40 protein-coding genes and 1 tRNA gene are annotated in these 44,855 nt (G+C 68.0%); 16 read left to right on the plus strand and 25 right to left on the minus strand.

Going from position 1 to position 44,855, the window contains the following annotated elements:
* The 4 genes from otsB to KDB67_RS18275 all read right to left on the minus strand — a co-directional run.
* On the minus strand, nucleotides 1-791 hold a 791-nt coding region (gene otsB, locus KDB67_RS18260; RefSeq protein ID WP_291018700.1), incomplete at its 3' end, for a trehalose-phosphatase.
* The gene (locus KDB67_RS18265) at nucleotides 788-2,308 is read right to left on the minus strand and encodes a trehalose-6-phosphate synthase (protein ID WP_291018703.1); all 1,521 of its coding nucleotides are present in this window, start codon (nucleotides 2,306-2,308) and stop codon (nucleotides 788-790) included. The genes KDB67_RS18265 and otsB, both read right to left, overlap by 4 nt.
* Nucleotides 2,309-2,313: 5 nt before the next feature.
* Nucleotides 2,314-2,478, minus strand: coding sequence for a hypothetical protein (locus KDB67_RS18270; protein WP_291018705.1), 165 nt, complete (start codon nucleotides 2,476-2,478; stop codon nucleotides 2,314-2,316).
* A 76-nt stretch (nucleotides 2,479-2,554) separates the two neighbouring features.
* Nucleotides 2,555-3,988 (minus strand): threonine/serine exporter family protein, encoded by a 1,434-nt coding sequence (locus KDB67_RS18275; RefSeq protein WP_291018831.1) that lies wholly within the window; start codon nucleotides 3,986-3,988, stop codon nucleotides 2,555-2,557.
* A 7-nt stretch (nucleotides 3,989-3,995) separates the two neighbouring features.
* On the opposite strand from KDB67_RS18275, the gene KDB67_RS18280 reads away from it, so the two are divergent.
* The 6 genes from KDB67_RS18280 (at nucleotide 3,996) to KDB67_RS18305 (ending at nucleotide 8,330) form a co-directional block, all read left to right on the plus strand.
* Nucleotides 3,996-4,067, plus strand: a tRNA-Thr gene (locus KDB67_RS18280).
* A gap of 567 nt (nucleotides 4,068-4,634) precedes the next feature.
* On the plus strand, nucleotides 4,635-5,003 hold the full coding sequence (locus KDB67_RS18285; protein ID WP_291018710.1) for a hypothetical protein: 369 nt from the start codon (nucleotides 4,635-4,637) through the stop codon (nucleotides 5,001-5,003).
* Between the two features lie 17 nt (nucleotides 5,004-5,020).
* On the plus strand, nucleotides 5,021-5,419 hold the full coding sequence (locus KDB67_RS18290) for a RidA family protein (protein ID WP_291018834.1): 399 nt from the start codon (nucleotides 5,021-5,023) through the stop codon (nucleotides 5,417-5,419).
* Nucleotides 5,420-5,634: 215 nt separating this feature from the next.
* Nucleotides 5,635-6,369 carry a response regulator transcription factor gene (locus KDB67_RS18295; RefSeq protein ID WP_291018837.1) on the plus strand — a complete coding sequence of 245 codons (735 nt, stop codon included), beginning with the start codon at nucleotides 5,635-5,637 and terminating at the stop codon, nucleotides 6,367-6,369.
* On the plus strand, nucleotides 6,369-7,811 hold the full coding sequence (locus tag KDB67_RS18300; RefSeq protein WP_291018712.1) for a HAMP domain-containing sensor histidine kinase: 1,443 nt from the start codon (nucleotides 6,369-6,371) through the stop codon (nucleotides 7,809-7,811). Before KDB67_RS18295 ends, KDB67_RS18300 begins: the two co-directional genes overlap by 1 nt.
* 93 nt (nucleotides 7,812-7,904) lie before the next feature.
* Entirely contained in the window at nucleotides 7,905-8,330 is a 426-nt protein-coding gene (locus KDB67_RS18305) for an HIT family protein (protein ID WP_291018715.1), read from the plus strand.
* Nucleotides 8,331-8,369: 39 nt separating this feature from the next.
* Here the strand turns inward: KDB67_RS18305 and KDB67_RS18310 are convergent, their stop codons facing one another.
* A complete protein-coding gene (locus tag KDB67_RS18310) occupies nucleotides 8,370-10,628 on the minus strand; it encodes a DEAD/DEAH box helicase (protein ID WP_291018717.1) in 2,259 nt (752 codons plus the stop codon).
* 153 nt (nucleotides 10,629-10,781) lie between these two features.
* On the opposite strand from KDB67_RS18310, the gene KDB67_RS18315 reads away from it, so the two are divergent.
* Entirely contained in the window at nucleotides 10,782-12,077 is a 1,296-nt protein-coding gene (locus tag KDB67_RS18315) for a bifunctional glycosyltransferase family 2/GtrA family protein (RefSeq protein WP_291018720.1), read from the plus strand.
* Nucleotides 12,077-14,380, plus strand: coding sequence for a glycosyltransferase family 39 protein (locus KDB67_RS18320; RefSeq protein WP_291018723.1), 2,304 nt, complete (start codon nucleotides 12,077-12,079; stop codon nucleotides 14,378-14,380). The genes KDB67_RS18315 and KDB67_RS18320 overlap by 1 nt, the downstream gene beginning before the upstream one ends.
* Nucleotides 14,381-14,469: 89 nt before the next feature.
* Here KDB67_RS18320 and KDB67_RS18325 read toward each other — a convergent pair whose 3' ends face one another.
* Nucleotides 14,470-14,802: a hypothetical protein gene (locus KDB67_RS18325; RefSeq protein WP_291018726.1), complete on the minus strand. Its 333-nt coding sequence runs from the start codon at nucleotides 14,800-14,802 to the stop codon at nucleotides 14,470-14,472.
* Between the two features lie 124 nt (nucleotides 14,803-14,926).
* Here KDB67_RS18325 and purD point away from each other — a divergent pair, with 124 nt between their 5' ends.
* The 4 genes from purD (at nucleotide 14,927) to KDB67_RS18345 (ending at nucleotide 19,630) form a co-directional block, all read left to right on the plus strand.
* Nucleotides 14,927-16,180: a phosphoribosylamine--glycine ligase gene (purD, locus tag KDB67_RS18330; RefSeq protein ID WP_291018730.1), complete on the plus strand. Its 1,254-nt coding sequence runs from the start codon at nucleotides 14,927-14,929 to the stop codon at nucleotides 16,178-16,180.
* A gap of 91 nt (nucleotides 16,181-16,271) precedes the next feature.
* Complete coding sequence (locus tag KDB67_RS18335) at nucleotides 16,272-16,874, plus strand: TetR/AcrR family transcriptional regulator (RefSeq protein ID WP_291018732.1); 603 nt, start codon at nucleotides 16,272-16,274, stop codon at nucleotides 16,872-16,874.
* Nucleotides 16,875-16,997: 123 nt separating this feature from the next.
* Complete coding sequence (gene recQ / locus KDB67_RS18340; protein WP_291018734.1) at nucleotides 16,998-18,977, plus strand: DNA helicase RecQ; 1,980 nt, start codon at nucleotides 16,998-17,000, stop codon at nucleotides 18,975-18,977.
* A 92-nt stretch (nucleotides 18,978-19,069) separates the two neighbouring features.
* Nucleotides 19,070-19,630 (plus strand): Uma2 family endonuclease, encoded by a 561-nt coding sequence (locus KDB67_RS18345; protein WP_291018736.1) that lies wholly within the window; start codon nucleotides 19,070-19,072, stop codon nucleotides 19,628-19,630.
* Nucleotides 19,631-19,640: 10 nt separating this feature from the next.
* Here the strand turns inward: KDB67_RS18345 and mnhG are convergent, their stop codons facing one another.
* The 6 genes from mnhG to KDB67_RS18375 are packed head-to-tail and all read right to left on the minus strand — an operon-like array spanning nucleotide 19,641 to nucleotide 26,301.
* Nucleotides 19,641-19,976 carry a monovalent cation/H(+) antiporter subunit G gene (gene mnhG, locus KDB67_RS18350; RefSeq protein ID WP_291018738.1) on the minus strand — a complete coding sequence of 112 codons (336 nt, stop codon included), beginning with the start codon at nucleotides 19,974-19,976 and terminating at the stop codon, nucleotides 19,641-19,643.
* On the minus strand, nucleotides 19,973-20,236 hold the full coding sequence (locus tag KDB67_RS18355; protein WP_291018740.1) for a monovalent cation/H+ antiporter complex subunit F: 264 nt from the start codon (nucleotides 20,234-20,236) through the stop codon (nucleotides 19,973-19,975). The genes mnhG and KDB67_RS18355 overlap by 4 nt, the downstream gene beginning before the upstream one ends.
* Nucleotides 20,233-21,081, minus strand: a complete 849-nt coding sequence (locus KDB67_RS18360; RefSeq protein WP_291018844.1) for a Na+/H+ antiporter subunit E — start codon at nucleotides 21,079-21,081, stop codon at nucleotides 20,233-20,235. The genes KDB67_RS18355 and KDB67_RS18360 overlap by 4 nt, the downstream gene beginning before the upstream one ends.
* Nucleotides 21,082-21,089: 8 nt before the next feature.
* Nucleotides 21,090-22,706 (minus strand): Na+/H+ antiporter subunit D, encoded by a 1,617-nt coding sequence (locus tag KDB67_RS18365; RefSeq protein ID WP_291018742.1) that lies wholly within the window; start codon nucleotides 22,704-22,706, stop codon nucleotides 21,090-21,092.
* Nucleotides 22,703-23,332: a Na(+)/H(+) antiporter subunit C gene (locus KDB67_RS18370; RefSeq protein ID WP_291018745.1), complete on the minus strand. Its 630-nt coding sequence runs from the start codon at nucleotides 23,330-23,332 to the stop codon at nucleotides 22,703-22,705. Before KDB67_RS18370 ends, KDB67_RS18365 begins: the two co-directional genes overlap by 4 nt.
* Nucleotides 23,329-26,301: a Na+/H+ antiporter subunit A gene (locus KDB67_RS18375; protein WP_291018747.1), complete on the minus strand. Its 2,973-nt coding sequence runs from the start codon at nucleotides 26,299-26,301 to the stop codon at nucleotides 23,329-23,331. The genes KDB67_RS18370 and KDB67_RS18375 overlap by 4 nt, the downstream gene beginning before the upstream one ends.
* A 211-nt stretch (nucleotides 26,302-26,512) precedes the next feature.
* On the opposite strand from KDB67_RS18375, the gene KDB67_RS18380 reads away from it, so the two are divergent.
* Together KDB67_RS18380 and KDB67_RS18385 are read left to right on the plus strand one after the other, a co-directional pair.
* Nucleotides 26,513-26,941 carry a hypothetical protein gene (locus KDB67_RS18380; RefSeq protein WP_291018750.1) on the plus strand — a complete coding sequence of 143 codons (429 nt, stop codon included), beginning with the start codon at nucleotides 26,513-26,515 and terminating at the stop codon, nucleotides 26,939-26,941.
* Nucleotides 26,942-27,063: 122 nt separating this feature from the next.
* Nucleotides 27,064-27,684, plus strand: coding sequence for a hypothetical protein (locus tag KDB67_RS18385; protein WP_291018753.1), 621 nt, complete (start codon nucleotides 27,064-27,066; stop codon nucleotides 27,682-27,684).
* A 28-nt stretch (nucleotides 27,685-27,712) separates the two neighbouring features.
* Here the strand turns inward: KDB67_RS18385 and KDB67_RS18390 are convergent, their stop codons facing one another.
* From KDB67_RS18390 to glp, 4 genes are all read right to left on the minus strand, one after another.
* Entirely contained in the window at nucleotides 27,713-30,058 is a 2,346-nt protein-coding gene (locus KDB67_RS18390) for an AAA family ATPase (RefSeq protein ID WP_291018756.1), read from the minus strand.
* 67 nt (nucleotides 30,059-30,125) lie between these two features.
* Nucleotides 30,126-31,256 (minus strand): phosphatidylcholine/phosphatidylserine synthase, encoded by a 1,131-nt coding sequence (locus KDB67_RS18395; RefSeq protein ID WP_291018759.1) that lies wholly within the window; start codon nucleotides 31,254-31,256, stop codon nucleotides 30,126-30,128.
* Entirely contained in the window at nucleotides 31,253-31,963 is a 711-nt protein-coding gene (locus tag KDB67_RS18400; RefSeq protein WP_291018761.1) for a phosphatidylserine decarboxylase, read from the minus strand. The genes KDB67_RS18395 and KDB67_RS18400 overlap by 4 nt, the downstream gene beginning before the upstream one ends.
* A gap of 177 nt (nucleotides 31,964-32,140) precedes the next feature.
* Nucleotides 32,141-33,397, minus strand: coding sequence for a gephyrin-like molybdotransferase Glp (gene glp / locus KDB67_RS18405; RefSeq protein ID WP_291018881.1), 1,257 nt, complete (start codon nucleotides 33,395-33,397; stop codon nucleotides 32,141-32,143).
* 141 nt (nucleotides 33,398-33,538) lie between these two features.
* Between glp and KDB67_RS18410 the strand changes: the two genes are divergently transcribed.
* Complete coding sequence (locus tag KDB67_RS18410) at nucleotides 33,539-34,336, plus strand: HAD-IIA family hydrolase (protein WP_291018763.1); 798 nt, start codon at nucleotides 33,539-33,541, stop codon at nucleotides 34,334-34,336.
* A gap of 1 nt (nucleotide 34,337) precedes the next feature.
* Here the strand turns inward: KDB67_RS18410 and KDB67_RS18415 are convergent, their stop codons facing one another.
* The 3 genes from KDB67_RS18415 to KDB67_RS18425 form a co-directional block, all read right to left on the minus strand.
* Nucleotides 34,338-34,796 carry an SRPBCC family protein gene (locus KDB67_RS18415; protein ID WP_291018766.1) on the minus strand — a complete coding sequence of 153 codons (459 nt, stop codon included), beginning with the start codon at nucleotides 34,794-34,796 and terminating at the stop codon, nucleotides 34,338-34,340.
* 170 nt (nucleotides 34,797-34,966) lie between these two features.
* Nucleotides 34,967-36,070: an acyl-CoA dehydrogenase family protein gene (locus KDB67_RS18420; RefSeq protein ID WP_291018768.1), complete on the minus strand. Its 1,104-nt coding sequence runs from the start codon at nucleotides 36,068-36,070 to the stop codon at nucleotides 34,967-34,969.
* 46 nt (nucleotides 36,071-36,116) lie between these two features.
* On the minus strand, nucleotides 36,117-37,301 hold the full coding sequence (locus KDB67_RS18425; protein WP_291018770.1) for an acyl-CoA dehydrogenase family protein: 1,185 nt from the start codon (nucleotides 37,299-37,301) through the stop codon (nucleotides 36,117-36,119).
* Nucleotides 37,302-37,482: 181 nt separating this feature from the next.
* Here KDB67_RS18425 and KDB67_RS18430 point away from each other — a divergent pair, with 181 nt between their 5' ends.
* Nucleotides 37,483-38,892, plus strand: coding sequence for an amidase (locus tag KDB67_RS18430; protein ID WP_291018777.1), 1,410 nt, complete (start codon nucleotides 37,483-37,485; stop codon nucleotides 38,890-38,892).
* A gap of 154 nt (nucleotides 38,893-39,046) precedes the next feature.
* On the opposite strand, the gene KDB67_RS18435 is transcribed toward KDB67_RS18430, so the two are convergent.
* The 6 genes from KDB67_RS18435 to KDB67_RS18460 form a co-directional block, all read right to left on the minus strand.
* Entirely contained in the window at nucleotides 39,047-40,702 is a 1,656-nt protein-coding gene (locus tag KDB67_RS18435; protein ID WP_291018785.1) for a cation acetate symporter, read from the minus strand.
* Nucleotides 40,699-40,995 (minus strand): DUF485 domain-containing protein, encoded by a 297-nt coding sequence (locus tag KDB67_RS18440; RefSeq protein ID WP_291018889.1) that lies wholly within the window; start codon nucleotides 40,993-40,995, stop codon nucleotides 40,699-40,701. Before KDB67_RS18440 ends, KDB67_RS18435 begins: the two co-directional genes overlap by 4 nt.
* A gap of 277 nt (nucleotides 40,996-41,272) precedes the next feature.
* Nucleotides 41,273-43,009 (minus strand): cation acetate symporter, encoded by a 1,737-nt coding sequence (locus KDB67_RS18445; protein ID WP_291018791.1) that lies wholly within the window; start codon nucleotides 43,007-43,009, stop codon nucleotides 41,273-41,275.
* Between the two features lie 11 nt (nucleotides 43,010-43,020).
* On the minus strand, nucleotides 43,021-43,383 hold the full coding sequence (locus tag KDB67_RS18450) for a hypothetical protein (protein WP_291018893.1): 363 nt from the start codon (nucleotides 43,381-43,383) through the stop codon (nucleotides 43,021-43,023).
* 62 nt (nucleotides 43,384-43,445) lie between these two features.
* On the minus strand, nucleotides 43,446-44,282 hold the full coding sequence (locus tag KDB67_RS18455; RefSeq protein ID WP_291018798.1) for a LytTR family DNA-binding domain-containing protein: 837 nt from the start codon (nucleotides 44,280-44,282) through the stop codon (nucleotides 43,446-43,448).
* Nucleotides 44,283-44,310: 28 nt separating this feature from the next.
* Nucleotides 44,311-44,855, minus strand: a 545-nt coding sequence (locus tag KDB67_RS18460) for a sensor histidine kinase (protein WP_291018804.1), incomplete at its 5' end; no start/stop codon positions are given.

Raw genomic sequence — 44,855 nt, forward strand, 5'->3', positions numbered from 1 at the left:
CGGTTATCAGCGATCACGATGTGTGATCGTTGTGTGAGAAGGAACTGCAGAACCGTTGCGACGGTGTCGGTGTCGGGGATGCGGTGGCGGGCGATGGTGGGGCCGTCGCCTACCTTGATGGAGACATCGCCGGCGCCGAGGTGGGCGAAGGCCTTTTCGTCGGTGACGTCGTCGCCGAGGTAGATCACCGCGTCGGCACCGGAGCGGACCCGAAGTGCGTCCAGCGCATGGCCTTTGGAGGTCTTGATGACGGCGAGCTCGATGACGGCCTTGCCTTCGGTGGCCTCGACACCGTCCCAGCCGGCGGCGCCGTCGCGGGCTCGGCGCAGGGCGGCGTCGGCGTCGGCGGGGGCGGCGTTGCGCACGTGCAGGGCGACGCTGATGGGTTTGGGTTCGACCCGCACACCCGGGTAATCAGCTGCGAGAGTGTCGAATTCGGCGATGATTCGGGCCAGGCGGGCGCGGTCTCCATCGGTGACCTCGGTGACGAAGCCGGTGCTCGACTCGGTGCCGTGACTGCCGATGAGGGTGACCGGGCCGCCGACCGGCAGTCCGGAAAGCAGCGACAGATCGGCCAGCGCCCGGCCGGACACCACCGCCGCCGATGTATTGGGCAGTGCGGCAGCCGATTCGATGGCGGCCACGGATGCCGGATTCGGTACCGCGTCCTCCGGCTGCGACACGATGGGGGAGAGCACACCGTCGTAGTCGGAGGCGACCAGCAGGTGCCGGGTCGCCGCCGCGGTGGTCAGGGCGGACCGCAGCGCATCGCTGATGCTGTTGTTGCTCAAGACTTTTCGCCCGGAGGTGCGGAGACGAGTTCGACGCCGCGATCACCCGACGGGGTGGTGTTGGCTTGCTCGGCGAGGGCGCCGAGGAAACTGCGGGCCCACTTGTCGACGTCGTGGGCGAGGACCTGCCTGCGCAGGGCGCGCATCCGTCGGCGGCCCTCCTGCTCGGTCTGGGCGACCGCAGCCTCGATGGCGTCCTTGACTCCGTCCAGGTCGTACGGGTTGGCCTGGTAGGCGGACTTGAGTTCGGCTGCGGCGCCGGTGAATTCGCTGAGCACAAGTGCTCCGCCGAGATCGTTGCGGCAGGCGACGTACTCCTTGGCGACCAGATTCATACCGTCACGCAGCGGAGTCACCAGCATGACGTCGGCGGCGACGAAGAACGCGATCAGATCGTCGCGGGGGACGGGGCGATGCAGATACTGCACGACGGGCTGGCCGACCTCGGCGAAATTGCCGTTGATATTGCCGACGAGTTGCTCGATGCCGGCGCGCATCTTGATGTAGCTGTCGACGCGTTCGCGGCTGGGGGTGGCCAGCTGCACCATCACCGTGTCGTGCGGGTCGAGACGCTTCTCGGCCAGCAGTTCCGACAGCGCCGTGAGGCGGACGTCGATACCTTTGGTGTAGTCGAGACGGTCGACGCCCAACATGACCGTCTTCGGGTTGCCGAGTTCGGCACGGATCTCGGCGGCCCGGGCGCGGATCGCCTTGGACCGGGCCTTGGCGTCGAGCTCGCCGGAGTCGATGGAGATGGGGAACGCGCCGACGCGCACGGTGCGGAAACCCACCTGCACCACACCGAACCGGGAACGCACCCCGACGGTGCCCTTGCTGGTGGCCTGACCGGCCAACCGCCGAGCGAGGTACAGGAAGTTCTGCGCACCGCCCGGCAGGTGGAATCCGATCAGGTCGGCGCCGAGCAGACCTTCGACGATCTCGGTGCGCCACGGGTTCTGCAGGAACAGCTCGATCGGGGGGAACGGGATATGCAGGAAGAAGCCGATCCGCAGGTCCGGACGCAGCATCCGCAGCATCTTGGGCACGAGCTGAAGTTGATAGTCCTGCACCCAGACCAGCGCACCGTGCGCGGCGGCCTTGGAGGCGGCCTCGGCGAACCGGCGGTTCACCTCGACATAGGTGTTCCACCACTCGCGGTGATATTCGGGTTTGACGATGACGTCGTGATACAGCGGCCACAGCGTCGCGTTGGAGAAGCCCTCGTAGTACTCGGCGATCTCGCGTGTCGACAGCGGCACCGCGTGGATGTCGATGCCCTCGATGTCGGGGTTGTCGTCGGAGTCGGCGATGCCGGACCAGCCGACCCAGGCGCCGGTGTGCTGACGCAGGATCGGTTCGAGTGCGGTGACCAGCCCGCCGGGGCTGCGCCGCCAGCTGACGCTGCCGTCGTCGGCGACCACCTTGTCGACGGGCAGCCGGTTGGCCACCACGACGAAATCCGCACCCGACGTCTCGGCCGGGGTAGTACTGCCGTCAACCGCGTTGTCGGGGGCCACGATCGTCAGGCGTTTTCACCAGGGGCGATACCCAGCATCGACAACAGCATCCGGCACTCGTCGGCGTCGGTGGCGTAGGCAGCGACGACGCGACGGGCGGAATTGGCGGTCTCGTCGGCTACCGGCTCCAGGTCTTCGTCTGCGAGGTCGGCGGTGGTCTTGGGAGGCATGACGTCCTTATCGTGTCTCGGGTTGCAGATGCACGACGCTCCCCACCGGGGTGGGCCGTCGGCATTGCGCCCGATTCTACCCGTCCGATCGGCGTCCGTTCGCGCCGCTTCCCCAGGTGGGGCGGTGGCCCGCGGGGAGGAACGACGGGCGGCGCAGAGTGCGTGCGATGAACTCGCCGAGGGTGACGCCGGCGGCGAGCGCGCAGCCGATGCCCAGCGCGCTCGCCATCCACGTGATGCCGCTGAGCGTCTGCTCGCTGAGCAGCCCGTACAGACCGCGGTAGACGGCCAGACCCGGCAGCAGCGGGGTGATCCCGGCGACCGCGACGACCAGCGGCGGGGTCAGCGCCCGGCGGGCGAGCAGACCGCCGACGAGTCCGACGATGACCGCGGCGACCCCGTCGGCGATCACCGGCCCGACCGGCTGCCACAGCAGCGCGCCCAGCGCGATCGCCGAACCGATAGCCCCGCTGAGGAATGCGACCGGGACTGCCCTGAGCTCTGCGTAACAGGCCAGCGCGTATGCCGCCGACGCGAGCGCGCCGCCGGCGACCTGGATCGGCAGGTCGACCGCGTCGAACCGGGTGAGCGTAGTGAGGGTGGGCAGGTAGATCCCGACGGCTTCCATCAGCCGGATCGCGGTGCCGACACCGGCGATGATGCCCGCAGTCATCAGCAGCAGTTCGAAGAACCGGGCCACGCCGGTGATCGGCGCGCCGGTGATCGCGTCCTGCAGGGAGCCGACCAGCGGCAGCCCGGACAGCAGGACCACGATGCCGGCCGCGATCACCTGCGACGGTGTGAGCTGGAAACCGAGGCGGTCGGACACCTCGGCGATGACGGCAGCGGGCACCACGGCGATGAAACCGCCGATGACCTGCTGGAAGAACACCGGGGTGCCGAGGCGGTTGATCCGCCGGTTGACGCTCACGATGACGACGGTGGTCAGGAAGGTCACCACCGCCACGAGCAGGCCGCCCCCGAGCAGCAGCGACACTCCCGCGGACATCACCCCCCACGCGACGGTCGACACCCGATGCGGGTAGGGATGCGGGGCGGCGATGATCTTGTCGACGATCCGGTGCGCCGTCGACGGGGTGATCCCGGAGTTGCGGATGTGCCGGATCAGCCGGTCGACGTCGGCGAGCCGCGTGAAGTCGAGGGAACGGTACTTGACCTGCGCCATCGTGGTGATCGGCGGCAGGGTTGCGCCGCGCCGGGCGCTGGCCATGATCTTGTTGTAGGTCACGTCGACGTCGACGTCGTCGAGACCGTAGGCACCGGCGATGAACTCCACCTGGGCCTGCGTGTCGCTGGCCGCGGTCCCGGAGTCGAGCAGTACCGCGCCGATCTTGGTCGCCAGGTCGAGGACCTCGGTGATGGCGGCGACGTCGAATCTGTCGATCGGGCGGCGGGGGGAGACGGCGATCGCGCCGGGTTCGATGGTGTCGATCGTCGCCTGGCGGGTGCCGGTGATCCGGCGCAGGGAACGCTGGATATACTCGGGCAGCACGTATGCCTCCTTAGCTCAGTGGTAGAGCACTCGCCTTGTAAGCGAAAGGTCGTCGGTTCAATCCCGACAGGGGGCTCGCAGCGCCCCGGTCCAGTTGGTGTTATCGATACCGACCAGGCCGGGGTTTCGGTGTTTTCGGTCACTGGCAGGAGTATCCGAACCGGTCGATGACCGGAGTTTGCTGATTGAAAATAAGTTTGCTTTCAAGAACTGAAGAAACTTCAGGTTCGCCGTACCATTGTTAACTCGGAATTGGTAGAGTACGGCGTACTCAAAATGTGGCCCAGATTACTTTCGGGGCCGGATTGTGTAAGAACCGGATCGCGTGCAGAGGAAGTGGCGAGTGATCAATGATCGGGTGGGGCCGCGTTTATCGCCGATACGCCTCCGGGGACCTGCCGAAGCCCCACCGTACCGCTACGTACCGGGCAGCGCGGCGGGCGCGGGAGTCCGTGGCCGGGGCGTGGTGCACGTGAACGACGACGGGCCCGACATCTTCGAGAGCACGCTGCGCGAACTGCCGATCAGCTTGCCCAGGCACATGTCGACGGACGACGAGACACCGAGGGAGTCCGCATCGCCTCCGGTGCCGACGCCGCGCGTCTGCTCGACGGCGGAGATCCCCGTGATAGGAACACACAGTATGACAAGACTCGATGATTCGATCGCCGACCTGCTCGCCGTCGACGGCGCGCTGGGGGTCGCGGTCGTCGACCTCGACAGCGGGATGGTGCTCGCCGCGGGCGGAAATCCGGGTTTCGATCTCGAGATCGCGGCCGCGGGCAACTCGAACATGCTCCGGGCCAAGCTGCGCACCATGAACGAGCTGGGTATCGGCGGCGGGCTCGAGGACATGATGATCACCCTCGACTACCAGTATCACCTGATCAACGTGCTGCGCGACGGCGGCACCGCCGGACTGTTCATCTACTTCGTGCTCGACCGTGCCGCCGCGAACCTGGCCCTCGCGCGGCACAAACTCCGCATCGTCGCTGGTCAGGTACGGGTCTGATCCTGCGAATGGCACCCATGGCACGAGTCCGGCACAGCACACCCGGCGGCCTGTTCGACGGCGGATTCCCCTACAGCGCAGTGGTATCGGCGGGACCACTGGTCTTCACCGCCGGGATAGCGCCGCTCGGTCCCGACGGAGAGGTCGTCGCTCCCCGCGATGTCGTCGGGCAGACCAGGCAGTGTCTGGCCAACCTGGAAAAGGTGCTGGCCGGACACGGGGCCGGATTGTCCGACATCGCCAAGCTGACCGTGTACGTCGCCGAACACCTGCAGGCCGACCTGTATGTGTCCTGGGAGGCAGTGCGTGAGTCGTTTGTCGACGCTCCACCACCGGCGATCGTCGTCGGTGTCACGGTGCTGCCCTACGACGATCAGGTCGTGGAGATCGAGGCCGTCGCCGCGCCGCCGGCGTAGTTGGCGCTGCCGCGCCGCCGGCGTAGTTGGCGCTGCCGCGCCGCCGGCGTAGTTGGCGCTGCCGCGCCGCCGGCATGACCGAAGACCACCCGCGCGGGTTCACAGGATGCTGACAGGAAGTATCCAGCCGAACACAGGGATCACCGAGCATTCTCATGGGTATGACGAAGGCGGGTGGACTGATGGAAACAGCGGAACGGAATGGTGTGACCGGCATGGCGGAGCAGATCGGCGCGGATCATCGTAAAGCCGGGGCCGAGAAGGCGCGGGTGCTGGTCGTCGACGACGAGGACAATATCCGTGAATTGCTGCAGGTATCGCTGAAGTTCCAGGGGTACGACGTGGTGACGGCGGCCAACGGGCCCTCGGCGATCGACGCCTGCCGAACCTTCGCGCCCGACGTACTGATCCTGGACGTGATGATGCCCGGGATGGACGGATTCGGGTTGCTGCGCCGGCTGCGCGCCGACGGTGTCGAGGCGCCCGCGCTGTTCCTGTCGGCGCGGGACACGGTGGAGGACAAGATCAACGGCCTCACCATCGGCGGCGACGACTACGTCACCAAACCGTTCAGCCTCGAAGAGGTCGTCGCGCGAATCCAAGTGCTGCTGCGCCGTTCCGGAGTCACCGAGCAGAGCAAGAAGCCATCTCGCATCACCTTCGCCGACATCGTCCTCGACGACGAGACGCATGAGGTGTGGAAGGCCGGCGAACTCGTCTCGCTCTCGCCGACCGAGTTCACGCTGCTGCGCTACTTCATGGTCAACGCCGGGACGGTGCTGTCCAAGCCGCGCATCCTCGACCACGTGTGGAACTACGACTTCGGTGGCGAGGTGAACGTCGTCGAATCGTATGTGTCGTATCTGCGGCGCAAGCTCGACAACGGCGACAAGCGCCTCATCCACACTCTGCGCGGTGTCGGGTATGTGATGCGGGAGCCGAGAGACTGATGGCCGCATCGGCGACCGACAGTCCCGAGATCACCCGGCTTACGCCGATTCATCATGTACCACTGCGTGTTTCGCTTGTCGCGTTAACGCTGGTGCTGGTGATGGCGGGGCTGGTGGTGTCGGGATTCGCGGTCACCGGGGCGATGCGCTCGGACCTGATCTCCCGCACCGACACCGGCCTGCGCAACGCGATCGAGACGTGGGCACGGCCCATCCGCGACGACGGCTTCGGCGCGCCGCCGGGCCCGCGGCGCCCGCCGTCGCGGTACTACTCGCGACTGATCACCTCCGACGGCACCGTTTACGGCGACGACGCGGGCTACACGCACAGCCCCGACCTGTCCGGGCTCGGTGACGGCGATGCCGGACCGATCACTGTGCCGTCCGAAGGTGGCGGTGGTCCGCGTTGGCGGGTGGTCAGGAGCGTTGTCGGCACTGCCGAATCGGTGGTGGCCACACCGCTGTCCGACGTCGAGTCGACGGTGTCGAGGCTGATCTGGCTGCAGGTCGGGATCGGCGGCGGCGTTGTTGTGGTGATCGGGGTGCTCAGCTACCTGCTGGTGCGCGCGAGTCTGCGTCCCCTGCGCCGGGTCGAGGAGACCGCCCACGCCATCGCCGACGGCAACCTCACCATGCGGGTGCCGCAGGTCCCGACGAACACGGAAGTGGGCAGCTTGTCTGCGTCGCTGAACACGATGCTCGGGCACATCCAGCGCGCGTTCGCGGCCACCGAGGCCTCCGAGCGGCAGGCCCGCGAGTCGGAGGAGACGATGCGCCGGTTCATCGCCGACGCCAGCCACGAACTGCGCACCCCGCTCACCTCGATCAAGGGTTTCGGCGAACTGTACAAGCAGGGTGCGGTGCCCTCCTCGGAGGCGATGGGCCGCATCGATACCGAGGCGCAGCGGATGAAACTGCTGGTCGAGGACTTGCTGATGCTGGCGAGGCTCGATGCGCACCGGCCGCTGCAATCCCGGCCGGTCGACCTGCTCTCGCTGGCGTCCGACGCCGTGCATTCGGCGCGGGCCGCCGCCCCCGATCGCGACATCGGTGTGCATCTGGACCCGATGGACGATCCGCCGGTGGTGTCCGGGGACGTGAACCGGCTCATGCAGGTGCTGCGCAATCTCATCAACAACGCGATCGCGCACACCCCTGCCGACGCGGCGATCACTGTCGGTATCGAGGCCGACGACAGCACACACCTGGTGCTGTCGGTGACCGACACCGGCAACGGACTCACCGAGGAGGAGGTGGCGCACGTCTTCGAGCGGTTCTATCGCGGGGACGCCTCGCGTCATCGTGGTGAGGGCGGTGGCAGTGGGCTCGGGTTGTCGATCGTCGCGGCCCTGGTCGCGGCGCACGGGGGCACCGTCGGGGTGGACTCCGCCCCGGGGCAGGGCGCCCGGTTCTGGGTGCGATTGCCGCGCGAGGCGGTCTGAGCGCCGGCCGGCCGAACAGGGAACGGATGGACGTTGGTCCCGTTCGTCCGGCAACCCGGGGGCGAGGCGGGTCCGGAGCAATAGACTGCTGTCATGGCATCGGTATTCACGCACATCATCAACGGCGATCTCCCCGGCAAGTTCGTGTGGAAGGACGGCCAGGCCGTCGCATTCCTCACCATCGAACCCGTCACCCCGGGGCATGTGCTGGTGATCCCGCGCAAGGAGATCGACCACTGGGAACAGATCGACACTGCCACCTTCACCCACCTGTCCGATGTCGCGCAGAAGGTCGGCCGGGCCGTCAAGGACGCCTTCGACGCCCCGCGGATGGGCATGCTGATCGCCGGACTGGAGGTGCCGCACGTGCATCTGCATGTGTTCCCGGCGCTGTCGATGGAGACGTTCGACCTCAGCAAGGCCGCCAAGGACGTCACGCAGGAAACCCTCGAGGAGCATGCGGTGAAGATCCGGCAGAGCCTCGTCGACCACGGTTACCGGGAGAACGTGCCGGACTGAACGAGTTTCGGGGACCGTCAGCCGACAGTTCGCCCGGCGTCAGCCGACAGTTCTATGGATGAGCAGTGGTAGGACCGCGGTGGCACCCGCCTCGCGTAATGCCGCGGCGGCTATCGTGATCGGCCAGCCGGACGTGGTGGCGTCGACGACGAGGAGCACCGTCTGACCTGCCGCGGCAGGCGGATCGGTGAGTCGGCCGCGCCAGTATGCGGCCTCGACGGCGCCGGTCGCGTCGGACGGTGGCTCACCGGGGCCGACGGGATAGGCGCCACCGTCGCGGCGGCCGACTTTGCGCAGTCGGGCCGCGAGGGTTTCGGCGATGCCGGTTCCGGTCAGCCGCAACGACACGATGACGTCGGGCCGGATGCCGGACTCGCGGCCCCATCGGGCGAGAGTGGCGACCGCGGCGTCGGCGAGTTCGGTGACCGCGCCGTCGTCACCATTGCGGGCGCCGGCGAGGACGTCGGTCCATTCGGGTGCGTCGGCATGGGCGAGGACCCGGCCGGGCTCGGCCATCAGCTGTGCGGGGATTCTGCCGCGGGGCGCGCGTAGCGACGGGGCTGTTGACGGAGCGCCGAGTATGCTGCCGGGCCACATCTTTCGGGGTTCGAGGATCAGTGTCGAGCGGCGCAGCGTCGCGGTGATGGAACGCACGTCCTCGTCGTCGGTGCCGGCGGGCAGTCCGTCGGTGAGGCCGCCGCGGCATACCGAACACCGGCCGCACGGTGCGCTCTGCGGGTCGTCGAGCGACTCGGTGAGCAGCGTCATCAGGCAGGCGTTACCGTGCACGTAGGCGCGCATGATGTCGGCCTCACGGCGGCGCACCGCGATCACTCCGTCGTAGTGTTCGGCGTCGAAATACCATTCCCGGCCGGTGCTCACCCAGCCGTCGGGGGTGCGTTCGGTGGCGCCGTCGACGGCGAGTTGTTTGAGCATGAGGTCGACCTTGTTGCGGCGCAGTCCCGTTGACGATTCGAGTGCGGGGACCGATTGTGGTTGCGCTGATGTGTTGAGTGCGTCGAGCAACTTGGTCATCTGTTCGGGGTCGGGGATGGTGGAGGTGGCGAAGTACTCCCAGATCCGGTCGTCGGCGGCAGAGGACAGCAGCACCACCACGGCGCTGTCGAGGGCGCGGCCGGCACGGCCCACCTGCTGGTAGTACGACACCGGTGACGCGGGTGCGCCCACATGCACCACGAACCCGAGATCCGGCTTGTCGTAACCCATTCCGAGTGCCGACGTGGCCACCAGTGCCTTGACTTCGTTGCGCAGGAGCGCGTCCTCGAGGGCGTGGCGGCGGTCGGCGTCGAGTTGCCCGGTGTACGCGGCGACCGGATAGTCCGGGCCCTGCACGGCCCGGATGGCCTCGACGAGCCTGTCGGCGTCGGCGACGGTGAGCACGTAGACGATGCCCGAGCCCGGCAGTGCGGACAGGTTGCGGGCCGTCCAGGCGTACCGCTGCATCGGCGACAATCCGTCGATGACGTTCAGGTGCAATGAGTTTCGTGCCAACGGTCCGCGCAGAACGAGGGTGTCGGGGCCGAGTTGGCCGGCCACGTCGGCAGTGACACGGGCATTGGCGGTGGCGGTCGTGGCCAGCACCGGAGTGTCCGCGTCGGCGGTGCGCAGGACGTCGGCGACGCGGCGGTAGTCGGGCCGGAAATCGTGACCCCAGTCCGAGATGGCGTGCGCCTCGTCGATCACCAGCAGGCCGAGTCTTCCGCTCAGATTGTCGAGCACGCGCCTGCCGAAACCGGGATTGGCCAGGCGCTCCGGGGACACCAGGAGAACATCGAGATCGCCTGTGCGTAAGTTATTTTCGATGATCTCCCAGTCGCTGAAGTTCGACGAGTTGAGGGTGGCCGCGCGTAGTCCCGCACGTTCGGCCGCCGCTACCTGATCACGCATCAGCGACAGCAGTGGCGACACGATCAGCGTCGGTCCGCGTCCGCTCGCCCCGACATCCCCCGTCGCTTCGCTCGCCCCGACATCCCCCGTCGCTTCGCTCGCCCGGACATCCCCCGTCGCTTCGCTCGCCCCGACATCCCCCCTCGCTCCGCTCGCCCGGACATTCCCCCTCGCTTCGCTCGCCCGGCCGATGGCCGTCGCCGTCCAGTACACCGCCGACTTGCCCCAGCCGGTGGCCTGCACGACGAGGACCCGAGCACCGGGGCGGGTCAGCGCCGCGACCGCCCGCAACTGATCTGGGCGCAGGTGGGCACCGTCGCCGGCCAGGCTTGCGATGACCCGGTCGGCGATCCGCAGCTGGTCGGCCTGCAACTGGTCTGGTGGGGACATACGTCCACGCTATCGGGACCATATGGGGCTATCGGGACCATATGGGGCTATCGGGACCATATGGGGCTATCGGGAACCTCTGGGTTCACGTTGACAGGAACCTGACAGGTAGAAGCCGGAGGCGTCCCAGTTTCGGCCCGCAATCTGTACGACATGACGACAGACACCCTCGGTCGCCCCGCCTCGACGGTGCACACTCTGGCCGACACCTCGCAACCCCATCCGACGCTCGACATCGTCATCCCGGTGTACAACGAGCAGGACGACATCGTCGACGCGGTGCGCCGCCTCGATGCCCACCTGCGCGCCAACGTGCCGTATCCGGCGCGGATCACCGTCGCCGACAACGCGAGCACCGACGGCACCGTGCGCCGCGCGGTCTCGCTGACCGAGAGCGTCGACGGTCTGCGGGTGGTGCACCTCGACGAGAAGGGCCGCGGCCGGGCACTGAACGCGGTGTGGCGCGACAGCGATGCTGACATCGTCGCCTACTGCGACGTCGACCTGTCGACCGACCTGAACGCGCTGATGCCGCTCATCGCGCCGCTGATCTCCGGCCACTCGGACATCGCGATCGGCAGCAGGCTGTCCAACGGATCACGCGTCGAACGCGGTATGAAACGCGAATTCATCTCGCGCTCTTACAATCTCATCCTGCGCACCGCGATGCGCGCCCGCTTCTCCGACGCCCAGTGCGGATTCAAGGCGATGCGCACCGACATTGCCCGCGAACTGCTGCCGTACGTCGAGGACACCGGCTGGTTCTTCGACACCGAACTGCTGGTCGTGGCCGAGCGGATCGGACTGCGTATCGCGGAGGTCCCGGTTGACTGGATCGACGACCCGAACAGCAGCGTCGACATCGTCGCCACCGCCGTGGCCGACCTCAAGGGCTGCGCCCGCGTCGGCCGGGCCCTGGTCGACGGCACGCTGCCCGTCGCCGAACTGCGTGCCAGCATGGGCCGGTCGCGCCATCCCGGCCCGCGCGTCGCGGGCGTCCCGTTCGGATTGTCCGGTCAGTTGGCGCGGTTCTGTGTGGTGGGTGTGGCGTCGACGATCGTGTACGCGGTGCTGTACCTGATGCTGCACTCGCTGTTCGGTGCGCAGGTGTCCAACTTTGTGGCACTGGGTATTTCGGCGGTGTTCAACACCGCGGCCAACCGGGGGTTCAGCTTCGGGGTGCGCGGCACGGAGAACGTCGTCAAGCACCAGGTATTCGGGCTCGGCATCTTCATGTTCGGCTGGGTGGTGACCGCCGGGTCGTTGTTCGTGCTGCACGCCTGGGTGCCGGGGGCGTCCAAACATCTTGAGCTGCTGGTCCTGCTGGTGGCCAACCTGGTGGCGACGGCGATCCGGTTCGTGGGACTGCGCTGGGTGTTCCGGTCGCACACCGCGACCGCCGCTACCGACACCGCGGACCTGGTCGTGCCCCGGGAATCCGGCCGCTGATGGCCGAGGTGGTCCCGGAGAATTCCGATATCGTACAGGCGGGCGAGGGGACTCGTCCGCCTGTATGGCGTGCTATAACCGCTCCCGTGATACGGGAGCGGTTTTCGCTGTTGCTTCTGCTGGTGGGCACCGCGGTGGCCTATCTGTGGAATCTGTCGATCAACGGGTGGGCCAATTCATTCTATTCGGCGGCGATTCAGGCCGGTTCGCAGTCGTGGAAGGCGTGGTTCTTCGGCTCCTCGGACATGGCCAATTCGATCACCGTGGACAAACCACCTGCATCGCTGTGGATTCCGTCGTTGTCGGTGCGGGTATTCGGATTGAATTCCTGGTCGATTCTCGTGCCCGAGGCGCTCATGGGAGTGGCTTCGGTGGCGTTGGTCTACGTGATCACGCGCCGGTATTTCGGGCATTGGGCGGGCATTCTCGCCGGCCTGGTGCTGGCGGTGACCCCGGTGGCGGCGATGATGTTCCGGTTCAACAACCCCGAGGCGCTGCTGATTCTGCTGATGGTCGCCTCGGTGTGGGCGCTGCTGCGCGGGGTGGAGGACGGCCGGTGGCGATGGCTGATCCTCACCGGTGCCCTGGTCGGATTCGGTTTTCTCACAAAGCAATTGCAGGTGATGCTGGTGGTTCCGCCGCTGGCCATCACGTACTTGGCGTTCGGGCCCGGGACCGTGCTGCGGCGGCTGGGTCAGTTGGTGGTGGCACTCGGTGCGTTGATCGTGAGTGCGGGCTGGTGGATTCTCGCCGTCGAATTGTGGCCGGCCTCGTCGCGTCCGTATATCGGTGGCTCGCAGAACAATTCGATCCTCGAACTGACGTTGGGCTACAACGGGATCGGCCGGCTCAACGGTGAGGAACACGGAAGTGTGCACCCCGGTGGTGGCTACGGTTCCGGTAGCGGGTTCGGTGGTGGATTCGGCCCCGGTGGGGCATATGGGGGACCGGGCGGGCCCGGTGGGCGCGGCGGTGTGTGGGGCGAGACCGGGTGGGACCGGATGTTCACTCCCGCGCAGGGCGGCCAGATCGCCTGGCTGATCCCCACCGCGATCATCCTCGGGGTGGTGGCGCTGGTGATCGTGGCCCGAGTTGGCCGGGGCGAAAACGGACGGGATGAGGACGACAACCGCAAACCCCGACTAGCGTTTCTCACGGTGTGGGGTCTGTGGCTGATCGTCACGGTGGGCGTCTTCAGCTACATGGCCGGCATCTTCCACAGCTACTACACGGCCGCACTCGCACCCGCGGTCGCGGCGCTCGTCGGTGGCGGGGCCGCGGTCTGTTGGCGTGCCCGCGAGCAGTTCTGGGTGCGGGCGGTTCTTGCCGTCGCGGTGGGCACGGCCGCGATCTGGGGATTCGTGCTGCTGGGCCGGACCCCCGATTTCGTGAGCTGGCTGCGGTGGGTGGTGCTGGTCGTCGGGCTGGTCGCCGGGCTGGTACTGCTCCTCCCGGACTCCTCGCGACGGCTGCGCATGATCGTGGCCGGTGCCGGGGTGGCGGCCGTCGTCGCCGGGATGGCCGGTCCCGCGGCGTACGCGATCGACACCATCGGCTCACCCGTCTCCGGTGGCGTCCCATCGGCGGGGCCGCGGGTGGAAGGCGGATTCGGTCCGCCCGGCGGTCCGGGGCGCAGACTGGGATTCGGGCACCGGCCGGGGTTCGGGAATGGGCAGGGACACATGCAGGGATTCGGGCACGGGCGGGGGCCGATGGGTAGCCCGGCCGACGGGCCGCCGAGTCCGGCACCTGACCCGGGAGTCCGGCATCGCCGGGGTGACTCGGCCGGTCCGGGCGCGTTGCCGGGTCCTGGAGGCCGGTCCGGACCCGCCGGTCCGGGCGGTGGCTTCGGCGGCTACCGCGGCTTCGGCGGCTACCGCGGCTTCGGTGGTCCGGGCGGACTCCTCGACGGATCGCGGCCGGGCCCGCAGATCCTGGCGCTCCTGCGGGCCGACGCGAACCGCTACACCTGGGTCGCCGCTGCGATCGGCTCCAACTCGGCGTCGGGGTATCAGCTCGAATCCGGCCACTCGGTGATGCCGATCGGCGGCTTCAACGGCACCGACCCGTCGCCGACACCGGAGCAGTTCCAGAAAATGGTCGCCGACGGCAAGATCCACTACTTCATTGCCGGCGGCCGCTTCGGTGGTGGATTCTTCGGCGGTGGACCCGGCGGGGGGCAGGGCGAGCGCACGAGCGAGAAGATCAGCACCTGGGTCACCGAACACTTCACATCGCAGACCGTCGACGGTGTCACCCTCTACGACCTGACCGCGCCTGTGGCATCTGCGGGAGGTACATAGCGAACGACTCCCGTCCGCAACCGGACATCGGCGGCGGACGGGAGCCTTTCCGGTTCGTGCGGCTGTGCTCCTTGATCGGCGTTCCGGGTTCAGCGTTCCCGGTTCAGCAACTCGGTGAGCATTTCGGTGATGCGATTCATTCCTGTATGCAGGACGCCGAAACCCCTTCGCAAGTCAGCGAGATCGCCATCTACGCGATCGAATCGCGCTTGATGTTCCAATTGAGTCTCTCGAAGTGCGTTCAGGACCCTGGTGTGTCCTTGTAGTTCCGAACGCATCTCGGAGACGTCCCTGTCCGCCGCGCCCGCGAGAACCCGGGCCGCTGCCGAATCCTCCCGTGCCCGGCGTGACTGCCCGTCCACGTCGTCCAGTCTGTTCTCGACCGCGGTCAGTCGCGCGTCGAGATCGTCGATATCTGCCATCAGTGCCCCCGCCCTGCCTGTGCTTCGCGTCTGTCGACTGTACTGCCGACCCGGCCGCGACGACCCTCGATGTACAGAGTTATCCACAGGGAGCCTGAGCTGTGCGGACTGTAGAGTCGTCCCCGTGCGCGTACTCGTGATCGGCTCGGGCGGCCGCGAACATGCCCTGCTCCTCGGACTCCGACGTGACCCGTCGGTCACCGACCTGCACGTGGCCCCCGGTAACGCGGGCACCGCGGCCGTCGCCACCAACCACGCCGTCGACGTCGCCTCCGGCGAGGCGGTCGTGGCGCTGGCCAGGCAGGTCGAGGCCGATCTCGTCGTCATCGGGCCGGAGGTGCCGCTGGTCCTCGGTGTCGCCGATGCCCTGCGCAAATCGGGTATCGCCACTTTCGGACCGAGCGCCGAGGCGGCCCGGATCGAAGGATCCAAGGCATTCGCCAAGGACGTCATGGCGGCGGCCGGTGTGCGCACCGCACACGCCGAGGTCGTCGACAACCCGGCCAAACTCGACGCCGCACTCGACCGGTTCGGTCCCACCTGGGTGGTCAAGGACGACGGCCTGGCCGCAGGAAAGGGCGTGGTGGTCACCGCCGACCGCGCCGTGGCCCGCGACCACGCCGCCGAATGCCTCGAATCCGGACATCCCGTGCTCCTGGAAAGCTTCCTCGACGGACCCGAGGTCTCGCTGTTCTGCCTCGTCGACGGGGAGAACGTGGTGCCGCTGCTCCCGGCGCAGGACCACAAACGGGTCGGTGACAACGACACCGGACCCAACACCGGTGGCATGGGTGCCTACACCCCGCTGCCGTGGCTGCCCGACGAAATGGTGACCCGGATCGTCGACGAGGTGGTCAAACCCGTTGCCGCGGAAATGGTTCGGCGCGAAGTTCCGTTCTCCGGCCTGCTGTACGCGGGCCTGGCGATCGGTGCCGACGGGCCGGCCGTCGTCGAATTCAACTGCCGCTTCGGCGATCCCGAAACCCAGGCGGTGCTCGCCCTGCTGGAATCACCCCTCGGCGAGGCGCTGAACGCCGTCGCCACCGGGACCCTCGATCAACTGCCGCCGCTGCACTGGTCCGACGGCGCCGCCGTCACCGTCGTCGTGGCCGCCCAGAACTATCCCGGCACTCCACGCACCGGCGACGTCATCACCGGGGCAGGCGCCGACGGCGTCCTGCACGCCGGAACCAAACGCAACGACGACGGCGACATCGTCTCCTCCGGCGGACGGGTACTGGCCGTCATCGGCACGGGCGCCGACCTCGAACAGGCACGCGCCCAGGCCTACGAGCGCATCGCGGCCATCAAACTCCCCGGCAGCCACCACCGCACCGACATAGGCAAAGCCGCCCTCGAAGGACGCATCGCACTGTAGATCCTGACGCCGTTGCTTCGGCAGACGAAACACGGCCGGACCTGTGTGGTTTTCGTGGAAACCGGCGCGCTGCCCACATCGGTTTGGGACGATGAAACCCATGACGTCAGCGGCGACCCCTAAGGGAGTGCGCAGGCGTTCCAGGCTCATCGAGGCGGCCGGAGCGCTCCTTCTCGAAGGCGGGTTCGATGCTGTCCGCCACCGAGCCGTCGCCGATCGGGCCGAGCTGCCGCTCGCGTCCACCACCTACTACTTCGGGTCTCTCGAAGACCTCATGGCGCAGGCCGCCGACTATGTGTGCCGCTGTGACGAGGCGGCCATCACCGCACGCGGGGCCGCACTGCGTCGTCGGCGGCGTGGGGCCCGCGCCATGGCCGACGCCCTCGCCGAGGTGTTCGTCGGGCCGGATGCGAGCGTCCACGACCTCGCCGTCCGCTACGAGATGTTCGCGCTCGCCCCCCGCTACGCCCTGCTCAACGCCGTCATCGCCGATCACCACGCGCTCCTGGCCGGCGTGCATACCGACGTCCTGCAGAAATCCGGTCGGCTCGCCGACCCCGTCCACGTGCGCTGTCTCATCGCTGTCGAAGACGGGGCCGTCATGGGTGCGCTCGGCCAACATCCCACCGAACCCATCAACGCCGCCCGCGAGGCGCTGGTCTCGGTGGTGGACGTGTTGGCTCCGCCGAATTGATACTGAGGGCTTTGCCTATGCCGGCTGGATGAGAAACCAGCAGGTGGGGGCGGTGAGAGGCCAAGCTGGGGATGTAGTCGCCACGACGACCGGAAATGTCGTGGTGGCCGATAGGGTGGGGGGATGCCGCCGAGTGTTTCCGATCCGTATGCGGACGTGCCGTTTTTTGATGACGTGCCGCCGGACGAGTACGACGACGTGCCACCATCCGACGAGGGATGGGGGCAGCCGGGGGAACTGCCGCAAGCGACTGCGCCCGCGAGGTTCGGGTCGGCGATCGAGGCGTTGCGGACCGTATTCGGATACGACGCGTTCCGGGGCGACCAGGCGGCGATCGTCGAGCAGGTGATCGGCGGGGGCGACGCGATCGTGCTCATGCCGACCGGTGGCGGTAAGTCCATCACCTACCAGGTGCCGGCGCTGGTCCGGGAGGGCACGGGGCTGGTGATCAGTCCGCTCATCGCGCTCATGCACGACCAGGTCGATGCGCTGCGGGCCAGTGGTGTGCGCGCGGCCTACCTCAATTCGACCCAGTCGGCGCAGGAACGTGGCGAGGTCGAGAATGCTTATCTGACAGGGCAACTCGATCTTCTGTACGTGGCTCCCGAACGATTGTCGGGGGCGCAGACCACGCAGTTGCTCCAGCGCGGCACGCTCAGTGTCATCGCGATCGACGAGGCGCATTGCGTGTCGCAGTGGGGTCATGACTTCCGGCCCGACTACCTCGCGCTCGGGGATCTGGCCGAGCGTTTCCCCGGTGTACCGCGAATGGCGTTGACCGCCACCGCAACCCGTGAAACGCACCGGGAGATCACCGAACGGCTCAGGCTCGGCGATGCCAAGCATTTCGTCGCGAGTTTCGACCGGCCCAACATCCAATACCGGATCGACGCCAAAGCCGACCCGCGCAGGCAACTGGTCTCGTTTATCCGGTCGGTCCCCGAACTCGTCGGCGTGGACGGCCCGGTCGTCGGCATCGTGTACGCGCTCAGCCGCAAGAGCGTCGAGCAGACGGCAGAGTTCCTGTGCAAGCAGGGATTTGACGCGCTACCCTATCACGCCGGACTCGACGCCCGGGTGCGTGCGTACAATCAGGCCCGATTCCTGCGCGAGGACGGCGTGATCGTCGTGGCGACCATCGCGTTCGGGATGGGCATCGACAAACCGGATGTGCGTTTCGTCGCCCACATCGACCTGCCCAAATCGGTCGAAGGCTACTACCAGGAGACCGGCCGCGCCGGCCGCGACGGGCAGGCGTCGGTGGCGTGGATGGCATACGGCCTGGCCGACGTGGTTCAGCAACGCAGGCTCATCGACTCCAGCCCCGGTGACCTGGCGTTCAAGATTCGGCTCGGTCAGCACCTCGACGCCATGCTTGCCCTGTGCGAGACGGTGTCGTGCCGCAGACAGAACCTGCTCGGCTACTTCGGTCAGGAATCGGCGCCGTGCGGCAACTGCGACACCTGCCTGCAACCACCCGAGACGTTCGATGGCCTCATCCCGGCGCAAAAGCTGCTGTCGACGATCTGGCGGCTCGACCGCGAACGCGGCCAGAAGTTCGGCGCCGGGCACCTCATCGACATCCTGCGCGGCAAGGACACCGAACGCATCCGCACCCAGCGACACGACGGACTGAGCACCTACGGCATCGGCACCGACCTGTCCGACCAGGACTGGCGCAGCGTCGTCCGGCAGTTGCTGGCCCGCGGAATCCTCACCGCCCAAGGCGAATACGGCACGCTGATCCTCGGGGACGACGCCGGCGGGGTGCTCCGTGGCCAGACTCCGGTACCGTTGCGCCGTGACGTCATCGGCCGGGTGACGGGTTCGGGATCGGGACCGAAAGCGCGAAAGGCCACCGCCGCCGACGACCTCGACCCCGCCGACCAGGACCTGTTCGAGGCATTGCGCACCTGGCGCACCGCCACCGCCAAGGAGCAGGACGTGCCCGCGTACGTCGTGTTCAGCAACGCCACCCTGCAGGCCCTGGCCGCCCACCGTCCGGTCACCCTCGACCAACTCGGTGCCATCAGCGGCATCGGCGAGAAGAAGCGTGAGACATACGGCGAGGCCGTGCTCGCGGTCATTGCCGAACACGGCTGAGTCCCCGGAGTTATCCACAGCCAGGAAATCGCAGGCCCGGAGCATCCGGATCCACGGTTGAATAGATGGCTATGGGAGGGGAGGAATTTACTATGACAGCTATGACCTCGGATGTGCTCGGGCTGCCGCGCGGCAGGGCACTGACCCGCGACGATCTCGACGCGATGCCCGATGATGGGCACCGATACGAACTCATCGACGGGATTCTCATCGTGAGCCCGGCACCGCGGCGGGTGCATCAGCGGGCGGTGATGCGGCTGGGTGTGCTGTTGTTCGAGGCGTGCCCGGACGATGCAGAACTGCTGCCGGCACCCTTTGACGTCGTACTCGCCGACGATACGGTCATCCAGCCGGACCTGCTCGTCGCCCCGGACGCCGACTACACCGACCGCGACCTGCCGGTCGCACCGATGCTGGCGATCGAGGTGCTCTCGCCGTCGACGCGGGGTATCGACCTGTTGCTGAAGAAGGACAGGCTGCTGCGGGCCGGGTGCGCGCACTACTGGGTCGTCGATCCCGACGAACCGTCGATCGTTGCGTGGACCCTGGTCGACGGAGCCTACCAGGAGTCGGCGCGGGCATCCGGGGACGACGCGTTCACCGTTACCGAACCGTTCGCGTTCTCGGCGACGCCCGACGATTTGGTGCACTGATCGGGTCCGCTCAGTCGCGGTTGCCGGACTCCATGTCGTCGGGGTTCATCAGGCCGTCGCGGGCACGTTGCTCCTGATAGACCAGGCGGCCGATGCGGTGGGCCACCACCGGGGCGGTGATCAGCGCGAACATCGCGGCCAGCACCAGCATGCCGACGTCGATGTGGTCGCTGCCGAGGCGGATTGCCGAACCGGTGAGGATCAGCAACAGGCCGAACGTCTGCGGTTTGGTGGCCGCGTGCATCCGGGACAGGGTGTCGGGGAAACGGATCAGACCGATCGCGGTGGTCAGCGCCAGCACCGACCCGGTCACCAGCAGCACCGACGAGACGACGTCCCAGATCATGACTGATCGTCCCGCACCCGGAATCGGGCGATCGAGATCGACCCGATGAAACTGAGCAGGCTCAGCGCGACGATCGCCGGGATCACCGTCGAATCACCGCTGTAGGCGGCCCACGCCGCGAGCCCGCACATACACAACGCCACCAGCACATCGAGGGCGACGACCCGGTCCAGCGACGTCGGGCCCATCAGGATGCGGGCGCTCGTCAGCACCGCCGAGATGAGCAGCAGGACGGTCACGACCGTCCACACGATCGTCATGACTGTCCCTCCTGCTTGTCGTGTCCCTGCTTGTCGTGTCCCTGCTTGTCGTGTCCCCGCTTGTCCAGGCGCCGCCGAGCCTGCTGCGAGACGTGATGGAACTCGTCATCGATGCCGTGGTAGGGGCTCGGATGCCATTCGCTGTCACGCTCGAACGCCCGGATGAAGGCCCGCTCCACCCACGCCACCGATTTGTAGAACGCCTTGACCCGGGCCTCGCTGCGGACGTCGAAGATGTGCACGTACAGCATGCGGCGGCGATGGTCGATCTCCAGAACCATCGTGCCCGGCACCAGGTTCATGTAGTCGACGGCCAGGGTGAGCACCATGTCGGACTTGATGGCCACGCGCACCCGCACCACCGCGCCCAGCGGAGGTTTGCCCGGGCGGATCGCGGCCCATGCGACCTGTGCGCTCGACACGCAGAAATCGACCATGAGCCGGGCGACGATCTGCAGCAGCACGAACGGGTGCAGCCGGCCCTCGACCGGCACGCGGGGCAGCGGCAGCAGGATCATGATCGCCAGCGCCACCCCGATACCGCCGAGCACGTTCGCCCACGAGATGGTGCCCCACAGCAACACCCACACCGACGTCAGCCAGGTGATCGTCCACAACCGGACCGCGACCTCGCGGGCGTCGCCGCCGAGCCATTTGGGCAGCCGGATCTTGCCGTGCAGCCACACCCAGAACCCGAGGACGGCCCACGCGACCACCAGGAACGACAGCCGCCACACATTGATCAGCGCCGACCGGATCGGTCCCTTCTTGGCCACCGGATACCGTTCTGCCAGCGCCGAACGCAACTCCTCCCGCTTCGACGTCCTGCCCGGATCGGCCGGCATCTGCCCGCTCACTGACCGTCACCTCCGAGAACTGCTTCGACATACACGCCCCGGTCGACGACGTTTTCTGCTGCGCGGTCGGTGAAGTCGAAGATCGGGCCGGCCCAGATCGTCAGCACCAGACCGGCCGCGACCATCGCCGCCGTCGGCAGCACCATGCCCAGCGGCATCCGGCCCACGTCCTCACGTTCGTCGAAGGCAATGTCGTCGGCGCTCTCGTCGATGAGGGCCGACGGGGTGACGTCGGCGAGGTCGCCTTCGGGGGCGTCGGCGCGGGGCCGCCAGAAGCCTTTGGTCCAGATGCGGGCCATCACGTACAGCGTGAGCAGGCTCGTCACCACACCGCCGCCGATGAGCACCCATGCGAGCACCGAGCCGTCCTCGCCGCCGGCCTCCAGCAGCGCGACTTTGCCGATGAACCCGGAGAACGGGGGGATACCGCCCAGGTTGAGCGCGGGGATCAGGAACAGCACGGCCAGCACCGGGCTGGCGATGAGACCGCCGAGCCTGCGCAGCGACGCAGACCCGGCCTGCCGCTCGATGAGTCCGACCACCAGGAACAGCGTCGTCTGCACCAGAATGTGGTGCGCCACGTAGTAGATGGCCGCCGACATGCCGATCTTCGACGACAACGCGATTCCGAACACCATGTAACCGATGTGGCTGACCAGGGTGAACGACAGCAGACGTTTGATGTCGGCCTGCGCGATCGCGCCCATGATACCGATCAGCATCGTCGCCAGGGCCGCGATGAGCAGCACGTTGTCCATCGAGCCGCCCGGGAAGAGCAGCGAATGGGTGCGCATGATCGCGTACACGCCGACCTTGGTGAGCAGGCCCGCGAACACAGCGGTCACCGGGGCGGGGGCGGTCGGATACGAGTCTGGCAGCCACGTCGACAGTGGGAACACCGCGGCCTTGATGCCGAAGGCCACCAGCAGGACCGCGAACAGCGCGTTGCGGGTGCCGTCGGGGACGTCGTCGAGGCGCACCGCCATCTCGGCGAGGTTGAGGGTGCCGGTGGTGGCGTAGGCGAACGCGATGCCCGCCAGGAAGATCAGCGACGACACCATCGACACCATCACGTACGACGCCCCGGCGCGCACCCGCTCGGAACTCGCTCCCAGCGTGAGCAGCACGAAGCTCGCCGCCAGCAGCACCTCGAACGAGACGAACAGGTTGAACAGGTCACCGGCGAGGAACGAGTTGCACACGCCCGCGGTGAGGATCAGATACGACGGCAGGAAGATCGACACCGGCTGTCGGGTGCTGGTGCCGTCGCGGATACCCTGGCCGATCGCGTACAGCACCACGCATAGCAGCACGATCGTCGACACCACCAGCATCAGCGCCGACAACTGGTCGACGACCAGCGTGATGCCGAGCGGGCCGTTCGGGTAACCCTTGTCGCCCCAGCCGCCGATCATCACCGCGAACGTGCCGTGTTCGCCGGTCAGATACAGCATCAGGCACGATGCGACGAACACCGTGGCCAGCGCGACGACGGTGACGGCGCGCTGGAAACGGGGACTGCGCCCGCGCAGCAGGGTCAGGGCGGCGGCGATCAGCGGGACCAGTGCCGGCAGCGTGACCAGCACCGGTATCCATGAACTCTGCGGAGTCACGAGGCACCCCCCGCCGGGTTGTCGCGACCGGGTACCTCACCGGCGGATTCGGAGCCGGTGCGCCGCGGATCCTCGTCGGACATCTCGTCGCGGAAGTCGCCGGAGCTGGCCGGGATCAGGTCGGTCTCTATCTGGTCCTGGTGCAGGGCCTCGAACTCCTCGGGGGTCAGCGGGTTGCCGTCGTCGTCGTACAGGTCGCCGGCCGCGGTGTCGGCGAGAGTCACCGGGTCGTCGGTACGGTCGCGGTCGGGGGCGTCCGACAGCGAACCCTTCACGATCTTGACGTCCTCGGTGTCGTCGGACACCTCGTCGTCGTCGCGGTTGAGCACGAACAATCGGTAGACCATGGCCAGCACGAATGCCGCCACGCCCATGGTGATGACGATCGAGGTCAGCACCATCGCCTGGGCGAGCGGGTCGGCGTCACCGCCCTGCCCGGTCGAGGTGCGGCCTTTGATCGGTGGGTCGCCGGGCCCGCCGGAGACGACGACGATCATCAGGTTGATCGCGTTGCCGCACAGCAGCAGGCCCAGCAGCATCCGAACGAGGCTGCGTTCGGTCAGCAGGTAGGCACCGCATGCCGCCAGCACGCCGACGACGATGAGAAGTCCGAGGTTGATGCTCACCGGCTCACCCCGCCCGCAGGTGCCGTCCCGGTGTCGGCCGGGTTCACGCCCGGGCCGGTCTCCGTCGCGAATCGGGGTGCCGCGGGACTGTTCGGTTCGGCGACGTTCTCCACGTCCAGACGTGCGCCGAGGCTACGCAGTACGTCGAGGACCAGCCCCACGACGATCATGTATATGCCGAGGTCGAAGAACAGGGCCGTCACGAGCTTGACGTCGCCGAGCAGCGGCAGTGTGACCTTGAACACCGCCGACGAGAGCGCGGGCGCACCCAGCAGCAGCGATATCGTCGCGGTGGCCGCCGAGATGGCCAGCCCGGCACCGAGGATGCGTCCGGGTTCCAGCGGCAGTGCTTCACCGAGTTCGTAGCGGCCACCGGCCAGGTAGCGCAGCACCAGCCCCAGCCCCATCGTCAGGCCGGCGGCGAAACCACCGCCCGGCGAGTTGTGACCGGCCCAGAAGAAGTACACCGACAGCACCACGATGGTGGGGAAGATGAGCCGGGTGGTCGCCTCCAGCACCATCGACCGGTGTCGCGGGTCGCGCAGGTCGCTGCCGAGCAGCCAGGTGGTGCGGTCCGGGGGAACGTCGTCATCGTCCGGTGCCCCGGCCGGTCCGCTGCGGGCGGCCGTGCCGTCGCGAGTGGCGTCGGCGACCCGGGGTGCGGCACCGAAGCGGCGGTTGCGGAACACCAGCGACGCCACGCCCGTCGCGGCGACGATCAGCACCGAGATCTCGCCGAGGGTGTCCCAGGCGCGGATGTCCACCAGCAGCACGTTGACCGCGTTCGCGCCGTGGCCGAACTCGTAGGCGGCCGCGGGGAGGTCGATGTGCAGCGGCTGATCCGAGCGGGCGGCCGCCGCGAACAGGCCGATCACCACCAGGGCGGCGCCGAACGCCACACCGAGCAGGGCACGGGCCGTCTTGAAGCCGGTCGCGTGCCGCGGTTCGGGTTCGGCGGGAAGTTTGCGCAGCACCAGCACGAAGATCACCAGGGTCAGCGTCTCGACGAGGAACTGGGTCAGTGCCAGGTCGGGGGCGCCGTAGAGGGCGAACAGGGTGCCGCAGCCGTAACCGGTGACACCGACTACGAGCGTCGCTGCCAGCCGGTTGCGCAGCACGGTCGCGGCGAGCGCGGCGGCCACCATGATGCCGCCGACGACCACCTGTGAGGCGGCGTCGAAGCCCGCGATCTCGAGTGAGGTGCGCGCACCGGTGAACAGCACCACCAGCGGCAGGATGATCATCGTCGACAGGATCACGCCCTGGGTGATGGGCAGCGAACCGCGCTGGGTGTTCCGGGTCAGCAGCAGCGACAGGGTGTCGGCGCCGCGCAGCGTCGCATCGTACATGCGGTCGGCGTTGAGCAGCGGCCGGAACCCGAACACCCGCTCGCGCAGGCGTCGGACCAGCAGGAACAGTGCGGCGCCGGCCACGATCACGATGATCGAGAACACCACCGGAAGCCCGAATCCGTGCCACATCGCCAGGTGTTCGAGTTCGTGACCGTATGACGGCAGGGTCTGCGCGTGCGGTTCGAGCAGTGAGCCGATCGGTCCGGCGGCGAATCCGGCGGCGACACCGGCGACCGCGAGGACCGTCGGGGCCAGATAGAACAGCGGACCGGGCGGATGCATCTTGACGACGGCGGCGCTCGGCTCGGTGCGTACCTTGCGGCCGAACGCGCCCCACAGGAACCGGGTGGTGTAGGCGAAGGTGATCACCGAGCCGATCAGTATCACGATGTCGACGGTGTGGGTCTGCCAGGTCGCGAGGGCACCCGAACCCCACACGGCCGCGAACGCGGTCTCCTTGCCGACGAAACCCATCGTGAACGGCAGCCCGGCCATGCTCGCTCCGGCGACGGCCGAGATACCCATCAGGACGGGCAGCCGCTCACCGAGGCGCGCCAGCTTGCGCACGTCGCGGGTGCCGGTGGAGTGGTCGATGATGCCGACGACCATGAACAGCGCCGCCTTGAACATGGCGTGCGCGACGATCATCGCCAGCCCGGCCATCATCACGTTGGCGTCGCCGAAACCGACCAGCACCGTCAGGAAACCGAGCTGGCTGACCGTGCCGAACGCCAGGATCAGTTTGAGATCGAGTTCGCGCAGCGACCGCCAGCCGCCGACGACCATCGTGAGCAGACCCAGGGAGATGACGGCGATCTGCCAGCCGGTGAACGACCCGAATCCGGGTGCCAGCCGCGCCACCAGATACACGCCGGCCTTCACCATCGCCGCGGCATGCAGGTAGGCGCTGACCGGGGTGGGTGCGGCCATCGCACCGGGCAGCCAGAAGTGGAACGGCACGATCGCCGACTTGCTGAGCGCGCCCACCAGCACCAGGACCACCGCGACCTGCAGGTACCCGCTGGATGCGGGCGGGTCGGCGAGTAGATCCGACAGCAGATAACTGCCGGTCCGTTCGCCGAGCATGATGATGCCGACGAGCATCGCCAGACCGCCCAGAGTGGTCACCAGCAGCGCCTGCGTGGCGGCGCGCCGGGAGGTGGCGCGCACGGCGTAGAAGCCGACCAGCATGAACGACAAGATGGTGGTCAGTTCCCAGAACACGTACAGGACCAGCATGTTGTCGCTGACGACGAGACCGAACATCGCGGCGGCGAAGGCGACCATCTCGCCGCCGAAGACGGCCACCCGCGGGCGCACCGAGTCGAAGTAGTGCGCGCAGTAGCAGAGCACAAGTGACCCGACACCGAGGATGAGCACCGACATCACCGCGGCGAGCGTGTCGAAGCGCAGCACGATGTTCATGTCGAGGGAATCGACCCACCTGATCGTCTCCACCCGGGGCGGATCGTGTGCCCGCGGCCAGTTGACGATGACCCAGATGAGCGCACAGGCTGGTGCGAGCGCGAGCAGGTAGAAGCCCCGGGTGCCCATCCGATGGATCACCGGCGGCGCGAGCAGGGCGCACAGGCCGAGCGCGACCAACACAGCAATCAAATGGGCACCCTGTCTGTTCTCGTTCGTCCGTCTGTTCTCGAAGTTCCGTGTGTTCCCGGGGGCAGGTCTGTTCCGAAGTGCGGGCCGAGCCGATCGGCACGATGAACCGCCAGGTCTGCGGTCGGCGGTGTCAGGAAGTGGACGCGCCGGATGGACATCGTGCGGGACCGGGCCGTTGTGGGACCGTTGTGCGTATCTTACCGTTGCATCCATGAACCGCTGTGGCAGGTCGCTCGTGCTCATCTTGTCGTTCCTGATCGTCGGCGGTCTGTTCGCGGGATGTTCATCGGACTCCGACGACGGTCCGGGCGGGGCGTCGTTGCCCGCGAACTTCCCGCGGAAGGAGGTTCCGCTGCTGACCGACGGAACCGTTCTCAGCGTTTCCGGCGACGAGGACGACGGGTGGAGCGTCACCATGCAGGGGCTCGGAGCCGAGGGCAACGCGCTCGACGCCGCGGTGAAGAAGCTGACCACCGCCGGATACACGGTGTCCCAGCGAACCACCGACGCCGGCCGCCGGGTGGTGCTGCTCACGAAGAAGTCCGGCGACGACGCGTACTGGGTGCAGGTCGGCACCATCGCAGGCGCCGCGGGCGGACCCAACGCGCTGTTCTACCAGGTGACGAGAGTCAAGCCCTGAGTTTCGCGGGGGATCCGGCACACAGCTGATTCGCAACGTCCCGGCAGCCGGGCCGCAGGGACGGTCGCCACTGTGGAGCTCACAGCACGGGCGAGCGCCCATGTGAGCGAAAGGGAAGATCGATGTCGTTTACCCACGAGCCGGCCACACATCCGCAGCAGCGGCCCGCCGCAGGCCGCACCGCAACCTCGGGCCACACCGATGAACTGCCGGTGGTCGACGGACCGCAGCCGCAGGCGGGGCAGTATCCGCAGGCCCCGGTCGTCGGGCAGCCCGTAACCGGCAAGTCCGAGGGGAAGGTGCTGACGACCCGCAACACCCTGATCGCCGGCGGGATCGGGGTGGCCGCGGCGTTCGCGCTCCTCGGTTTCGGCGCCGGATACGTCGCCGGTGACGGTGGGTCGTCGGGCGGTGGTCCGGGAATGTCGCAGAACGGTGGTGGGCCGGGCGGGAATATGCAGGGCGGAAACATGCAGGGCGGCAATATGCAGGGCGGCGGTCAGACCGGTTCGCAGAACGGCATGCAGGGTGGGATGAACGGTATGCCCGGCCAGAACGGGATGGGTGGCGGTCCCGGTGGAATGCAGGGTGGCATTCCCGGCCAGAATCAGACGGGCCAGAACCAGACGGGCCAAAGTCAGACCGGCCAGAATCAGACCGGCCAGAATCAGACCGGCCAGAATCAGACCGGCCAGAACCAGACGGGCCAGACCGGGCAGGACGCTACCGGTTCGGGCGCCTAGTCCCGCTCCGACCAGCCCGGGCGGTGTTCTAATCCAGGCGGCGCTCGGCGTAGGCCCGCAGGCTCTCCACCTGCGCCGCGTCGAGCGACGGCCGGACCCGCTGCCGGGCGGCCGCGATGTCGTCGGCGGTCACCGTCGCGGCGTCGATGTCGCGGCGCATCGCCGACAGCGCGGCCTCGCGCAGCAGGGCCGAACAGTCGGCCGCCGAATAGCCGTCGAGGTCGGCGGCCAGGTCATCGAGGGCGATGTCACCGGCCAGCGGGACGTTCTTGCCCGAGGCGCGGAGGATCTCGCCGCGCGCTGCGGCGTCGGGCGGTGGCACGAACACCAGCCGTTCCAGGCGACCCGGCCGCAGCAGCGCCGGGTCGATGAGGTCGGGCCGGTTGGTGGCGCCGAGCACCACCACGTCACTGAGTGGTTCGACACCGTCGAGTTCGGTGAGCAGCGAAGCCACCACGCGATCGGTGACGCCGGAATCGGTGGACTGTCCGCGGCGCGGGGCGAGGGCGTCGACTTCGTCGAGGAAGATCAGCGACGGCGCCGACTCACGGGCCCGGGCGAACAGGTCGCGCACCGCCTTCTCCGACGCGCCCACCCATTTGTCCATCAGCTCGGCGCCCTTGACGGTGTGCACCGACAACCGGCCCGATGCGGCCAGGGCCCGCACTACGAACGTCTTGCCGCAGCCGGGCGGTCCGAACAGCAGCACCCCGCGCGGCGGTTCGACGCCCAGGCGGGTGAACGTGTCGGGATGCTGCAGCGGCCACAGGACGGTCTCGGTGAGCGCCTGCTTGGTCTCCACCATGTCGCCGACGTCGTCGAGGGTGATCGAACCGAGCGCGACGTCGGGCGAGTCACCCCGCGACACCGGCCGGATCACTTCCAGCGCCCCCTGCAGATCGGCCAGCCGCAGCATCGGAGCGTCGCCGGTGCTGTCGTCTCCGTTGCGCGATGCCGTCACCCGGGCCGCGGCACGGATCGCGGCCTCCCGGGCCAGCGCGGCCAGGTCGGCGGCCACGAAACCGGGGGTGCGGGCGGCGATAGTGCTCAGGTCCAGGCCCGGTTCGGTAGGTACCCCCGACAGGATCGCCGACAGCAGCCGGGCGCGCAGCGCGGCGTCGGGCAGGCCGATGATCAGTTCGCGGTCGCACAACTCGGGGTCGCGCAGGCGGCCGTCGACGGCGGCGGAGCCGGAGGTGGTGCACACCAGCACCACCGAACCGTCGCCGATCGCGGTCCGCAGCTCGTCGAGGATCAGCGTCGACACGGGTTCGGCCGCAGCGGGCAGCAACGCCTCCACGTCGGCGATGAGGAGCACTCCCGACCCGTGGCCGCGGCGTAGCGCGGCGATCGCCGACGACACCGCCGACAGCCGCGACGACGCCTCCAGCGCACCCACCGACGGACCGTCGACCACGGCCAGCACCCGGCCCGCGCACACCGACCGCACCATGGTGGCCTTGCCGACGCCGGGCGGGCCGGACACGATCACCCCGAGGCGGGGGGTGGCGCCGAGGGCCCGCAGCACCTGCGGTTCGTCGAGGGTGATGGCGACCCACTCGGTGAGGCGGGCGACCTGGGTGTCGACGCCGACCAACTGCGACACCGGCCGCGGGTGTCCGGCCGCGGGCTCTGCTGTGTCGGTGTCGGCTTGGCCGCCCGGTTCGGGTCGTGGTTCGACGAGATGCCAGCCGCGGGTCACCCCGGACGTCGGCATCGCGGTACCCGCGACCGGCGATGCGACTGCCGAGCGCAGCGGTCCCGTTGCGTCCGGCGCGGGTTGGGCCGCGGTTCCTGATCCGTGATTGTCGGCCACGTCGTCGCCGGCCCACAGCACCGCGGTGTTGGTCTGCACGCTCACCGGCCCGGCCGGGTCGACGGCACTCACCGTCAGCAACTCGTTGGTCCAGGTGATACCCACCGACCGGGCCAGCGCCCGCACTGCGGTGCTCGCCGTCAGGTCCGGTCCGAGGTCGCGCGGCAGCAACGACACCGCGTCACCCACCGACAGCACCTTGCCCAGCAGCGCCCGTCGCAGTGTCGCTTGATCGACCGACCGGCTCGCCAGCACCGATCCGGACACTACGACCTGCGCCGCCCCGTGCACGGTGACCGGCTGCAACACCACCGCCGAGTCCTCCCGGATCCCGGCGTTGGAGAAGGTGATGTCGTCGAGCAGGACGGTGCCGGTCGCGATGTCGGGGGCCCCGGCCACCACCGCGGCGGTGCGCCGGGCCCCGACGATCGACACCGCGTCCCATTCCCGCAGCGACAACGCGGCCAGTACCTCCGGATGCACGCGGACGATGCCGCGGCGGGCGTCGGCGGCCGACGGGTTGACGCGCGCGGTCAGGGTCAGTTGCGGAACGCTCATTGCGGGCGGCTCTTTCGTCTCCTCGTAGGAGCTCTATCGGGAGTAGGAGCTCTATCGGGAGGTGGTTCTAGTGGGAATCGGTCGGGTCGTTCGGGGACGTGTGCCCGGGCCGGCGCAGCCCGAGCCGGGCATGCGAGCGGGACACCGACGGCCGCCTCCGGCGCCGGCCACCGCTCACGGCGCGGTCGGCGCGGCGTTCGGCACGCCGCTCGGACGGGCGGGCATCCCACTGTTCGGGCCGGGCGGCCACCCAGCGCTGATTGCGCCACGCGAACGGGATGTGCGCCAGGTAGGCGACGATGAGGACCAGCATCAGCACGTACGGGTAGGTCAACAGCAGCGCCGCGGTCACCGCGACCCCGACCAGCAGCAGCGCCAGCGCACTCGGCGGCACCTTGGTGGCCTTGGTCGACGCGGTGGGCACCCGGCTCACGGCCAGCGCCGCCACCACCACCATCCAGATGCCCACCGCGGTACCCGACGTCCACCAGCCGCTGCCGAACTGTTCGTGCAGGCCCACCGGCAGCAGTACCAGGATGGCCGCGGCGGGTGCGGGCACCCCGACGAAGAACTCCTTGGTGTAGGCGGGCGCGTCCTCGTCGTCGAGCAGGGTGTTGAACCGGGCCAGCCGAAGCACGATCGCGCACACGTACACGAGCACGAATATCCACGCGACGTCGGTGCTGCCGAGATCGCCCGTCAGTGCCAGGTAGACGATGCCGCCGGGAACCACTCCGAAGTTGATGACGTCGGCCAGTGAGTCGATCTCGGCACCCATCCGGGTGGCCGCGTTCATCATGCGTGCGACCCGGCCGTCGAGGGCGTCGAGGACGGCCGCCGCGACCACCAGCGCGAGCGCGAGGTCGATGTGGCCGTTCAGTGTGGACCGCAGTGCGGTCAGGCCTGCGCAGATCGCGAGGATGGTGACCGCCGACGGCACGAAGATCCGGCCGGCCGCAGCCTGCCTGCGCAGCCTGCCCGCCTCGTGTTCGGTGTGACGCGAGTAGGTGTCGAGGCGCTGTGATGCCAGATCCGAGGCGTCGGCGCCGCGTGTGTGCCCGGGGTCGCGCGGATGGCCGGGGTCGGCCGTGGGGGGTGCGTGCCCGCGCCGCGAACGTCGCAGCAGGCCACGTGAGTTGCGCTTGGCCGACGCGGCCGGTGTGGTGCGCCGGCCGGGCCGCTGTGGGGTGTCGTTCATGGCAGTGTCGCCAACACGGTTTCGGCGCCCACTGTGCGCTGGCCGACGCGTACCGCGGGCACGGTCCCGGCCGGGAAATAGACGTCGACGCGGGAGCCGAACCGGATCAGTCCGTAGGTGTCGCCGACCCGCAGCGTGTCGCCGGGTTTCGGTTCGCACACGATGCGCCGGGCGATGAGTCCGGCGATCTGGACGACCGCGAGTTCGGCACCCGTGGTGGTCCGTAACCCGAGGACGGTGCGTTCATTGTCGGAGCTGGCCTCGGGCAGATCGGCCGACAGGAATTTACCGGGCGTGTGCGTCACGGAGGTGACCGTGCCGGCGATGGGCACGTGCTGCACGTGGACGTCGAACACCGACAGGAACGTCGACACCCGCGGCAGCGGCTGAGCACCGAGACCGGCTTCGGGCGGCGGCACGGCCTCGTCGACCAGGGCGACGGTGCCGTCGGCGGCGGCCACAACGATCGCCGGGTCGGTGGGAGGCACCCGTTTGGGATGCCGGAAGAACGCGGCGCACGCCCCGGCGGTCAGCATGGCGGGCCGCGCGACCCACGGATGCCTGCGCCCGATCAGGGCCACGGCTGCGGGCACTGCCACGAACGGGACGCCCGCGGGGTGGATCGGTGGGATGGTCTCGCGGGCCAACTGCACCAGGTGTTCGGCTGCTGTGGGGGACGTGCCGTCGGGGCGTGGGCGCCTGGCCACATCCACCTCCTGAGATCGTGGGATCGGATGTCGTGCGATTCGTGAACAGCTTAGGACACGCCCCTGGTCGGCCGACCCACTCGGACTCGGCGCACCCGGTCTCGGTGGCCGTCAGTCTGGTGTCTTGGTGGACCTCAGTCTGTGTCTTGGTGACCTCAGTCTGTGTCTTGGTGGACCTCAGTCCAGGCGCATGGCCCGCACGATCCAGCCGTCGGGGAGGGACGTCACGTCGGCTGCGATGTCGATCAGAGTGTTGGCTCCTGCGAGGTAGCGCAGGTGGTGACTCGACGGCGGGCCGATCGGTTCGACTATCCACCCGCCCAACGACTGACCGAGGACACCCCGCAGGAACTGCCGTTTGCCGTCCGGGGAGTTGATCGGGTCCAGCAACCGGGCATGGACCTCCTCGCGGTTCGGTGCCAGCCCCATCGCCTTGCGCAGCGGGGGCCGGATGAACACCTCGAAGCTGACCAGCGAGCTCACCGGATTGCCGGGCAGGGTGATAATCGGGACTGCCCGCCCCGACGGGTCGATGACATGCCCGCAACCCTGCGGCATGCCAGGCTGCATCGCCACCTTCACGAACTCCACGCCACCGGTGGCCGTGAGTGCGTCCTTGACCACCTCGAAGGCGCCGGCGCTGACCCCGCCGGAGGTGATGATGAGGTCGGCATCCCCGGCGATCTCGGCGATCCGGGCCAGAAAGCCGTCGACGTCGTCGGGGACGAAGTGCACCGACTGGGCCGATGCCCCGGCCTCGGTCGCGGCGGCCGCCAGCATCGGGGAGTTGGATTCGTAGATCTGCCCGTGCCGCAGCGATTGCCCGGGCGTAACCAGTTCCGAACCGGTCGAGAGCACGACGACGCGTTGTCGTCGCCACACATCGACCATGGTCACGCCGATGGCCGCGAGCAGCCCGAGCTGTGGTGCGCGCAACCGGGTGCCCGCTCGAATAGCCACTTCACCTGCGACGATGTCCGAACCTGCGGCGCGGATATTCTTGCCGACGGGGATGGGTGCGGTGAACCGGATCTCGGGCGTGGCGAGCAGGCGCGCGGTGGCGAAGCGACCCTCGCCCGAATCGCTCGCGGTCAGCTCGACCGGCACCACCGCGTCGGCACCGTCGGGCAGTGGGGCGCCGGTCATGATCCGGTGTACGGAGCCCGGTTCGAGGGTGAGCCGGTCGGTGCGTCCGGCGGGGATGTCGGCGGCCATCGGCAGCACGATCGGGTGGTCGCCGGTGGCGTCGGCGAGGTCGGCGGCGAGCACCGCATAGCCGTCCATCGCCGAGTTGTCGAACCCCGGCAGCGACACCCGCGTCCGCACATCGACCGCCGCGACCAGGCCCAGCGCGTCGGCGACCGCGACCTTCACGGCCTCGGGCGGCGCGAACAGAGCGGCCACTGCTTGCTGGTGGTCCTCGACTGATCGCAGTGCGGGCATCGGTTCTCCTCGATGGTTCGTCCCAAACCCCACCGATAGCCCCCGGCATCGCAATAATCTCCTCGCCGGGGCGTATAGGTGGGGTTTGTGCCCGGCGTGCAGGCCACCGGCGGCGGCATTACCGTTTCCACTATGAGTTATGGGCTGCTGTTCGACATCGACGGGGTGATGGTCACCTCGTGGCAAGCGCTGCCCGGGGCCGCCGATGCCGTCGCCGAACTCGCCCGCCGGGAAATCCCCAGGATGTTCCTGACCAACACCACTTCACGCTCGCGCGCGGAGATCGCCGCGGCACTGGGCGAGGCCGGATTCGACGTCGGGCCCAAGGAGATCCTGACCGCGGCCAAACTGACGGCCGAATACCTGGCCGCACAGCATCCGGGAAAAAAGGTGTGGGTACTCAACCAGGGTCCCATCGCCGACGACATGACCCGCGTGGACCTCGTCGACGATCCGCGGCAGGCCGATCTGATCGTGTTGGGCGGTGCCGGCGCGGTGTTCACGCATGAGGCGTTGTCCGCGGTGTTCGAACGGATGGTCACAGGTACGCCGGTGGTGGCTATGCACAGGTCGATGACCTGGTCGACCAGCAGGGGACTTTCCATCGACACCGGTGTCTACCTCGAGGGACTGGAGAAGGCGACGGGCCGCAAGATCAAGGCCGTCGGCAAGCCGTCGCCGCGGGGTTTCCGCATCGCCTGCGACCTGATGGACCTCGATCCGGCGCAGGTGGTGATGGTCGGCGACGACATGCATAACGATGTCCTCGGCGCGCAGGCCGCCGCCCTCACCGGGGTGCTGGTGCGGACCTGGAAGTTCCGCGAGGACGCGCTGCGGCAGTTGCAGCGCGACGAGTTCGGGCCGGTCCCCGACCACATCATCGACTCGCTCGCCGACCTCCCGGCCCTGCTCACCGAGCTATACGGCTGACCTATGCCGCTTCGGCGGCGCGCTTGATTTTCGTCAGCGTGGCGGCCATGCCCTGCTTGAGTTCGGTCTCGAACGAATCGTTGCCGCCGAACACCTTGTCGACGAGGAACGCGCTGACCTTGCTGGTGCCGTTCGCGGCGTCGCGGCGTTCGGTGACCGTGACCCCGTTCGCCGACTCGTCGAGGGTGTACGACCACACCGTCCGATTCTCGGCGATCTTGAAGGCCAGTTCCTTGTTGGGGACGAAGCGGACGATCTTGGCGGTGGTCGGCCACACCAGCGGGCCGCGCCGGTTGATGTTGATGGTGCGGGTGCCCACGCCGATCGGTTGACCGCGCACGATCATCTTCTTGCACTGGGGACTCCACTCACCCATCCGCTTGAGGTCGGAGATCACGGCCCACACCTTGTCGGCGGACGTGTTGATCTCGATGCTCTCTTCGAGCAGGGGAGTGGCCATGGGATATCCCTTCGGTTGTGCGCGCACGGGTGCCTGCGGCGGATGGTGCATCACTGTAGAACTCTTATTGTCTGAAAGTCAATAAGCGGACGGTGGCGCGCACCCGCACACCATCGCCCCCGTCGTCGACAAGCGGTGCCGGGGGCGATGGTGGGTGTCGAAACAGCTGGTCAGCCGACGGTGACCATTTCCCAGTCGCCGATGCCCCGTGCCAGGGAGGCCAGGTGGTCGTCGGGATGACCGAGGGTGTGGCCGATGGCGGTCAGCCGGCTGACGTAGTGGCCGACCGGGTATTCGGCCGTCATACCGATACCGCCGTGCATCTGGATCGACTCCTGGCCGATGATGCGCGCGGACTTGCCGACCTGCAGCTTGACCCGCGAGGCGATGGTGGCATCGGCCTTGCCCTCGGACAGGGCGGTCACCGCGTACAGGTTCACGCTGCGCGCCAGTTCCAGCCACATGTACAGGTCGGCGGCGCGCTGGGTCAGCGTCTGGAACGTCGAGAGGGTGACACCGAACTGCTTGCGGGTCTTGAGGTATTCGGTGGTCAGCTCCAGGCAGCGTTCGAGGGCGCCGATGGCCTCGGCGCACTGCGCGATCTGGGTGGTGACCTCGACGTCGGCGATGATCGACGACGCGTCCCCGGACCCGAGCCGGACGGCCGGTGCGCCGTCGAAGACGATCTGCGCGCCGCGTCGACGATCGTGTGTGCGGTAGGCGGTGCGGGTCACCCCGGCCGCCGAGGCATCCACCAGATACAGTCCGATCTCGTCGCCCTCGCGTGCCGAAACGACCAGCTGGTCCGCACAATCACCATGCGGCACAAGGGTTTTGGTTCCGATGAGCGTACCGTCGGCAAAGCTTGTGGCCACTGCCGACACCGGCCAGCGATCACCGGCCTCGTGATGCGCGAACGCACCCAGGGTCTCGCCCGAGGCGAGCGCGCCCAGCAGTTCGTGGCCCGGGGAGGCCGCCGAGATCAGCGCGCCCGGCACCACCACCGAATCCAGGTACGGCTCAGGAGCGAGCGCGCGGCCCAGCTCGGTCAGCACGGTGGCCACCTCGACGGGTCCGGCGCCGGCGCCGCCGTCCTCCTCGGAGAACGACAACCCGAGGATGCCGATCTCGGCGAGCGAGTTCCACACATCCCGGTTCCAGCCGAGTTCGCTGTCGGTGACCTTGCGGACGGTCTCGACGTCGTAGGTCTTGGTGAGCACGTCGCGCGTGGTGTCGCGCAGCATCACCTGTTCTTCGGAAAGCTCAAAATCCATGATTCACCTATAGTTTCGAAAGTCTGGGAAGTCGGTCGGCGGTGCCCTACAGGCCCAGCACGGCCTTCTCGATGATCTGGCGCTGCACCTCGTTGGAACCGCCGTAGATGCTCACCTTGCGGTAGTTGAGGTACTGCGGAACGCTGAGCTGTGCCCAGTCGGCGGCGTCGATGTCGGCGGGGCCGTCGCCGTCGATCCCGAGCGCGGGCAGCGAGTCGGGGCCGGCGATGTCGGCGAGCAGTTCGGTGGCCTCCTGCTGCAGCTGCGAGCCGCGCAGCTTGAGCAGCGACGACGCCGGGTTCGGCTTGCCGTCGGCCGACGACGCGACCACGCGCAGCTGGGTCACCTCCAGGGCGAGCAGGTCGTTCTCCAGCCCGGCGATGCGGGCGGAGAACTGCGGATCGTCGAGCAGGGTGCCGGTGGCGGTCTTGACCTCGCCGGCCAGTTTCTTGGCCTTGGCCAGCTTGACCTTGGTCTCGGCGACGCGGGCGATGCCGACGCGCTCGTTGCCGAGCAGGAACTTGGCCTGCGTCCAGCCGGAGTTCTCCTCGCCGACCATCAGCTCGGCGGGTACACGCACATCCTCGAAGAACACCTCGTTGACCTCGACGCCGCCGTCGATCAGCTGGATCGGGCGCATCTGGATGCCGGGGGTGTTCAGGTCGACCAGGAACATGCTGATGCCGGCCTGCTTCTTGACGTCCGGATTGGTGCGGGCGAGCACGAAGATCCAGTCGGCGAACTGGCCGAGTGTGGTCCACGTCTTCTGGCCGTTGATGACGTAGTGATCGCCGTCGCGCACGGCTTTGGTCTTGAGCGAGGCCAGGTCGGAGCCGGCTTCGGGCTCGGAGAAGCCCTGGCACCACCAGATGTCGACGTTGGCGGTCTTGGCGAGGAAGCGTTCCTTGAGTTCCTGCGACCCGAAGTGCGCGATGACCGGGCCGATCATCGAGTGGTTGAACGCGAGCGTCTCGGGAATGTGCGCGAGCGCCATCTCCTCCTTGAGGATGTGGTGCTGGATGGGGGTCCAGTCCTTGCCGCCCCATTCGAGGGGCCAGTGCGGGACGGCCAGGCCGTGCTCGTTGAGCACGCGGCACGCGGTGACGATGTCTTCGGGGTAATTCATCTTGCCCGCGGCGTGGCGGTCGCGGAGATCCTGGGGAACTTTGGCGAGGATCGTCTGGATCTCCGCGCGAAACGCTTGCTCTTCCGGGCTGAACTCGAGTTGCATGCCTATTTTCTTACCACCGAGTCGGGTGTATAGGACCGCGACCGCCGGAGTTTATTCGTGCGTAAAACCTAAGGATGTGTTAGGCAACAGCCCGCCCCGGCCGGTGTGGACCGTTCGGTGTAGGACGTATCGGTGGGGTCCGGTGCCGGACCGCCGGGTACCGGTTCACTACTCTGCACCTATGAAGAAGGTGCATGCATTCGGCGACGACTGTCTCGGCGAGCTCGACGCGGTGGGAATCGCCGCCGAGATCGCCGCGGGCACGTTCTCGGCGCTCGAAGCGACCGAGGCCGCGTTGGCCCGCATCGACGCGGTCAATCCGCATTTGAATGCCGTCGCCATCGACGATCGGGAGCGCGCCCGCAAGCGTGCCGCCGACGATGTGTTGCCGCCCGGCCTGTTGCGGGGGGTGCCCTCGATCATCAAGAACAACACCGACTTCGCCGGTATCGCCACCCTGCACGGTTCGGCGGCGGTGGCCGATCGGCCCGCGGCGAAGAACGAGGAGTTCACCAACCAGTTCGTCGGCACCGGTCTGAATGTGCTCGGCGCGTCGATGATGCCGGCGTTCGGGCTCACCGCGACAACCGAATTCGTCGACCGCCCGCCCACGCTCAACCCCTGGGACACCGAGTATTCGTGCGGTGCGTCCTCGGGTGGTTCGGCGGCGCTGGTGGCGGCGGGGGCGTTGCCGATCGCCCACGCCAACGACGGCGGCGGTTCGATCCGCATCCCGGCCGCGGCCTGCGGTCTGGTCGGCCTCAAACCCAGCCGGGGCCGTGTCGCCCAGGCGCACGAATCACGTTCGGCCCCCATCGATCTCATCTCCAACGGCGTGGTCACCCGGACGGTCCGCGACAGCGCGCATTTCTACGCCGACATCGAACGGCGTTTCGCGGGCCTGGGGATGCCGCCCATCGGTCTGGTCGAGGGCCCGTCCGACAAGCGGCTGCGGGTGGCGGTGCTCGTCGAACCTCTGACCGGGCAACTGCTCGACGACGACACCCAGGCGGCACTCACCGCGGTGGGCGAGAAGCTCACCTCGCTGGGCCACCACGCCGAGCTGATCCCGATGCCGATCGACCGTTCCTACGTCGACGACTTCATCCAGTACTGGGGTCTGATGGCGTTCTCGCTGGAACGGTTCGGTGGCCGAATCATCGGAAAGGGCTTCGACCGCAAGAAGATCGACCCGTTCACCCACGGCCTGGCCAAGATGTTCGTCAAACAGATCTGGCGCACACCGTCGTCGATCCGCGGTCTGAAGAAGGTCGACGCCGTGCTGGCTTCCACCTACGACAGGTTCGACGTGGTGCTCTCGCCGACACTGGCCCACACGGTCCCGAAGATCGGCTACCTCGATCCGGCCGGCGATTTCCAGGAGGTCTTCGACCGTCTGATGCGCTACGTCGCGTTCACCCCGATCAACAACACCACCGGCACCCCCGCGATCAGCCTTCCCCTGGCCACCGACAGCAACGGTCTGCCGATCGGCATCCACTTCATGGCCGACATGGGTAACGAACGCATGCTCCTGGAACTGGCCTACGAACTGGAAGCCGCGCTCCCGTTCGCCCGCATCAACGCTTGATCGGCCGTCCGAAACCCCACCGATAGTCCTCGGCATCGCAATTATTGTCATGCCGGGCGCTATAGGTGGGGTTTCGGACGACGACCGCCAGATATGAATCCACCCCGACCGGTTGGCCGGGGTGGATTCATATGGTTGGGCCTTGCTGTGAAATCTAGTGCTGCACAGCCTGTTCGGCGCCGACACCGGTGAGGGAGCGAACCTCCATCTCGGCGTTGCGGGCCGGGTCGCCCTTGTCCTGCGGGCTCGTCAGGGTACCGACGACACCGAGCAGGAAAGCGAGCGGGATCGAGACGATGCCCGGGTTCTCCAGCGGGAACCAGTGGAAGTCGACGCTCGTGACCATCGAGGTCGCCTTACCGGAAACCGCGGGGGAGAAGATGATCAGGAAGATGCACGAGCCGAGACCGCCGTAGATCGACCACAGCGCGCCGCGGGTATTGAACCGCTTCCAGTACAGCGAATACACGATGGTCGGCAGGTTGGCCGACGCCGCGACCGCGAACGCCAGGGCGACGAGGAAGGCGATGTTCTGGCCGTTGGCCAGAATGCCGAGCACGATGCCCAGGACACCGAGCACGACAATGGTGTAGCGGGACACGCGCACCTGATCGTCCTCGCTGACCTTGTTGCGCTTGATCACGCTGGCGTAGATGTCGTGGGCGAACGACGCCGACGCAGTGATCGCCAGACCGGCGACAACGGCGAGGATGGTGGCGAACGCGACCGCCGAGATGATGCCGAGCAGCACGACACCGCCGAGTTCGAACGCCAGCAGCGGGGCCGCCGAGTTCTCCTTGCCGGCAGCCGACAGGATCTTCTCCGGTCCCACCAGTGCGGCCGCACCGTAACCCAACACCAGGGTGAACAGGTAGAAGGCGCCGATGAGACCGATGGCCCACACCACGGACCTGCGGGCTTCCTTGGCGGTGGGCACGGTGTAGAAGCGCATCAGCACGTGCGGCAGACCGGCGGTGCCCAGCACCAGCGCGATCGCCAGTGACAGGAAGTTGATCTGGGAGGTCAGCGTGCCGCCGTACTTGGCGCCGGGGGCGAGGACGTCGCGCGAGGCCGTGGCCTCGTTGCCGGAGATGGCCGACTGGGCGTCGGTGAGAATGGACGAGAAGTTCGCGCCGAACTTCCACAGCACCATGATCGTCATCAGACCGGCGCCGGCGATGAGCAGGACTGCCTTGATGATCTGCACCCAGGTGGTGCCCTTCATACCGCCGACGAGCACGTACACGATCATCAGCGCACCGACGACCGCGATCACCACGGCCTGTCCGCCCTTGCCTTCGATGTCGAGCAGCAGCGCGACCAGGCCGCCGGCACCGGCCATCTGGGCCAGCATGTAGAACAGGGTGACCGTGAGGGTGGAGATGGCCGCGGCCAGCCGCACCGGACGCTGCTTGAGCCGGAAGCTCAGCACGTCGGCCATCGTGAATTTGCCTGTGTTGCGCAGCAATTCGGCCACCAGCAGCAGGGCGACGAGCCAGGCGACGAGGAAGCCGATGGAGTAGAGGAAGCCGTCGTAGCCGTAGACGGCGATGGCGCCGGCGATACCGAGGAAGCTGGCCGCCGACAGGTAGTCGCCGGCGATGGCGATACCGTTCTGCGGGCCGGAGAAGCCACGGCCGCCGGTGAAGAAGTCGGCGGCGGAGTTGTTGTTCTTGGACGCCCGGATCACCACGAACATGGTGACGGCGACGAAGCCTGCGAAGATCGCGATGTTGACTGCGGGTTCGCCGACGGCCTCCGCCAGGTACCTGGTGTTGAGGTTGACGGTGTTGAGGTTAACGGTGTTCATGCTTTGGGTGCCTCGGCTTCCATCTTGTTGCGGATGGCCTCGGCCCGCGGATCGAGTTCACGGTTGGCGAACTTCACGTACGCGCCGGTGATCACGAAGGTGGTGACGAACTGGAGTAGGCCGAGGATCACGCCGAGGTTGATCTCGCCGATCACCTTGGTGGCCATGAAATCGTGGGCGAACGCGCCGAGCAGCACGTAGACGGCGTACCAGATCAGGAAGAACGCGCTGATCGGCAGAACGAAGCGGAGCAGTCTCGAACGCAGTTCCTGGAACTCGGGGCTCCGCTGCATCTCGATGAACTGGTCGCCGGAGGGCGTCGGCGGGTGGGCCGGCGCATGGGCGGTGGACAACGTCGTACCTCCTGGTTGTGGTGGCCTCTGAAGTTGATGTGTTCGGGCGTGGAGGACCGGGGGGTAACGGACTATCCGGCGGTCGTCACAAAAGGAGGATATTGCGGTTCGGGTCACAAAAATGCCGGTGTCGCAGATCACACGCCAAGAGTTGCCGGCTCTGCGCCGGGCGGTCAGTGAGCCACGACGAGCGGCAGCCGTTCGCGGCCTGTCCGGATCATTCTTTCGGGAGTCGTTCGATGCCCATGCCGAGCCGTTCGGGCACGTGCATCCGGGCGAACGTCCGCGACAGTCCCGTCGGCAACGCGTGCCGCGTGGCCAGGCTGACCACGATCATCGTCACGAATCCGAGGGGGACGGTGACCGCCGCCGGATAGCCGACGATGATCGCCGGCCAGCCGCCGAGCGCATCGCCGGGCACCGCACGTGCGATCGCCAGACTCGTAGCCAACCCCGACGACACCCCGCCGACCAGCAGCCCGGCGATCGCGCCGGGGGCGGTGAGCCCACGCCACCAGATGCCCAGGACCAGCAGCGGGCACAGCGTCGACGCCGACACCGCGAACACGAGCCCGACGGTCCGCGACAGTTCCAGCGATGCCGCCGCCAGCGACAACGCGATCGGAACGGCCCCGCCGATGACCGCGGCCAGCCGGAAGTCGCGGACCCGGCCGCGCAGGACGTCCGTCGACAACGCCCCGGCCACACTCACCAGCAGCCCCGACGACGTGGCCAGGAATGCTGCGACCGCCCCGGCCGCCACCAGCGCCGCGAGCAACTGTCCGCCGATGCCGCCGATCGCCGCCGCCGGCATCAGCAGCACCGCGGCGTCGGCGTTTCCGGTGATGAGCAGTTCGGGTACGTATAGCCGGGCGAACACCCCGAGGACCAGCGGAAACAGATAGAACAACGACAGCAGCGCGATGACGGTGAGCGCGGTGCGCCGGGCCGAGCGGCCGTCGGGGTTGGTGTAGAAACGCACCAGCACATGCGGCAGGCCCATGGTGCCGAGGAAGGTCGCCACGATCAGCGACAGCACCTGATACAGCGGATGGCCGCCACCCAGGCCGCGGCCGGAGGTGAGCCATTCGGTGCCGGTGGCCGGTGCCCCCGTGACCACCGGCGTGGCCGCCCCCGCGTCGAGGGTCAGGGTGGTTCCCGCGCCGAGGGTGTGCGTTCCCGCGCCGAGCACCTGTCCGCGTACGTCGTCTTCGTCGACCCGGCCGTCGACGGTGACACCCTGTGGGTCGGTGACCTCGACCGCCACGTCGACGGTGATGTCGACGGTGGTGGCGGTCGACACCCGTGGCGGCGCGGGACCGCCCAGGTCGGAGCGGTCGCCGGCGAACACGGCCAGCAGCACCAGCGCCGGGATGGCGATGGCGGTGAGTTTGAGCCAGTACTGGATGGCCTGCACAAAGGTGATGGACCGCATGCCGCCGCTGACTACATTGATGATGACGATGGTCCCGACGCCGACCGCGCCCACCCAGGGCGGGATGTCGAGCAGGATGTGCAGAGCCTGCCCGGCACCCTGGAATTGCGGGATCAGGTACAGCACGCAGATCAGCACCACCACCAGCATCGCGGCGGTCCGGGCGCGGTGCGACGACAGCCGGAATTCGGCGAAGTCGGGCACCGTGTAGGCGCCCGACCGGCGCAGTGGCGCGGCCACGAACATCAGCAGCCCGAGGTATCCGGCGGTGAAGCCGACCGGATACCACAGGGCGTCGGCGCCGTACTTGGCGACATATCCGGCGACACCCAGAAACGATGCGGCCGAAAGGTATTCACCGGTGATGGCGGTGGCGTTGGCACGTGATCCGACCGAGCGGGAGGCCACCAGGAAGTCGGAGGTGGTGCGCGATCTCCGGCCGCCGTAGATTCCGACGGCGATGGTGATGACCGCCGCGAGGAGCACCGCGACGGCGTTGAGAATGCCCGATCCGTTCACGAACCACGGTCCTAAGCGGTGTCGCCACCGGCTGGGTCAGCCGAGTTGTCACCGGCTGGGTCAGCCGAGTCGTCATCTACGACACTCATGAATTCGCGTTCGGACTGTTCGGCGAGCCGCACGTAGATCCAGCCGGTGAGGTAGAGGACCGGGTACAGGGCGACGCCCAGGACGATCCAGTTGAGCCGGATACCCCACACCGTGGCCTCGCCGAGTGCAGGAAATGCACTGCCCAGCAACGGGATCGACACGCACAGCGCGGTCAGAGTCACCCCGAGCCGAAGCGCGAGGCCGAGCTGTGCGCGCATCAGGCCGCGGACCAGGGTGTCGCCCACCTCGGTCTGCTCCTGCACCTCGACACGGGTGCGCACCATCCGGGCGCCGCGACGTTCGGCGAGCACCACGCGTTCGCGGCGGGGTCGCTGCTGGTCGGTGGTCACTGGCCGGAACCCGGTTCGGATTGTCCTGGATTCTGTTGTGCCGAACGGTAATTGCGCATCGGGTCGCGGATCAGCCGGTCCTTGAGATCACGCAACTGCCGCCTGCTGACCGGCAGGTCGGTGGCGGGGGACTGGCCGTTGGCCTTCATGCACACCACCGTCGACGTCCCGCGCGATCGCAGTCCGGTGACCATCGGCAACGACACCAGATACGACCGATGCACCCGCAGAAATCCGGCGTCGGACCAGCGGGACTCCAAGGTGGACAACGGTATTCGAACCAGATGGGAACCCGTCGACGAATGCAGCCGGGCGTAGTCGCCGACGGCCTCGACCCAGCCGATCGAATCGCGGCGCACCAGCGAGGTGACCCCGCCCAGTTCCACCGGGACCGCCTCGTCGGGGTCCGGTCCGGAAGGTGGTGTCGCCGGTGCGGCCGGTGCCGGACCGGTCCGCGCGCTCTTGACTTTCGCCGCTGCGGCGACCCGGTCGATCGCCTCGGCCAGCCGGGCATCGCGGATGGGTTTGAGCAGGTAGTCGAGCGCGCCCACGGCGAACGCGTCGACCGCCTTGTCGTCGTGCGCGGTCACGAACACCACCGGCGGCGGGTCGGCGTAATTGCGCAGCACCTCGGCCAGTTCGAGTCCGGACAGGCCGGGCATGTTGATGTCGAGGAAGATGGCGTCGACGCTGTGCCGACCGAGTTCGCGCAGTGCGGCGGTGGCATCGGAGGCGGTGATCACCGCGGTGACGCCGGGCGAACCGGACAGCAGATACTCGAGTTCGTCGAGCGCCGGTCGTTCGTCGTCAACGGCCAGGATCGTCAGCGACACCGTCGATCCCTCCTCCCCGCTCAGGTGTTCAGGCGCGGATTCCCGCCCGGAATTTGGGCACCCGCATGCCGACCTTGGTCCCCGCGCCGATGCCGGTGTCGACCACTAGACCGTAGTCGTTCCCGAACGCGGCGCGCAGCCGATGGTCCACATTCGTCAGCCCCACATGCGCCCCCTGCGACTCGTGCCGCGTCCCGCCATCGGGTTCACCACCGGCGAGCGCATCGATATCCCCACTACGCAGCAACTCCGGATCCATCCCCACCCCGTCGTCCTCGACGGTGATGACGCAGTCGGTGCCTTCGTCGCGCGCGATGACGGTGATGGTCCCACCGCCATTGGCTGCCACCCCGTGCCGAACCGCGTTCTCCACCAACGGTTGCAGAGCCAGGAACGGCAGCACCACGTTCAGCACCTCGGGGGCCGCCTGCACCTTGACGGTCAGTTTCGGCCCGAACCGCGCCCGCTCCAGCGTCAGATATCGGTCGACGTTGCGCAGTTCGTCGGCCAGCACGGTGTACTCGCCGGCGGCCCGGAACGAGTAGCGGGTGAAGTCGGCGAAGTCGAGGATCA

The sequence above is a fragment of the Gordonia sp. (in: high G+C Gram-positive bacteria) genome, assembly GCF_020438995.1.
Lineage (GTDB): Bacteria > Actinomycetota > Actinomycetes > Mycobacteriales > Mycobacteriaceae > Gordonia.

Bases quoted from the DNA above. Each gene is read 5' to 3' on its own strand.
- KDB67_RS18270 (WP_291018705.1), bottom strand. From the start codon at position 2,478: ATGCCTCCCAAGACCACCGCCGACCTCGCAGACGAAGACCTGGAGCCG.
- KDB67_RS18285 (WP_291018710.1), top strand. From the start codon at position 4,635: ATGACAAGACTCGATGATTCGATCGCCGACCTGCTCGCCGTCGACGGC.
- KDB67_RS18290 (WP_291018834.1), top strand. From the start codon at position 5,021: ATGGCACGAGTCCGGCACAGCACACCCGGCGGCCTGTTCGACGGCGGA.
- KDB67_RS18295 (WP_291018837.1), top strand. From the start codon at position 5,635: ATGGCGGAGCAGATCGGCGCGGATCATCGTAAAGCCGGGGCCGAGAAG.
- KDB67_RS18300 (WP_291018712.1), top strand. From the start codon at position 6,369: ATGGCCGCATCGGCGACCGACAGTCCCGAGATCACCCGGCTTACGCCG.
- KDB67_RS18305 (WP_291018715.1), top strand. From the start codon at position 7,905: ATGGCATCGGTATTCACGCACATCATCAACGGCGATCTCCCCGGCAAG.
- KDB67_RS18310 (WP_291018717.1), bottom strand. From the start codon at position 10,628: ATGTCCCCACCAGACCAGTTGCAGGCCGACCAGCTGCGGATCGCCGAC.
- KDB67_RS18315 (WP_291018720.1), top strand. From the start codon at position 10,782: ATGACGACAGACACCCTCGGTCGCCCCGCCTCGACGGTGCACACTCTG.
- KDB67_RS18320 (WP_291018723.1), top strand. From the start codon at position 12,077: ATGGCCGAGGTGGTCCCGGAGAATTCCGATATCGTACAGGCGGGCGAG.
- KDB67_RS18325 (WP_291018726.1), bottom strand. From the start codon at position 14,802: ATGGCAGATATCGACGATCTCGACGCGCGACTGACCGCGGTCGAGAAC.
- KDB67_RS18335 (WP_291018732.1), top strand. From the start codon at position 16,272: ATGAAACCCATGACGTCAGCGGCGACCCCTAAGGGAGTGCGCAGGCGT.
- recQ (WP_291018734.1), top strand. From the start codon at position 16,998: ATGCCGCCGAGTGTTTCCGATCCGTATGCGGACGTGCCGTTTTTTGAT.
- KDB67_RS18345 (WP_291018736.1), top strand. From the start codon at position 19,070: ATGACAGCTATGACCTCGGATGTGCTCGGGCTGCCGCGCGGCAGGGCA.
- mnhG (WP_291018738.1), bottom strand. From the start codon at position 19,976: ATGATCTGGGACGTCGTCTCGTCGGTGCTGCTGGTGACCGGGTCGGTG.
- KDB67_RS18355 (WP_291018740.1), bottom strand. From the start codon at position 20,236: ATGACGATCGTGTGGACGGTCGTGACCGTCCTGCTGCTCATCTCGGCG.
- KDB67_RS18360 (WP_291018844.1), bottom strand. From the start codon at position 21,081: ATGCCGGCCGATCCGGGCAGGACGTCGAAGCGGGAGGAGTTGCGTTCG.
- KDB67_RS18380 (WP_291018750.1), top strand. From the start codon at position 26,513: ATGAACCGCTGTGGCAGGTCGCTCGTGCTCATCTTGTCGTTCCTGATC.
- KDB67_RS18385 (WP_291018753.1), top strand. From the start codon at position 27,064: ATGTCGTTTACCCACGAGCCGGCCACACATCCGCAGCAGCGGCCCGCC.
- KDB67_RS18390 (WP_291018756.1), bottom strand. From the start codon at position 30,058: ATGAGCGTTCCGCAACTGACCCTGACCGCGCGCGTCAACCCGTCGGCC.
- KDB67_RS18395 (WP_291018759.1), bottom strand. From the start codon at position 31,256: ATGAACGACACCCCACAGCGGCCCGGCCGGCGCACCACACCGGCCGCG.
- KDB67_RS18410 (WP_291018763.1), top strand. From the start codon at position 33,539: ATGAGTTATGGGCTGCTGTTCGACATCGACGGGGTGATGGTCACCTCG.
- KDB67_RS18415 (WP_291018766.1), bottom strand. From the start codon at position 34,796: ATGGCCACTCCCCTGCTCGAAGAGAGCATCGAGATCAACACGTCCGCC.
- KDB67_RS18420 (WP_291018768.1), bottom strand. From the start codon at position 36,070: ATGGATTTTGAGCTTTCCGAAGAACAGGTGATGCTGCGCGACACCACG.
- KDB67_RS18425 (WP_291018770.1), bottom strand. From the start codon at position 37,301: ATGCAACTCGAGTTCAGCCCGGAAGAGCAAGCGTTTCGCGCGGAGATC.
- KDB67_RS18430 (WP_291018777.1), top strand. From the start codon at position 37,483: ATGAAGAAGGTGCATGCATTCGGCGACGACTGTCTCGGCGAGCTCGAC.
- KDB67_RS18435 (WP_291018785.1), bottom strand. From the start codon at position 40,702: ATGAACACCGTTAACCTCAACACCGTCAACCTCAACACCAGGTACCTG.
- KDB67_RS18440 (WP_291018889.1), bottom strand. From the start codon at position 40,995: ATGCAGCGGAGCCCCGAGTTCCAGGAACTGCGTTCGAGACTGCTCCGC.
- KDB67_RS18450 (WP_291018893.1), bottom strand. From the start codon at position 43,383: ATGGTGCGCACCCGTGTCGAGGTGCAGGAGCAGACCGAGGTGGGCGAC.